This window comes from Streptomyces sp. UG1, from assembly GCF_049974585.1.
In the GTDB taxonomy this organism is placed as follows: Bacteria; Actinomycetota; Actinomycetes; order Streptomycetales; family Streptomycetaceae; genus Streptomyces.
In genome coordinates, this window is record NZ_JBNGGG010000028.1 from 113123 (window position 1) to 157489 (window position 44367).

A 44367-nucleotide genomic window follows, 5' to 3' on the forward strand; every position below is an offset into this window, starting at 1 on the left:
GGCGTACTCCCACGGCGTGTACTTCTCCATGAGCCCCAGGGTCAGGGACAGGTGCTCCGCCGGGTCCTTCACGCCGTCGAAGACGTCGAGCGGGCCGCCGGGTATGCCCTCCCAGAACAGGATGTCGGCGCGCCCGGAGGTGGTCAGGCACGGCATGACGAACAGCTCGCCGACGCCGGGGACCAGGTTGCAGCGGACGGCCTCGGTGTCCGGGTGCTCCGGACGCGGGCCCAGGCCGTGGACGTACGACACGGCCAGCGCGCGCTGCGGCTCGCTGTACGGGGAGCGCTCCGGGTCCCGGCCGAACATCTGGACCAGCTCGCCCTTGCCCGCCGACACCAGCACCAGGTCGTACGTACGGGAGAAGTAGTCGAGGTCGCCGACCGCCGCGCCGTGGATGACGAGCTGTCCGCCGCGCTGGGCGAACGTCTCCATCCAGCCGGCCATCTTCACCCGCTGGTCCACGGACTGCGCGAACCCGTCGAGGTGGCCCAGCCAGTCGATCGCGCGCGCCGCGGGGCCCTCGCCCCAGGAGCCGGGGGCCGCCACCGAGACACCGAGCCCCTCGATCTTCGGGGCCTGGGACTCCCAGAAGTCGAGCTGGAGATCGCGCTCGTGCTGCAAGGCGGTGTGGAACATGCACTGCGTGGACATGACCCGGCCGGTGCGGATCTCGTCCGCCGTCCGGTTGGACATCAGGGTGACCTCGTACCCGTTCGACTGGAGTCCGAGGGCGAGCTGGAGTCCGGACTGGCCGGCTCCGACAACGAGTATCTTCCGCATGCGGGTGAGGGCTCCTAACAGGGGTTCACTACCGGGATTTACTCGGGAGTTTCGTCCAGCGCGTGGCCCACGAGGGACAGAAGGGTCTCGATCACCGAGATCCGGCGCCGCGCATCCATGATCATTACAGGTATGTGCGGGGGGATCGTCAACGCCTCTCGCACGTCCTCCGCCTCGAACAGCTCGCTGCCGTCGAAGTGGTTGACCGCGACGACGTACGGCAGCCCGGAGCTCTCGAAGTAGTCCAGCACCGGGAAGCAGTCCTTCAGCCGCCGGGTGTCGGCCAGCACGACGGCGCCGATCGCGCCCCGCACGATGTCGTCCCACATGAACCAGAACCGCTGCTGGCCCGGTGTGCCGAACAGATAGAGCACCAGGTCGTCGTCGAGCGTGATGCGGCCGAAGTCCATGGCCACGGTGGTGCTCAGCTTGCCGGGCGTCGAGGTGAGGTCGTCGGTGTCCTCGCTCGCCTCGGTCATCAGCGCCTCGGTCTGCAGGGGCGTGATCTCCGAGACGGCGGTGACCAGCGTGGTCTTGCCGACGCCGAAGCCGCCCGCCACCACTATCTTCGTGGCGATGGGGGCGCGGGTGCGGTCCGTCTGCCAGGACTCCGGATGCTCATCAGTGGCTTCACCGATGTTCTCAAAGACGACGGAGTCCACTGAGCACCCTTTCGAGCAGAGCGCGGTCCGGACGGCCGGTGCCGTGACCGGTGCCGGTGCCGTACACACGGATCTTTCCCTGGTCCGCGAGGTCGCTGAGCAACACGCGGACCACGCCGAGCGGCATGCGCAGCAGCGCGGCGATCTCGGCCACCGTGCGCATCCGGCGGCACAGTTCGACGATGGCCCGCATCTCCGGCATCACCCGGGTGGTGAGCGAACCATTCGTCAGTTCCTTGCGCTCCTCGGGGGCCTGAAGCGCGGCGGTGCTCGCGACGAGCGTCTCGACGAGGAGGACGTGGCCGAAGCGGGTACGGCCGCCGGTGAGCGAGTAGGGGCGTACCCGGGCGGGCTTGCGGTCGCCGCCGCGGACGGGGAGCTGGGGTTTGTTCCGCGGTTGGTTCTTCGGTTTCTTCGGGGCGTTGCTCATCGGGTGCTCCCTGCCGACGCGTCCTCGAGGGATTTCCGTAGCTCGCTGCGGAGTTCGGGGGTGAGGACGTGGCCGGCGCGGCCGACGAAGAGCGCCATGTGGTACGCCACGACGCTCATGTCGCAGTCCGCGGAGCCGTGCACGCCGAGCAGCGAGCCGTCGCTGATGGACATCACGAACAGGCTGCCCTCGTCCATCGCGACCATCGTGTGCTTCACGCCGCCGAACTGCATCAGCTTGGCGGCGCCGACGGTGAGGCTGCCGATGCCGGAGACGATGGTGGCGAGGTCGGCGGAGGAGCCGCGGGGGCCGGTGGGCCGGTCGTTCCTCGCCTCCCGGGCCTCCTCGTTGCGGGCCTGGTCCGAGGAGAGCAGGAGCAGGCCGTCGGAGGAGACGACTGCTACCGACTGGATGCCCGGCACCTCCTCGACCAGATTCGTCAGCAACCAGTGCAGGTTGCGGGCCTCACTGCTCAGTCCGAAGGTACTGGGCGCGGTCAACTGCTTGCCTCCTCGACTGTGCCCCCCGTGGCTGCTTCGGATTCCGTGCTGGGTGTCTTGTTCTGGCCGGTCTGTTCGGCGATCTCTGCCTCTACGTCGCGGTAGCCGGCCTGGGCGCCCTGGCGGAAGCCGCCGAGTCTCCTGCGGAGGGCTTCGGCGTCGATGCCGGTGGTCCGCCGGTGCGGGGCGGTCGTGGGTGCGGTGATCTTCGGGGTGCGCTTGGGGAGGCCCTTGTCCGTGAGCTGGTCCTCGTCCGGGGTGCGGGTGTGTTCCGCCTCGGCTTCGCCTTCGGCGGGATTGTTCCCACCCGCACCACCCGTGCGGCTTTCGTCGTCGGGTGCGGGTGGCCCCTGTGGGGCGTCCCCGCCGTCGGCGGCCGCGGGTTCACCGACCGACTGCGCCGCAGCTGCGACCACCGGCTCCGCCGGGTTCTCCACCGCCGGCTGCGCTGGCTGCCCCAGGGCTTCCATCGTCGACCGCCCCGGGGCCTCCGCAGTCGGCTGCGCCAGGGCTTCCGCCATCGCCCGCCCCGAGGGCTCAGCAGCCGGCTGCCCCGGGGACCCCACCACCGACTCCCCCGAGGCCTCCGCCATCGGCTGCCCCGGGGCCTCCGCCGTCGGCTGCGTCGGCAGCAGGAGTTCCATGGTCGTCTCGGCAGGGTGCTCGCGCTCCTGCTCCGCCTCGGCCCTGGTCCCGTGTACTGCCTCCTCCTGCACGGCCTTCTCCGCCAGCTCCACCAACGGGTCGGCGTTCTTCGCGCGGCCGCGCAGGACGTTGGAGTTGGCCTCCGCGTCGGCGCCGGGGAGGGAGAAGGTGGGGGCGGGGGCCACTGCGGTGGGGGTCGGTGTCAGCAAGCCCTTGGGCAGGACCGCGACCGCCGCGACGCCGCCCTGCTTCTGCTCGCGGAGCTGGACGCGGATGCCGTGGCGATGGGCGAGGCGGGCGACGACGTAGAGGCCGAGGCCCAGGCCGTCCGCGTCCTGATGGTCGTAGGACGCCTCGGGGTCGAAGTCGGCGAGGCGGGAGTTGAGGCGGGTCAGGCGATCGCCGGTCATTCCGATGCCCTCGTCCTGGACCGAGAGCATGACCTCGCCGTTCTCCAGCAGCCAGCCGGAGATCTCGACGGGCAGGTCGGGCGGGGAGAACGACGTCGCGTTCTCCATCAGCTCGGCGAGGAGGTGGGAGAGGTCGTCGGCGGCGAAGCCCGCCACGTGTGCGTGCGGCGGGAGGGCCGCGATGCGTACGCGCTCGTAGCGTTCGATCTCGCTGACCGCCGCCCGTACGACATCCACGAGCGGGACCGGTCCCGCGTGCTGCTGGACATGCTCGGTGCCGGCCAGCACGAGGAGGTTCTCGCTGTGGCGACGCATGACCGTGGCGAAGTGGTCGAGCTTGAAGAGGGTCGCGAGGCGCTCGGGGTCCTGTTCGCGCTCCTCCAGCGCCTCGATGACCCCGAGTTGCCGTTCGACCAGGCCCAGGGTGCGCAGGGCGAGGTTGACGAAGGTGCTGCCGATGCTGTCGCGCAGCCGCTCCAACTGGGCGACGGACTCGGCGAGTTCGGCGCGCAGCCGCTCGCGGGCGTCGGCCATCTTCTGCCGCTGCCCGACCAGGTGCTTGCGGTCGGACTCCAGGGTGGTGATGCGCTCGTGGAGGGCGACGGCGTGGGCGTGCAGGGCGTTGACGGAGTCGACGACCTGGGCGAACTCGTCCTTGCGGCCGGTGAACTTGACCGGCGCTTCGGCCGCCGGGTCCTCGGCCCCGGCGAGGCGGGCGGAGCCGAGGCGGAGGACCGCGAGGGGGCGGGTGAGGCTGCGGGCCATGCCGGTGGCGACGCCGACGGCGAGCAGCATCAGGGCGCCGAGGATGGCGATGCGGATCTCCAGCGCGGTGACGTCGTCGTCGCGGAGCCGTTCCAGGGCCTTGGTGCGGCGGTCGTAGAGCGCGGACTCGGCGCCGCGCATCGAATCGACGCGGGCGGACAGGGCGGCCTCGGCCCGCTCGGTGTTCGTGGCCAGGTCGCGGTCGGAGAGCGTGGCCCGGTCGGTGAGGGACTCCAGGTACCGCTCGGCGGTGTCGACCTCGGGGCCGGTGACCGTGGAGTCGTACGACGTGCGCGCGGACGTGGGCGCGGTGTCGCGGAAGTCGGCGAGGGCGGCGTCGGATCGCACCCGGGCCTGCTGGGCGGCGGCGCTGAGCGCGGCGCGCTGCTTGGCGTCGGCGTCGGTGGAGGTCTGCTGGGTGGACGTGATGCCGGTGATCGGGTCGGTGACGGTCTCGGTGGTCGTCGGCACGCTGAGCGCGGCGAGCAGCAGCCCACGGGCGGCGGCGGCCTGCTGGACGGCGGAGTCCAGCTCGGCCAGCGCGTGGGCGCCGGCGCCCGCGCGAGGCGGCATCCGCTCGGCCAGGCGCTCGGCGAGCCGGTGCAGTTCGGTGATGGCGGCGGAGTAGGCGTCGTGCGACTGCAGCGCCGTGCTCTTGCCGGTGAGCGCGGACCTGCGCAGGGCGGCGATGCCGTCGAGGTCGTCGCGCAGCGAGGCGGGGGCGTCGGTGTCGGCGCGCAGTTCTTCGATCTGCCGGTCGACGCGGGTGCTGCGCTGCTCGCTGGGTGCCTTGGACTTGGGGCGGCCGGCGGCGACGTAGGAGGTGACCTCGTCGCGCTCGTCGGCCAGGGAGTGGGCGAGGGTGAGCGCGTTCTCGGTCTGCTCGGCGAGGGTCACCAGTTGCTGCGCGTCGTGCAGTTGCCCGGAGGCGGCGACGACCGAGGGGACGCCGGCGCCCGCGATGGCGGCGGCGACCACGGCCACGGCCACGATCAGCCGGTTCCGTACGTGGGTCGGGCGTCCCTTGCCCGCGGGTGTGATGTCGGGAGTGGTGCCGGGAGTGGGCTGGGTGCCCCCTGCGGAGGCCGTCTGCTTGCCTGAGCGACGTGGCCGCATCTTCTGCACCGGTGCTCGCATTCCTGACTCGTGATACCCATGGTCCGGATGACGCCCCGTCAACTTTCGTCGACGATACGCACACCGGTCCCCGACCCTCCCAGTGCCGGTGGGCAACGGCCGCGCATCACCCGACCCGCCACCCGAAGGAGTGAACCTCGGAGGAGAGTTGGCGGGCAAGTTCCTCTGGCGCCTGCACCTGCCCTGCGCGGTGGGCGGGTTGGACGTCTGCGGCAGGCGATGGCAGTATTCGCCGCCACGCCCGTCCGGAGCCTGCCATTCCACCCCAAATCAGGCGCCTGACCTGCACGGTCGTATCGATGGGGCGACCGATGCGACCCGTTCGCGAACTGTGTGAAGGGCTCGTGCAGACTGGCCGGATGCGAACAGAGCTTGTTTCGGAGCCCGGGGACCCGGCCCGTCCCAACGAGGACTTCGCCGGTGTCGGCCTGCCCGCCTCGGGACAGGGCGGCGCGCTGGTGGTCCTGGACGGGGTGACCCCACCGAGGGGCGAGACGGGCTGTCTGCATTCCGTCCCCTGGTTCACCGCGCGACTGGGCGGAGCCCTGACCGAACTGACCGTTTCACTCCCCGATGTTCCCCTCTCCGAAGCCCTGGCCCGCGCCATCACGCGTACCGCTGACGCACACCGGGAAACCTGTGACCTTTCTCACCCGCGCACCCCACAGGCAACGGTGGTCCTGGCGCGCTGGTCGGCGCGGTCGGTGGAGTACCTGGTCCTCTCGGACTCGGCCCTGCTCACGGAGTCCCCGAACGGCACCGTCACGCCCTGCCTGGACGACCGCCTGTCCCGTCTCCCCCGCGCCCGGCTGGCCACGGACGCCCTGATCGACGCCCATGTCCGCAACAAGGAGGGCGGCTTCTTCACGGCGGCCGCGGATCCGTCGGTGGCGGCGCGGGCGGTGACGGGGGTGCTGCCGCGCGCCGGGGTGCGGGCGCTGGCCGCCCTGACGGACGGGGCGACCCGGTGGGTGGAGAAGTTCCGGGAGGGCGACTGGGGCGACTGCCTCACCTTCGTACGCAAGGAGGGGGCGCGGGCGCTGGTGGACCGGGTGCGGGAGCTGGAGCTGGCCGACGCGCAGGAGCGGACGTATCTGCGGCGCAGCAAGACGCACGACGACGCGACGGTCGTGTACGTGGAGCTGTGAGCCGCGGGTGTCGCGCCGGGGGGAGCGGCTACTTCTCCATCTCCCGGTTGAGCTGGTTCAGCAGCCGGGCCAGCTCCGCGACCTCGCGCCGGTCCCAGTTGGACATCTGCTCGACGTACCGGGCCCGCCGGGCCTCCCGCACCTTGGCGACCCGCCGGCGCCCCTCCTGGGTGAGGTGGACCAGCCAGGCCCGGCCGTCGGCGGGATCCGGCTCGCGGGCGACCAGGCCGAGGTCCTCCAGGGCGCGCAGTTGGCGGGACATGGTGGCCTTGCCGACGCCGATGTAGGCGGCGAGCTCGGTGGCCCGCAGGCGCCCGGCGTCGTCCAGACGGACCAGCAGGCCGTACGCGGCGGACTCCAGGTCGGGATGGACCTCGCGGGCCATCTCGCCCTGCTTGGCCCGGGCGCGGCGCAACAGCACGGTCAACTCGCGTTCCAGATCCAGGAACTCGGGCCGGCCCGGACCACCACCGGACGCCCCGGACTCGACCCGCCGTCCGTCGCCGTTTCCGTCTTCGTGCACGTCAGCCCTGCCTCGATTTCCCGGTCCGTGAAAGTATCCGCCGACCCCCGTCATTGCCGCAGCTCCGCCAGTATTTCGCAGGCGTAGACCAACGGCAGCCCCCGGACCCCCTGCCACCTGCCCTTCCGCCTGCCTGGCTTCTCCATCAGACCCGCACTTGGCATGCCCACGCCACAAGCACGGGCACCGGTCTCGTCACAGGACACGCACATCTCCCCACCGAGCGTCACCGAGCCTTCGGAGGCACGCTATGCCCGTGCACAGACCCGAACAGCTCCGCCCCTGCCGCCGACTTCTGCTCACCGCCCTCCCCCTCCTCGCCGTCCTGATACTCGCCACCCAACCCTCCCCCGCGGCCGCCGACGACACCCCGCCGCGCGGCTCGGCCTACATGGGCATCGGCGTCATGGCCCACGACGGCGAGGACGGCGTCCCCGTCTCCGGCCTGGCAACTCAGACGGAAGGCGTCGACGTCTCCAGCCATCAGGGCAACGTCGCCTGGTCGACCCTGTGGGACAGCGGGGTGAAGTGGGCCTACGTCAAGGCCACCGAGGGGACGTACTACACCAACCCGTCCTTCACCCAGCAGTACAACGGCTCCTACGACGTCGGCATGATCCGCGGCGCGTACCACTTCGCGACCCCGGACACCACCGATGGAGCAACCCAGGCGGACTATTTCGTCGACCACGGCGGCGGCTGGTCCGGCGACGGCAAGACGCTGCCCGGCGCCCTCGACATCGAGTGGAACCCGTACGGGAACGCCTGCTACGGCAAGACGCCGAGCGCGATGGTCACCTGGATCCGCGACTTCGTGAACCGGTACAAGGCCCGCACCGGCCGTGACCCGGTCATCTACACGGCCACGAACTGGTGGAAGCAGTGCACCGGCAACCACAGCGGCTTCGCCACCAGCAACCCGCTGTGGGTCGCCAGGTACGCGGCCCAGGTGGGGGAACTGCCGGCCGGCTGGAGCTACTACACGATGTGGCAGTACACGTCCTCCGGCCCGACCGTCGGCGACCACAACAAGTTCAACGGCACCCTCGACAGGGTCGTGGCGCTCGCCAACGGCTAGTGCGGCGAAGGCCCGGGCCTCCCTCACGGGACCCGGGCCTTGCCTGTCCGGCCGCGTCCGTCACGCCGCGACCGGAACCTCGGGCACCGCGCCGTCGGTGGCCGGCGACAGTGCCAGTTCCAGGACCTGGCGGACGTCGGTCACGGCGTGGACGTCGAGCTTGTCCAGCACCTCGGCCGGGACGTCGTCCAGGTCGGGCTCGTTGCGCTTGGGGATGACCACGGTGGTCACCCCGGCGCGGTGCGCGGCGAGCAGCTTCTGCTTCACGCCGCCGATCGGGAGGACCCGGCCGGTCAGTGACACCTCGCCGGTCATCGCCACGTCCGTGCGGACGAGCCGCCCGCTCAGCAGCGACGCCAGCGCCGTCGTCATCGTGACGCCGGCGCTCGGGCCGTCCTTCGGCACCGCGCCCGCCGGGAAGTGGATGTGCACGCCCCGGTCCTTCAGGTCGGCCACGGGCAGTTCGAGTTCGGCGCCGTGGCTGCGCAGGAAGGACAGGGCGATCTGCGCGCTCTCCTTCATCACGTCACCCAGCTGGCCGGTCAGCGTCAGTCCCGCCGCGCCGGTCTCCGGGTCGGCCAGCGACGCCTCCACGAACAGCACGTCTCCGCCCGCTCCCGTGACCGCGAGGCCGGTCGCCACACCGGGCACGGCCGTACGGCGCTCCGCCGGGTCCTGGGCCGACTCGGGCACGTGGTGCGGCCGGCCGATCAGGCCGCGCAGATCGCCCTCGCCGATCGTGAACGGCAGCTCCCGGTCGCCCAGTTCGTGCTGGGCCGCCACCTTGCGCAGCAGCCGCGCGATGGACCGCTCGAGGTTGCGCACGCCCGCCTCGCGCGTGTACTCGCCGGCGAGCCTGCGCAGGGCGCCGTCGTCGATGGCGACCTCGTCCGTCTTCAGTCCCGCCCGCTCCAGTTGACGCGGCAGCAGGTGGTCACGGGCGATGACGATCTTCTCGTCCTCGGTGTAGCCGTCGAGCCGGACCAGCTCCATCCGGTCGAGCAGGGCCTCGGGGATCGCCTCCAGGACGTTGGCCGTGGCCAGGAAGACCACGTCCGACAGGTCCAGTTCCACCTCCAGGTAGTGGTCCCGGAAGGTGTGGTTCTGGGCCGGGTCGAGCACCTCGAGCAGGGCCGCCGCCGGGTCGCCCCGGAAGTCGGACCCCACCTTGTCGATCTCGTCCAGCAGGACGACCGGGTTCATCGAACCGGCCTCCTTGATGGCGCGGACGATCCGCCCGGGCAGCGCGCCGACGTACGTACGCCGGTGACCGCGGATCTCGGCCTCGTCGCGGACGCCGCCGAGGGCGACCCGGACGAACTTCCGCCCCATGGCGTGCGCCACGGACTCGCCGAGCGAGGTCTTGCCGACACCGGGCGGGCCGACGAGCGCCAGCACTGCGCCACCGCGCCGCCCGCCGACGACACCGAGGCCCCGGTCCGTACGGCGCTTGCGCACCGCCAGGTACTCGGTGATCCGCTCCTTCACGTCCTCGAGCCCGGAGTGCTCGGCGTCCAGCACGCCCTTGGCGCCCTGGATGTCGTAGGCGTCCTGGGTCCGCTCGTTCCACGGCAGTTCGAGCACGGTGTCCAGCCACGTGCGGATCCACGATCCCTCGGGCGACTGGTCGCTGGACCGCTCCAGCTTGTCGACCTCCTTGAGCGCGGCCTCGCGGACCTTCTCGGGCAGGTCGGCGGCCTCGACCCGGGCGCGGTAGTCGTCGGACTCCTCGCCGTCCCGCTCGCCGTTCAGCTCGCGCAGCTCCTTGCGTACGGCTTCGAGCTGACGGCGCAGCAGGAACTCGCGCTGCTGCTTGTCGACGCCTTCCTGGACGTCCTTGGCGATGGTCTCGGCGACGTCCTGCTCGGCGAGGTGGTCACGCAGCTGCTGGGTGGCGAGCTTCAGCCGGGCCACCGGGTCGGCGGTCTCCAGCAGCTCGACCTTCTGCTCGGTGGTCAGGAACGGCGAGTACCCGGAGTTGTCGGCGAGCTGGGACACCTCGTCGATGGCCTGCACCCGGTCGACGACCTGCCAGGCGCCGCGCTTGCGCAGCCAGGCCGTGGCGAGGGCCTTGTACTCCTTCACCAGCTCGCCCACCTGTCCGGGCAGCGGCTCGGGCACGCTCTCGTCGATCCGGGTCCCCTCGACCCACAGCGCGGCACCCGGCCCGGTCGTCCCGGCGCCGATCCGCACCCGGCCGCGACCGCGGATCAGGGCGCCCGGGTCGCCGTCGGCCAGCCGGCCGACCTGCTCGACGGTGCCGAGCACACCGGTGCTCGCGTATGTCCCGTCGATGCGTGGCACCAGCAGCACCCTGGGCTTTCCCGGTGTGGCCCGGGCGGCGGCCTGGGCGGCCTCCACCGCGGCGCGTACATCGGCGTCGTTCAAGTCCAGCGGGACCACCATCCCGGGCAGCACGACCTCGTCGTCGAGCGGCAGCACGGGCAGGGTGAGCGATGCGGACGTCGAAGCCATGATCTCCCCTTAGGCAGTCAAGTTGAGTTATGCCGACTCAATGCCTGGGAGGGCCCCGATGTTCCCCGCCGCCCGTTCGCTGTGAGCGATCAGCTCCTCGACAGCCGGTGACCTCGGCTTTTGTGCCATCGCCGGACCACCGGCCACAGACCCACCCCGGTGATCAGGGCGAACAGATGCCCCCAGTTGGTCAGCGGGTCCGTGAGGTTCAGCAGGTCCTGGACCAGCATCCCCCCGAACAGCGCCAGCGCCGGCCACCGCAGCCACGGCCGCAGCAGCCCGGCCAGCGCGCCGATGCTCGCCGCGACGCCGAAGCTGACGCCGTAGTCGAGGCGGTGCAGCGAACTGCCGGGGAGGTGGCCGGCCAGCACCGCGAGCCCCACCGGAACCTGGGTCGCGAGGGTGGCCAGGACATGCCCGGCCAGGAAGACGACGGCCGTGCGCGCACCGCCGACGCGCCGCTCCAGCGCGGTGAGCACGAGCAGGAAGCCGAGCGTGTACGGCGCCGTGATCCCGCCCGCCGTCCACAGCGCACTGGCGATCAGCACCAGCACCGGCGTGCGCACGAGGTGGGCCACATCGGTACTGGAGCCCTGGTGCAGGGCGTGCACGAGGGCCGGGTCGGCGTACGCGGCGAACAGCGTGGTGGCGGCCAGTACGGCGCCGAAGGCGAAGGTGAACGGGGTGCCGGTGGGGGTGGGAAGCAGGCGCCAGGGACGCAGGGGCCGCACCCGCGACGCGGCGCCCTCGCCCTCGGCGACGACGGCGGCCGGCACGGACACCTCGCCCCCGGCGACGACGGCGGCCGGCGTCGCACCGGCGGCATCCGGCAGCGGCCCGCGCTGGCGCGGCACCCCGTCCAGCAGCCCGGCCACCTCAGGCAGCCCCGCGTCATCGGAAGGAGCGGCCGCCCCCGCGGACGCCGGCCCGGTCGCACCCGCCTTCACGGTCCGTTCCAAGGTGAGGCGCTCCTTCCGTTCACCCCCACCCTCGGACCACCGCCCACCCGTGTCTGTGATCAGCACCACACCGCAGCCGATTCTCAGCAACCTCTCAAGAACCACTCGCGTCTTACGAAGTTCGCCCTCGTCAACCTGGAGCACTCCGGGCAATTCCCCCGGCCGGGCCAACCGGAGCTGCGAGGATGGTCCGATGCCCACTTCGTACGACATCCCCGAAGTCCTGGACCGTCGCGAGGGCCCGCACGGCGAGATCGTGCTGCGGCGCCACGGTGAGCTGCTCCAGATCATCGCGAACGGCTGCTTCCTGATGGACACCTCCGACGGGCGCTCGGAACGGCTGCTGGTCGACGCCGCGCTCGGCGCGCTGGACGGGCGAGCGGCGCCCCGGCTGCTGATCGGCGGGCTGGGCGTGGGGTTCTCGCTCGCACACGCCGCCGGCGGTCCACGCCCGGGACGGATCACCGTGGTCGAGCGCGAGAGCGCGATTATCGACTGGCATCTCGACGGCCCCTTGGCTGAGTTCTCCGCCCGCGCCCTCGCCGACCCGCGCACCGAGATTCTGCAAACGGATCTCGTGGCGTACGTACATGAGACTTCCGCCACGTATGACGCCCTGTGTCTCGACATCGACAACGGCCCTGGATGGACCGTCACCGAAGGCAACGACAGCCTGTACTCACCGGGCGGACTGGCAGCGTGCGCACGGGTGTTGAGGCCCGGCGGGGTACTGGCGGTATGGTCGGCCCAGCCCTCTCCGGAATTCGAAGAAACCTTGTGTAATGCCGGATTCCAGCAGGTGCGTACCGAAGAGATCCCCGTTGCCCGGGGCGTTCCGGACGTCGTCCACCTCGCCGTCCGACCTGGATAGCCCTGGCGCGGTGACTCCCCGTACTCTGCTTGCCTGACGCGGATCATTCAAGCGTCAATCGCAAGCATGCGCAGGCATACCCAGTCAGAGGAATCACCCCACGGATTCCGGAAAGCAACTTTGGGGCGGGCGATGGAGCAGACACACACCTCCCACAACGGCACGGCGGCGACCCCGGGCGCACAGCGCCGGGTCCTGGTGGTCGAGGACGATCCGACCATCGTGGACGCCATCGCGGCCCGCCTGCGCGCCGAGGGATTCCTCGTGCAGACGGCGGGCGACGGTCCGGCGGCCGTCGACACGGCCGAGGCCTGGCAGCCCGACCTGCTGATCCTCGACATCATGCTGCCGGGCTTCGACGGCCTGGAAGTGTGCCGTCGGGTGCAGGCGCAGCGGCCGGTGCCGGTGATGATGCTGACCGCGCGCGACGACGAGACCGACATGCTGGTCGGGCTCGGGGTCGGCGCCGACGACTACATGACCAAGCCGTTCTCGATGCGGGAGCTGGCGGCACGCGTGCATGTGCTGCTGCGCCGCGTCGAGCGCGCCGCGCTGGCCGCCACGACCCCGCGCTCGGGCATCCTGCGCCTCGGCGAGCTGGAGATCGACCACGCGCAGCGCCGGGTGCGGGTGCGCAGTGAGGACGTCCACCTCACGCCGACCGAGTTCGACCTCCTGGTGTGCCTGGCGAACACCCCGCGCGCGGTCCTCTCCCGCGAGCAGCTCCTCGCCGAGGTGTGGGACTGGGCGGATGCCTCCGGCACCCGGACCGTGGACAGCCACATCAAGGCGCTGCGCCGGAAGATCGGCGCCGAGCGGATCCGTACCGTGCACGGCGTGGGCTACGCCCTGGAGACACCGACGCCATGAGCGACGGGCCGGCCCCGCGGGGCGGCCCCGGGGAGCCCTGGGGCGGTGTTAGTCCGTTCTCGATCAAGACCAAGCTGGGCGCGCTGGTCGTCATCGCGGTGCTGATCACCACCGGCCTGTCGATGATCGCGGTGCGCACCCAGACGGAGCTGCGCTTCATCACGGTCTTCTCGATGATCGCCACACTGCTCATCACGCAGTTCGTGGCGCACTCGCTCACCGCGCCGCTGGACGAGATGAACGCGGTGGCCCGGTCCATCTCGCAGGGCGACTACACGCGCCGGGTGCGCGAGAACCGCCGCGACGAGCTGGGCGACCTGGCCGAGACGATCAATCTGATGGCCGACGAGCTGGAGGCCCAGGACCAGCAGCGCAAGGAGCTTGTGGCAAATGTCTCCCACGAGCTGCGCACCCCGATCGCGGGCCTGCGGGCCGTCCTGGAGAACGTCGTCGACGGCATCGCCGAGGCCGACCCCGAGACGATGCGCACGGCCCTGAAGCAGACCGAGCGCCTGGGCCGGCTCGTGGAGACGCTCCTCGACCTGTCCCGGCTGGACAACGGCGTCGTACCGCTGCGCATGCGGCGCTTCGAGGTCTGGCCGTATCTGTCCGGCGTGCTGAAGGAGGCCAACATGGTCGCCGGGGCGCGCGCGGGCATGGCGTCGGGATCCGGCAGCCACACCCGCACCGACGTCCATCTGCACCTCGACGTCTCCCCGCCGGAGCTGACCGCGCACGCCGACCCCGAGCGCATCCACCAGGTCGTCGCCAACCTCATCGACAACGCGATCAAGCACAGCCCCCCGCACGGCCGCGTGACGGTCAAGGCGCGGCGCGGGCCCTACCCCCAGTCGCTGGAGCTGGAGGTCCTGGACGAGGGCCCGGGCATCCCGAAGTCGGAGTGGCACAAGGTCTTCGAACGCTTCAACCGGGGCGCGGTCCGCCGCCCGCACGGGCCGGGCAGCGACGGCGGTACGGGGCTGGGGCTGGCCATCGCGCGCTGGGCCGTGGATCTGCACGGCGGTCGGATCGGGGTGGCCGAATCCGATCGGGGTTGCCGGATCCTTGTCACCCTCCCAGGGCAGCCTTCCGTTCAAAGTTGACGTAAAGTTCGAAGCGGAGCCACAAGATCCACGTCGGTCCCGGCTGACGGACACGTGTGATCAGGTCCAGACCTGCGCGTTTGGCGCGCCCGGTCGGGCTCCCCCCTTCCCATCTGAAGCGGAACCTCGCTTGTTTCCCGCCATTTCCAGGCACGAAACACGCTTTCTGATGTGACTTACACGACGATGACCTTGCTCGGACTGACCTTCCCGGCCATGGAGGCGTAGCCTTTATTCCCGCTGTCCATCACCTTGTGAAGCGGAAGAGGGCGGTTGCCGCCGTGTCGCCACAGTCCCCCAGTAACGCATCGAGCATCTCGACCGACGCCGACCAAGCGGGCAAGAACCCCGCTGCCGCGTTCGGTCCGAACGAGTGGCTCGTCGACGAGATCTATCAGCAGTACCTCCAGGACCCGAATTCGGTAGACCGCGCCTGGTGGGACTTCTTCGCCGACTACAAGCCGGGAGCGGCCGCCGCCTCGGCTCCGGCGGGCACTGCGGCCGCGGGGGCCGCAGAGACCACGACGGCCCCCAAGCCCGCAGCGGCCCCGGCTCCGGCCGCCCCGGCCGCCCCGTCGGCCCCGGCACCGGCCCCCGCGGCCCCGAAGCCGGCTGCCGCCGCGCCCGCCGCCCCGGCGAAGCCCGCCGCCGCCGCGAAGCCCGCCCAGCCGAAGAAGGCCGAGCCCGCCGCCGCGGCGGACGGCCCCGAGCTGGTGACGCTGCGCGGCCCGGCCGCCGCGGTCGCGAAGAACATGAACGCCTCGCTGGAGCTGCCCACGGCCACGTCCGTGCGCGCGGTCCCGGTGAAGCTGCTGTTCGACAACCGCATCGTCATCAACAACCACCTCAAGCGCGCCCGGGGCGGGAAGATCTCCTTCACGCACCTGATCGGCTACGCGATGGTGCAGGCCATCAAGGCCATGCCGTCCATGAACTACTCGTTCGGCGAGAAGGACGGCAAGCCGACGCTGATCAAGCCGGCGCACGTCAACCTCGGCCTGGCCATCGACCTGGTCAAGCCCAACGGCGACCGCCAGCTCGTCGTGGCCGCCATCAAGAAGGCCGAGACGCTGAACTTCTTCGAGTTCTGGCAGGCCTACGAGGACATCGTCCGCCGCGCCCGCGACGGCAAGCTGACGATGGACGACTTCACCGGCGTCACCGTCTCCCTGACCAACCCCGGCGGCCTCGGCACCGTCCACTCGGTCCCGCGCCTGATGCCCGGCCAGTCGGTCATCATGGGCGTCGGCTCCATGGACTACCCCGCGGAGTTCCAGGGCACCAGCCAGGACACGCTCAACAAGCTCGGCATCTCCAAGGTCATGACGCTCACGTCGACCTACGACCACCGGGTGATCCAGGGCGCCGCCTCCGGCGAGTTCCTGCGTCAGGTCGCGAACCTCCTCCTCGGTGAGAGCGACTTCTACGACGAGATCTTCAAGGCGCTGCGCATCCCCTACGAGCCGGTCCGCTGGCTCAAGGACATCGACGCCAGCCACGACGACGACGTCACCAAGGCCGCCCGTGTCTTCGAGCTGATCCACTCCTACCGGGTCCGCGGCCACGTCATGGCCGACACCGACCCACTGGAGTACCGCCAGCGCAAGCACCCCGACCTGGACATCACCGAGCACGGCCTCACCCTGTGGGACCTGGAGCGCGAGTTCGCCGTCGGCGGCTTCAACGGCAAGTCCCTGATGAAGCTGCGCGACATCCTCGGCGTCCTGCGCGACTCGTACTGCCGCACCACCGGCATCGAGTTCATGCACATCCAGGACCCGAAGCAGCGCAAGTGGATCCAGGACCGCGTGGAGCGCGGCCACACCAAGCCCGAGCGCGAGGAGCAGCTGCGCATCCTGCGCCGGCTGAACGCGGCGGAGGCCTTCGAGACCTTCCTGCAGACCAAGTACGTCGGCCAGAAGCGCTTCTCCCTGGAGGGCGGCGAGTCCGTCATCCCGCTGCTCGACGCGGTGCTGGACTCGGCCGCCGAGTCCCGCCTGGACGAGGTCGTCATCGGCATGGCCCACCGCGGCCGCCTGAACGTGCTCGCCAACATCGTCGGCAAGTCGTACGCCCAGATCTTCCGCGAGTTCGAGGGCAACCTCGACCCGAAGTCGATGCACGGCTCCGGCGACGTGAAGTACCACCTGGGCGCCGAGGGCACCTTCACCGGCCTGGACGGCGAGCAGATCAAGGTCTCCCTGGTCGCGAACCCCTCCCACCTGGAGGCGGTGGACCCGGTCCTGGAGGGCGTCTCGCGCGCCAAGCAGGACGTCATCGGCAAGGGCGGCACCGACTTCACGGTCCTGCCCGTGGCGATCCACGGCGACGCGGCCTTCGCGGGCCAGGGCGTGGTGGCCGAGACCCTGAACATGTCGCAGCTGCGCGGCTACCGCACCGGCGGCACGGTCCACGTCGTCATCAACAACCAGGTCGGCTTCACCGCGGCCCCCGAGTCCTCGCGTTCCTCCATGTACGCGACGGACGTGGCCCGGATGATCGAGGCCCCGATCTTCCACGTGAACGGCGACGACCCGGAGGCCTGCGTGCGCGTGGCGCGGCTCGCCTTCGAGTTCCGCCAGGCGTTCAACAAGGACGTGGTGATCGACCTCATCTGCTACCGCCGTCGCGGTCACAACGAAACCGACAACCCGGCCTTCACGCAGCCGCTGATGTACGACCTGATCGACAAGAAGCGCTCGGTGCGCAAGCTCTACACCGAGTCGCTGATCGGCCGGGGCGACATCACCCTGGACGAGGCCGAGCAGGCGCTCCAGGACTTCCAGGGCCAGTTGGAGAAGGTCTTCACGGAGGTCCGCGAGGCCACCTCGCAGCCCGCCATCGCGGAGCCCTCGGAGCCGCAGGCCGAGTTCCCGGTCGCCGTCAGCACGGCGATCACCACGGAGATCGTCAAGCGGATCGCCGAGTCCCAGGTCAACATCCCCGACCACATCACCGTCCACCCGCGTCTGCTGCCGCAGCTCCAGCGCCGGGCGTCGATGGTCGAGGACGGCACCATCGACTGGGGCATGGGCGAGACCATCGCGGTCGGCTCGCTGCTCCTGGAGGGCGTCCCGGTCCGTCTCGCGGGCCAGGACTCGCAGCGCGGCACCTTCGGCCAGCGCCACGCGGTCATCATCGACAACAGGACGGGCGAGGAGTACACGCCGCTGCAGTACCTCTCCGAGGACCAGTCGCGGCTGAACGTCTACAACTCCCTGCTGTCCGAATACGCGGCCATGGGCTTCGAGTACGGCTACTCGCTGGCCCGCCCGGACGCGCTCGTGATGTGGGAGGCCCAGTTCGGCGACTTCGTCAACGGCGCCCAGACGGTCGTGGACGAGTTCATCTCCTCGGCCGAGCAGAAGTGGGCCCAGACCTCCGGTGTGGTCCTGCTCCTCCCGCACGGCTACGAGGGCCAGGGCCCGGACCACTCCTCGGCCCGCCCGGAGCGGTTCCTGCAGCTCTGCGCGCAGAACAACATGACGGTCGCCACGCCGACGTCGCCGTCGAACTACTTCCACCTCCTGCGGTGGCAGGTGCACAACCCGCACCACAAGCCGCTGGTCGTCTTCACGCCGAAGTCGATGCTGCGTCTGAAGGCCGCGGCCTCGAAGGCGGAGGAGTTCACGACGGGCCAGTTCCAGCCGGTCATCGGCGACCCGTCGGTCGACCCGGCCGCGGTCAAGAAGGTCGTCTTCTGCGCCGGCAAGGTCTACTACGACCTGGACGCCGAGCGGAAGAAGCGCGGCATCACGGACACGGCGATCATCCGCATCGAGCGCCTGTACCCGCTGCCGGGTGCCGAGCTCCAGGCGGAGATCAAGAAGTACCCGAACGCCGAGAAGTACCTGTGGGCCCAGGAGGAGCCGGCGAACCAGGGTGCCTGGCCGTTCATCGCGCTCAACCTGATCGACCACCTGGACCTCGCGGTCGGCGCCGACGTCCCGCACGACGAGCGCCTGCGCCGCATCTCGCGCCCGCACTCCTCGTCCCCGGCCGTCGGTTCCGCCAAGCGGCACCAGGCCGAGCAGGAGCAGCTTGTGCGTGAGGTGTTCGAGGCCTGAGCCTTTGAGCCCGGTGGAGGCCCGGCTCCGAGTCGCAACGACTCGGGGCCGGGCCTTCCGGCATCTGCTCTCAACTCGCCAGCCACATCAGTAAATTGAGAGAGAACACGCAAGACCTATTTACGGGGGGCGCGAATGGCCGAGCTGCTGCGGATCGCCATGGGCGACGAGGACGGCGAGGGACAGCTCGTCGTCGAGGTCGAGGACGACGAGCCCGGCATGGTCCGCGCCTCCCGCGTCGGCGACCGTATGCGCGAGGCGTCCGTCTCCCTGGAAGAGGCCCTGGCCCCCATCCGACGCGCCGCCGAGACGACCCTGCGCACCTTCCAGGCGGCCCAGCCGACCACGGTGGAGCTGGAGTTCGGCGTGAAGCTCAACGCCAGCGCGGGCGCGGTGCTGACGAAGGCCGGGGTCGAGGGCCATATCGTCGTCAAGCTCGGCTGGGAGAAGAAGGACACCGGGGCGTGAGCTTCACGCGGTGAGGGACATATCCTCACTGCATGTACTTCACCGACCGAGGCATCGAAGAACTGGAGAAGCGGCGCGGCGAGGAGGAGATCACCTTCGAGTGGCTGGCCGAGCAGCTGCGCACCTTCGTCGACCTGAACCCGGACTTCGAGGTGCCGGTGGAGCGGCTGGCGACGTGGCTGGCACGGCTGGACGACGAGGACGACGACGTATAGCCGTCCGGCAGGAGACCGGACGGTCCTCCCGCGCCTGGCGAGCGTCCCGGGGCGCCCTGCTATGGGGCGCCCTTCGCGTTGTACGGCCGTCTTCTGGTATGGCGGTCTGCGCCTCCGTCAGTCCAGCGGCCGCACCGCGCTGTGAGCCGCCAGCCCCAGCGCTCCGTGGGCCAGCAGCACCACGCCCGCGACGATCCAGCCGCCGCTGTGGCGCCGCAGCCCCCAGGCCGTGAGGGGGAGACCGGCCACGATCTGGGCCAGGGCGAGGGCGCGGGCCCCGGCGCCGCCGGTCCGGGGCAGCAGGGCGCCGAGGCGGCCGCCCTCGACGGCGTCCAGTTCCGCGCGGAAGGCGTCGCGCCAGCCCGACCACTCGACGAGGCGGATGTGCGGCTGGTCGCGGGCGGCGTCCTGGAGGCGGTCGGCGCTCTCGCCGGGCACGAGGCCGTCGGGCAGGGACACGCCCGCGCGCGTGAGGACGGCGATCAGGCCACGCATGCGTGCCCGGGCGTCGGCCACGGGGTCGGGGCGGGTCAGCTCGTCGAGCGACTGCATGTCCAGGACCGGGTCGAGGCCGAGGCGGGCGGCGAAGGTGCGCATGGCCTCGTCCTCGCCGACCGGGGTGCCGTTGCCGAGCCAGACGTAGCCGACGGGGCGGCGGAAGCCGGCGGCGAGGGTGTATCCGGCGCGGTCGGCGTCCCACCACAGGGCGAGGACGGGCCAGGGCGCGCCGACGGCGAGGGCGGTGGCCCAGCCGGTGAGGACGCGGTCGACGGGTTCGTCGCCGGCCAGCCAGGGCCTGCCCTCGGGGACGAGCACGCTCCACCGGCCGCCGGCCGACGCGAGCAGCATGTCCTCGCGCAGCAGTTTGGCGGCGGGGGCGACGGCCTCGGGCTCGGCGCGGCAGAGCAGCAGGGCGCCCGGGGCGGGGCGGGCCTGGCGAGCGGTCCCGGGCTGCTGCGTCGACATGACAACACGCTAGGCCGTTTTGTCCACCTCAGGTGATTTGTGATCACCAGAACGAGTGCCTTGACTTTCACCGTCCGCGATATATCGTGTTTATTGTAAGACGCGATATGGCGTGTCGTGTTCAGATCCGGCCCGTGCGGCCGTGTCCGGTCGCCCAGGAGGTCCGCACCATGTCCGAGTGGTCCGTCACAGAGCCCGGGAAGCTCACCTTCGAGCAGCCGGTGGGCGAGCTCCATGTGCGCATCGTCAATGGAACTGTGAACGTCGTGGGGACCGACGAAGGTTCCGCCCGCCTGGAGGTCTCCGAGCTCCAGGGCCCGCCCCTCGTGGTGACCCAGCAGGACGACACCCTGACGGTGGCGTACGAGGACCTGCCGTGGAAGGGCTTCCTCAAGTGGCTCGACCGCAAGGGCTGGCGTCGCACCGCGGTGGTCTCCCTGGCGGTGCCGGCCGACACGCGCGTGGAGGTGGGCGTGGTGGGCGCCGGGGCGGTGGTCTCCGGGATCCACGGCACCTCGGTCGTCAAGGGCGTCACCGGCGACACGACACTGGTCGGCCTGTCCGGCCCGGTCCGCGCCGACACCGTCTCCGGGAACCTGGAGGCCCAGGCCGTCACCGGCGACCTGCGCTTCAACTCCGTCTCCGGCGACCTCACGGTCGTCGAGGGCTCCGGCTCCTCCGTGAAGGCCGAGTCCGTCAGCGGATCCATGATCGTCGACCTCGACCCGGACGGCCCGACCGACGTCCGGCTGACCAGCGTCTCCGGCGAGATCGCCATCCGTCTGCCGGCCCCGGCGGACGCGGACGTGGAGGCCAACACCGCGAGCGGCACGATCTCCAACGCCTTCGAGGATCTGCGGGTGCACGGCCAGTGGGGCGCCCACAAGGTCACCGGCAAGCTGGGCGCCGGCACCGGCAAGCTCCGGGCGACGACGGTCTCCGGCTCGATCGCACTGCTGCGCCGCCCGCCCCGGGAGGACGAACCATGGGAGGCGGAGGCACGGGAGAAGCCGGGGCCCACCACGGCCACGGCGACCGACCCGATGGCCGACGCACGGCACGGCTCGGGGGACAATTCCGTCTCCGGCCAGGGCGATGACCCAACCGACGCCCCGGCCGACGGCACGACCGACAAGAAGGTGCTCTGACATGCCTCCCGTCTTCGCCCATGGCCGCCTGCGCCTCTATCTGCTGAAGCTGCTGGACGAGGCCCCGCGCCACGGCTACGAGGTGATCCGCCTCCTCGAGGAACGCTTCCAGGGGCTGTACGCACCGTCGGCCGGCACCGTCTACCCCCGGCTGGCCAAACTGGAGGCCGAGGGCCTGGTCACCCACACCACCGAGGGCGGCCGCAAGGTGTACGCCATCACGGACGCGGGACGCGCGGAACTGGCCGACCGCAGCGGCGAGTTGGCCGACCTGGAGCTGGAGATCCGGGAGTCGGTCGCCGAGCTGGCCGCCGAGATCCGGGCCGATGTGCGCGGTGCGGCGGGCGACCTGCGGCGCGAGATGCGAGCGGCGGCGTCCGAGGCCCGCAAGGGCACCGGCGCCAAGTCGGACGCCCTCTTCGGCGACTTCTCCGACTACACCGACAAGGAGGCGTGGCGCGCCGCCAAGGAGGAGATGCGCCGGGCCAAGCAGGAGTGGAAGGAGCAGGCCCGCCGCGCCAAGGACGAGAGCCGCCGCGCCCGAGAGGAGGCCCAGCGCGCCCGGCGCCAGGCCAAGGAGGCCCAGGACCGCGCCCGCACCCAGGCCCAGGAGGAGGTCCAGCGCATCGCCCGCCGGGTCCAGGAACACGTCCAGGACCACTTCGCACGCGGCGACTGGCCGACGGGTGTACGGGAGGGCCTGACGGAGCTGGCCAAGGAGTTCGGCGACTTCGGCAAGGACTACGGCAAGGAGTTCGGCCGGGACTTCGGCTTCGGCCGCCAGGACACCCCCAAGACACCGCAGCACCAGCCCGACTACCCCGACTACTCGGAGACCCCCGAGGACTTCCCCGCCGCCTACGAACCCTCCTGGGCCCATGAGCCCCCGGGTGACGACCCGGCCCGCGACCTGGACCGGCTGCTCGACCGCTTCCGCGACGACATCCGCGACGCGGCACGGGACCATGGCGTCAGCCCGGACCAACTCCGTGACGCCCGCCGCCACCTGTCCACGGCGGCAGCCCACATCGGAGCACTCCTGCGCACCCCGAAGCCCTGATGCCGCTCGCCCGGGCGGTACGACCACCCCTCCACCGCACCGCCCGGGACCCTCCTCAGCCGGCCTTGGCCTCTCCCCCGCCGTAGAGCACCCGCGTCACGGACTCATGGGTCACCCCGTGATCGGCGAGCACCTCGGCCGCCACTCCGGGACGGCTGGTCAGGGCCAGCAGAATGTGCTCGTCACCGATGGACCGGTCCCGACGGTCGACGGCGACCCGCAGCGCCCGCACCAGCACGTCCTTGGCGTCCCGGCTGAACGAACGATGCCCGGACCACCACCTCTTGTCCTTCCGGTCCCCGGCCATCGCCCCGACGCCGTGCACCTGCTCGACCCGGGCGACGATCTCCGCGACATCGATCCCCAATCCGGCCAGCGCATCGGACTCGGCCTGCGACAACCCGGCCCGCCGCCGGGCCTCACCAAGGGCCCGCCGTACGGACTCCACCCACTCCCCGCCTCCGAGCGAGGCGAGCGCGAACGAGGCCCGGCTTCCCTCCCCGTCGAGCAGCGCGAGCAGCATGTGCTCGACCTCGACGGTCTGCGCCCCACCCCGCTCGGCATGCTCCACCGCACCCGTGACCACGGCCCGGGCTTCCTTCGTGAACCGCTCGAACATCAACGCCTCCCGTACTTCTTGTGCACGGCCTGCCTGCTGACACCGAGTTCCGCGGCGATCTCCTGCCAGGACCACCCCTGATTGCGCGCGCTGCGCACCTGCACGGCCTCCAACTGCTCCAGCAGCCGGCGCAGTGCCGCGACGGCCCGCAGCCCGATCCGGGGATCGCGATCGCCCGCCCGCTCGGCGAGATCTGTAGCCTCGGTCATGATGTCAACCTAGATTGACACCCCGCCTCACGTCAACCCAAATTGACAAACAGAACGGCGGGCCCGAGGCAGAGCCCCGAACCCGCCGCAGCAGGAACCGCCCGTCAGTTGGTGAGCACAACCTTCCCGAACAGCTCACCCGACGCCATCCGCTCGAACCCCTCCCGGGCCCGATCCATGGGAAGCACCTCATCGATCACCGGCCGCACACCACTGGCGGCACAAAAAGCGAGCAGGTCCTCCAGCTCGTCCTTGGTCCCCATGGTCGACCCGACGACCTTCAACTCCAGGAAGAAGATCCTCGTCAGCTCGGCGTGCGAGGGCCGATCCCCACTGGTGGCGCCGGAGATGACCAACGTGCCCCCCGGCTTGAGCGACTTGACGGAATGCGACCAGGTGGCCGCCCCCACCGTCTCGATCACGGCATCGACCCGCTGCGGCAGCCGCGCCCCCGACTCGACGGCCTCCACGGCCCCCAACTCCACCGCCCGCTTGCGCTTGGCCTCATCCCGACTGGTGGCGAAGACCCTCAGCCCTGCCGCCTTCCCGAGCACGATGGCGGCGGTGGCCACCCCGCCCCCGGCCCCCTGCACCAGCACGGAGTCACCGGGCCGCACCCCAGCGTTGGTGAACAGCATCCGATAGGCGGTCAGCCAAGCCGTCGGCAGACAGGCGGCCTCGGCGAAGGACAACTCCTTGGGCTTGGGCAGAACATTCCAGGTCGGCACGGCGACCTGCTCCGCGAACGTGCCCTGATACCGCTCGGTGAGAATGGACCGGGGTTCCCCTGGCCCCACCCCGTGCCCGCTCTGCCCGATCACGGAATGCAGTACGACCTCGTTGCCGTCCTCGTCGACACCGGCGGCGTCACAGCCGAGGATCATCGGCAGCCTGTCCTCCGCGAGGCCCACACCCCGCAGCGACCACAGGTCGTGATGGTTGAGGGAGGCGGCCTTCACACGGACGGCACTCCAGCCGGGACGGACCTCGGGGGCCGGCCGCTCGCCCAACTCCAATCCGGAGAGCGGCTGGTCGCGGTCGATTCGGGCGGCGTAGACAGCGAACATGACCTTGACGATAGGCGCCGCCCTCAGCCGACGGAACCACGACGCCCTGTGAGACACGCCCTCTTGCCAAGCCCCGGCCCACCCGAACGGCCGCACTCCGGGCAAGGAAAATGGCCCCGCCCCCAACCGGGGCGAGGCCACTCACGCCACGTCAGCGGCGGGCAACCCCCTCCGCCCGAGCCGCAGCGGCAACCGCGGCCGTGACCGCCGGCGCCACCCGCTCGTCGAACGGCGACGGAATCACGTAGTCCGCGGCCAGGTCGTCACCCACGACCCCCGCCAGCGCCTCAGCCGCCGCGATCTTCATCCCCTCGGTGATCCGAGAGGCCCGCACCTGCAGCGCCCCGGCGAAGATCCCCGGAAACGCCAGCACGTTGTTGATCTGGTTCGGGAAGTCCGACCGCCCGGTGGCCACCACCGCCGCGTACTTGTGCGCGACCTCCGGGTGCACCTCCGGGTTCGGGTTGGCCATGGCGAACACGAACGCCCCGTCGGCCATCGAGGCGACGGCCTCCTCCGGCACCGTCCCACCGGAAACCCCGATGAACACGTCCGCCCCGGCCAGCGCCGACTCCAGCGACCCGCTGAGCCCCGCCTTGTTCGTGAAGGAGGCCAGCTCCCGCTTCACCGCCGTCAGATCGTCCCGGTCCGCCGACACGACACCCTTGCGGTCGGCCACCGCGACGTCCCCGATCCCGGCCTCGACCAGCATCTTCGCGATGGCGACACCGGCCGCGCCCGCCCCCGAGATCACGGCCCGCAGATCCCCGAGCCCCTTCCCGGTGAGCCGCGCGGCGTTCCGCAGCGCCGCCAGCGTCACGACCGCCGTACCGTGCTGGTCGTCATGGAAGACCGGAATGTCCAGCCGCTCCTGCAGCTTCCGCTCGATCTCGAAGCACCGCGGAGCCGAGATGTCCTCCAGATTCACACCACCGAAGGACGGCGCGAGCCGCACCACGGTCTCGACGATCTCGTCGACACCGGTGCAGTCGAGAGCGATCGGCACCGCGTCGACGCCGCCGAACTGCTTGAACAGGATCGCCTTCCCCTCCATCACCGGAAGGGAGGCCTCGGGCCCGATGTCCCCGAGCCCCAGCACGGCCGTGCCGTCGGTCACGACGGCGACGACGGACGACTTCCACGTGTAGTCGTGCACCAGCTCCGGCTGGTCGGCGATCGCGCTGCACACCTTCGCGACGCCGGGCGTGTACGCCAGGGACAGGTCGTCCTTGTCGCGGACCGGCACGGTGGCCTGCACGGCCATCTTGCCGCCACGGTGCAGCGCGAACGCAGGATCGAAGGAATCGAGGGGCTCGGCCCCGCCGTCCTGATCGGTATTGCTGCCGCTGCGAGGATTGACGATCTCCGCTGCCACTTTGTCTGACCCCTTAAGTGTTCATGGTTTGAGGGTGGGACCACTCCTGGTGAGAAGTGGGCGGGACCGCGTATGCCCTGCTCGTGGATACACACGACGCGCGACGTACGCAGTACACGGAGTACGACGTACCGGGCATACACGACGGGCGCGCCGCACACGCGCCCTGAGCCCCGGATGAGGGGTGTAAAGAACCTTCTTACCGGACGGACCGCGCCGCCGACGAGTCCAATACGTGCAAGATCACACGACGGCAAGGGAAACACCCACACCGAGGGACACGAATCGGACACAACCGTCGGCGGTAAACCCCGCGCTCGACCGCTCCGCATCCCGGGATGTACCGAAGATCTTTCGGTCGGAAGGACAGATTCCCGCAGAAGATGCGGCCAGGATGGACCGACCTGCGACAGTTCGGGGGTAACCCGTTATCCGATTTTGACATGCCGGGCGCCCTGAATGGTTCAGTCCGAATGGCAAGATGCCGTAATCACACGAGGTCGCGGCACTCGAAGGCGTGTGCTCTCGTCGACCTAGGAAACCAAGGCCCCTGCCGAACCCGTCGACAGGCGCCAGCCCCATCGGCAACTCCACCCATCCGCCGGAGGAACCCACCATGACCGCAAGCTCCACCCGTCGCACCACCGCAGCACGCTCCCGGTTCGCAGCGGTCGGCTCGATCGCGGTCGCAGGCGTCCTGATTCTCACCGGCTGCGGTGACCAGACTGACGACAGCGGCAATGAGGGCGCCAAGGAGACGGGGAAGTCCAGCACGGCCCCCCTGTTCGACAAGCTGCCCAAGAAGATCCAGGACGCCGGCGTCATCAAGGCCGGCACGAACGCCGAGTACGCTCCGATGGAGTTCCAGGAGGGCGGCAAGATCGTCGGCGTCGACCCCGACATCGCCGCCGCGCTGGGCGAGAAGCTGGGCGTGGAGTTCCAGTTCACCTCCGGCTCCTTCGACGGCCTGATCACTGCGCTGAACTCCGGCCGCTACGACCTGGCCATGTCCTCCATCACGGACAACAAGCAGCGCCAGGAGGGCCTGGACGACAAGGGCAAGAAGCTCGGTCCGGGCGTCGACTTCGTCGACTACTTCGTCGCCGGCACCGCCGTGTACGTCCAGAAGGGCAACCCGAAGAAGATCAACTCGATCGAGGACCTCTGCGGCCAGACGGCGGCCGTGCAGCGCGGCACGACGTACGAGAAGGCACTGCAGGACCAGTCCAAGGCCTGCACGGACGATGGCAAGAAGAAGATCGAGATTGAGCCGTTCGAGAACGACACCGAGGCCCAGACCCGCGTGAAGGCGGGCGGCGCGGTCGCCGGCGTCAACGACTACCCGGTGGCCGTCGACCTGTCCCGCAAGGCCGACGGCGGCAACGCCTTCGAGGTCGTCGGCGAGCAGGTCGACGCAGGTCCGTTCGGCATAGCGGTGAACAAGGACAACAAGGAGCTCACCGCGGCCCTCGAAGCGGCCGTCAACGCGATCATCGAGGACGGCACGTACAAGAAGATCCTCGAGAAGTGGGGCGCCGAGTCCGGCGCGATCGACAAGGCCGCGATCAACGGCGGCAAGTGACCGTCCCGAGCAACACTGAAGGGCAGTCACTGTGACTGACAAGTTCGACAAGGTGCCGGACGACGCCAATCCGTCGGCCGGCACCGTCTCCCAGACGAGCGGTGACATCCCGCCCGAGGCGATCAAGGCCATTCCGGTACGGCACTACGGCCGCTGGATCAGCGCCGTCGTGGTGCTGGCCCTGCTGGCCCTGCTGATCAACGCGTTCGCCACCGCCAAGAAGATCCAGTGGAACGCCGTCGGCGAGTATGTTTTCGACTCCACGGTCCTGGCGGGCGCCGGCCGCACCCTGCTGATCAGCGTCCTCGCAATGATCATGGGCGTGGTCCTGGGCGTCCTCCTGGCCGTGATGCGGATGTCCAAGAACCCGGTGACCAGCTCGGTCGCCTGGCTCTACATCTGGATCTTCCGCGGCACCCCGGTTTACGTCCAGCTACTGATCTGGTTCAACCTGGCGCTGGTCTTCGAGACCCTGAACCTCGGTCCGATCTACAAGGACGAGATGGTGCAGGTCATGACCCCGTTCATGGCGGCCCTGCTGGGTCTGGGCCTGAACGAGGCGGCGTACATGGCCGAGATCTGCCGTGCCGGTCTGATGGCCGTCGACGAGGGCCAGACCGAGGCCGCGCACGCCCTCGGCATGAGCCACGGCAAGACGCTGCGCCGCATCGTCATCCCGCAGGCGATGCGGGTGATCGTGCCGCCGACCGGCAACGAGTTCATCAACATGCTCAAGACCTCGTCGCTGGTCTACGTCGTGACGTACAACGAACTGCTGCGGGCCACCTCGACGATCGGATCCACGTCGTACGCCGTGATGGAGATGCTGTTCGTGGCCTCCATCTGGTACCTGGTCATGACCAGCGTGTTCAGCGTGTTCCAGTACTACCTGGAGCGCCGCTACGCCCGCGGCTCGACCCGCAGTCTGCCTCCCACGCCATGGCAGAAGGTCAAGGCCAATCTGATGTCGTTCAGCCGCGAAAGGGGTGCGACGGCATGACCGCCATGGTGAAGGCCGAGGGCGTCCACAAATCCTTCGGCGCCGTTCAGGTCCTCAAGGGCATCGACCTGGAGGTGCAGACCGGCGAGGTGTTCTGCCTCATCGGTCCGTCCGGGTCCGGCAAGTCGACGTTCCTCAGGTGCATCAACCACCTGGAGAAGATCAACGCCGGCCGGCTGTACGTCGACGGTGAGCTGGTCGGCTACCGCCAGAAGGGCGACAAGCTGTACGAGCTCAAGGACAGCGAGGTCGCGCAGCAGCGCCGGGACATCGGCATGGTGTTCCAGCGGTTCAACCTGTTCCCGCACATGACGGCGCTGGAGAACGTCATGGAGGCGCCGGTCCAGGTCAAGGGCACGAACAAGGCCCAGGCCAAGGAGCGCGCGAGGGAGCTCCTGGACCGTGTCGGCCTCGCCGACAAGGCCGGGAACTACCCCTCCCAGCTCTCCGGCGGGCAGCAGCAGCGCGTGGCCATCGCACGGGCGCTGGCGATGGACCCGAAGCTGATGCTCTTCGACGAGCCGACCTCCGCCCTCGACCCGGAGTTGGTCGGTGACGTCCTCGACGTCATGCGCGACCTCGCCGAGTCCGGCATGACGATGGTCGTCGTCACCCACGAGATGGGCTTCGCCCGCGAGGTCGGCGACAGCCTGGTCTTCATGGACGGCGGCGTGGTCATCGAGTCGGGCGACCCGCGCGAGGTCCTGACCAACCCGCAGCACGAGCGGACGCAGGCGTTCCTGTCGAAGGTGCTCTGACAGAATGCAGATGAAGGGGCGGCACGGGAGTCCGTACCGCCCCTTCTTTCTGCCGTCGACGCCGTCAACGGCGCAGTGCTTCGACGGGTGGGATCCGGGATGCTCGCCAGGCCGGGTACAGGCCCGCGAGCAGACCGGCGGCCAGGCCGAGTGCCGGGGCCAGCGCGAGAGTGGCGGGATCGACGACGGGCGTCCACTGCCGCGCCGCTGCTACCGAGACCACGACCACGGTGCCGATCGAAGTGCCCACCAGGCCCCCGACGAGGCCGAGTGCCGTTGACTCGGCCAGGAACTGGAGGGTGATGTGCACTCCGCGCGCCCCCAGTGCACGGCGCAGTCCGATCTCCCCGGTGCGTTCCATCACGGCGACGAGGGTGGTGTTGGCGATACCGGCCGCTCCGACGATGAGACACACCCCGGCCAGCAGGAGGAACAGCTGGCTCAGGTCGTCACCGACCGTGCCGCGCAGCGACCGCGGGTCCGGAGGCGGTGTGACCTTGAAGTACTCGGGGCGTTCCGGCCGCAGGGCGACGGCTGCCTCCTGGGCGATCTGACCGGCGGCACCGAGTCGCGTGGTGATGAGCATCCGCGCCCCCTCGTCGTCCAGTGTTCCCCAGGTCCGTTCGGCGACGGAGCGCGGCACCGTGATGGACAGCAGCAGCTCGGGTTTCCGCTCGACGTCCTTGAGAATGCCGATCACGGTGAACGAGGTCCCGCCGATGAACACGGCAGGGTGAGTGCGCAGCGTGGTGATGCCGAGGCGCCTCGCGGTCGCCTCGCCGATCACGGCGACGGCCTGCTGCTGCCTGTCGTGAAAGCTGTCGAATGCCCGCCCCTGGACGAAACGGGCATCCGTTGCCGACCAGATCCCAGGAGAGGCCGCGATCACCTGGGTGCGGGCGTCGATGCTGTTGGCCGTGCCCACCGGGGCGGCTCGCACCGCCTCGTCGGGGCCGAGCCGGACGGTCCAGTACACACCTGCGGCGTTCACGCCGTTAAGCCGTGTGATCCGCGCGTCGGCGTCCTTTGGGAAGGCGGTCTCGGGAGCGGCGGCGTTTCGGGGAGCGACGTCGGTGACAACGACCTCGGTCGCGGTGAGCAGGTTGAACCGCGCGTCGATCTGAGACGCGGCCGTGCCGGTGAGCCCGAGGACCGCGATGAGCGCTCCGACGCCGAGAACGGTACCGAGCGCGGTGAGGGCGGACCGGGCCGGTCGCTGGAGTATGCCGGCCACGGCTTCAGAGAACAGGTCGCGAACCGCCAGGCGGGATCGTCCTGGAGTGGGGCGGCTGCGCTTCGTCACCTGGCCCCCCGGTGGCGCGTGGGGTCCGACAGGACGCCGTCGCGGATGGTGATGGTGCGGTGCCCGTGCTCGGCGACCTGGCCATCGTGGGTGATCACCACGATGGTCATGCCGTCGCGGTGCAGCGTGTCCAGCAGCTCGAGCAGTGACTCGGCGGTGGCGGAGTCGAGATTGCCGGTCGGTTCATCACAGAGCAGCAGTGAGGGCTCGGCCACCAAGGCGCGTGCGACCGCGACTCGTTGGCGTTCGCCGCCCGACATCTGGGTCGGCGGGGCTGCCGCCCGGTGTGAGATACCGACGCGTTCGAGCACTGCCGCGGCACGCATGCGCCGCTGCCGACGGGGGACGGACTGGTAGAGCATGGCTAGCTCGACGTTCTCCTGAGCGCTGCGGTGGGGAAGGAGATGGAAGGCTTGGAAGACGAACCCGATGTGCTCGCCGCGAAGTGCGGCCAGGCGAGAGGCGCTCATGGCTTGCGTGTCGATGCCGTTCAGCAGATAGCGGCCCCGGGTGGGCGTGTCCAGCAGTCCCGCGATGTTCAGCAGGGTGGACTTGCCCGACCCCGACGGCCCCATGACGGTAATGAACTCCCCGCTGCCGATGCGCAGATCGCAGGGGCGCAGGGCGTGGACGGCCGGAGGCCCGGGGTACGTCAGCTCGACGGCCCGGAACTCGATGACCGGCGGGCCCCCGGGAGACCTGGTCACTGTCCCCCCACAGTTGCTCTCGGCTGCACGCCTACGACCACCTGGGCACCGGCCGCAAGCCGTTCGCCCTTCTGCGGAGTCACCTGAACGAAGCCGTCGCCGGACACGCCGATCGTGACAGGAATCCGCCGCTCGGTGCGCCCCTTGCGCTCGGTGACACTGGTCAAGCCGTCGGCGCCAGTGGAGAGAGCGGACGAGGGGACAGCGAGGACCTTTCCCTTCGAGGAGGCTGCCACGACGGTCAACTGCACGTTTTCGCCGTTCAGTTCCGTCGGCAGCGGCCTCGACGGTGTGACCTTGACCGTGTACTTCTCCGTCCCCGACTCCTGGCTGCCGTCCTTTGCGGGGCTGCTGTCCTTGCTCACGGAGGTGACCTTTCCGGTGAACTGGCGCCCCGTCATCTCCGAGTAGATGCGTACTTCCTGGCCAGGACGAATCATTCCCTTCTCCTGCGGAGTCACGGATCCCTCGACGGTCAGCGCGCCGGCCGACAGGGACAGCAGACTCGTTCCGGCCTCGTCGCCGACCTTCGTGCGCACTTCGTCGACGTAGGCGGGGAAGGACCGGACGAAGACCACCTCCGAAAGCGGGAGCGTGGGGACGAGAGGCGGTGGTTCGTTCTCTTTCCGCACCGGCGAGGAAGCTGTTTCGATCGGCTGGGATTCGCCGGTCCCGGGCGCAGCCGCCTCAATGGTCGGCGCTTCGTATCCGATGGAGCGGTAGAAGGAGACCACGGCACTTTGAGTTCCGGGACCGAAAACCCCTGGAGGGTCGTTCCCGCTGGGGTGGCCCACTTCACGCAACGCCGTCTGCAACTGGGCCACGTCGTCCCCGCGCCTTCCCGGAGCGAGGTCGCGGTAGGCGGGAACAGCGCCCTTGAGAACGAACAGGGGACGTCCGGACACCTCCAGAAGCACCTGCCCAGCGGTGATCTTCTGACCCGGGGCCGCATTGACCTTGGTCATCACTGATCGGCCGACGTCCTTGTCCGCTTGCGGACCGGCGGAAATGTCGGCGTGCTGGGATGCGGTGACCTGACCTCGGGTGATCAGGGACTGGGAGATCACCCGATGCTCCACAGACGCAGTGAGTATGTCCGGCGCGGGCGGTGCCGTGTCCGCGGCGACCTGCGCTGGGGACTTGACGACAAGCGCGGCCCCGGCTCCGGCCCCGGTGCACACGAGACATGCGAGGACGAGGAGGCCGAGGCCCCGTCGACGCTGAGCGAGACCACGAGACGCTCCGGAATCCGCCGGCGGTACAGCTCTCTCGACTGCCACCGCACGACGCCGCCCCATCAGGACCTCGCCACGACGTCGGCCGCCTTCTTCATGGCTTCGTCCAGGGACTTTCGTTCCCGGTTCAGTTGCTCGGCCTGGGACTCGATCTTCTCCTGCTGGATGGTGACCTCGGCATCGAACCAGACCTTGGCGACGTTGCCCTTGTCTCGACACGAGATGTCAGCGGTCGCCGTCCTAATTTCGAGCGGAGTGACGTCCCGGGAGCCGAACCGGGGGTCATCGCTCGCGTCCAGCGGCCGCTCGTAGTCGAACCCGCTCTTCTTCATGCAGGCGGACCACGTCTTGAACGCTTCGATGACCTCGGGACTTTGCTGGGACTCCGCGAAGGACTCGTTGCTGATCGTCTGGGCGACCGTGGTGTTGACGGAACCGGCCGAGATCTTCCGGTCAGCCTCGCCCATGCAGCCTCCCTCGGGGACGGGTTTGCCTCCCACCTCCTTGGCTCCGCCCTCAAGAGCCTGCGCCTGAAGTCCGGTGCCCGACGTGCCGTCTACTGCGCCGGCTTGGACAGCCTGGTCGTACTCTTCCTGCTCCGCAGCGGCCGGCTTGTAGCCCCGTTCCTCGGCGAGCGCCATGTCGTGGATTCCGTAGCGCCAGTCCACCAGCGTCTTGGGACCCAGCCGTGGCAGGTCCGGAGCGGGCTGCCATGAGAAGCCGAATCTCTTCATGCAGTCGCCGGCCAGTGTCTTCCGGGCCTGCGAGATCTGCTTTCTCTCGGTGTCCGAGGGCAGATACCCCTCGATGGGAAGGACCCATGTGGCGGGATCAGCCGCGTCGAACGGAACGGACGCGCTCGGCGTGGCGATCGATGGCTCCGTCGCCGTTTTGTCGGCCGAACAGCCGGCGGTCGATATCACCGCTGTCGCAACCACGAGTGATGCAGGGCCGATTCGCTTGATTCTATTCAGCATTCCATGTTCCTGCTGTCAGCAAAGTGGGCGACTGCTGCTGCTCCGCGCGGAACGGCAGCAGTCGCAAGGGCAGCTCAGAGCGTCTGCCAGGCGAACGAGGCGTTTTCGTTCTTCGTGACCGAGAGGTTGTTCTGCGAGCGGGGGCTGGTCCAGTCAGCAGAACCCTTGTAACCACTGTTGTAGTACGTCACGGCGAAGTAGGTCGTGTGCTTGTTCTTCACCGAGGCGGCGTTGTTCTTGATGCCCTGACCATTGCCGTTGCCGCCGTGGCAGAATTTCAGCGGCTGGGTGCCGCCCTGTGGGGCGCCCCCGATGCGCTCATCGGCGAAGTTCCAGACGCTGTAACCGACGTTGCGATAGGCGCCGCCGTAGTTCGAGTTGTAGTAAATGGCGTACTTGAAAAGCGATGCCGACTGGGATTTGTCACAGGCCTCGGGGCTCATCTGATTCTCGAACCCCGTGTTGCCCGAGTCGGCATGGGCAGGGGTGGCCATGCCGAGCCCCAGCGCCACGACTGCTGCCGCTATGGCAGGAATCTTGCTTCTCACCTGTTTTCCCTTCGAAAGACGCGAGTGCGTACGGATGCTGCGGACCGGATGCTCAGGACTGCTGTCGGGCCAACTGCTCAGCGGCCTGGCGACGCTTCCGCTGGAACGGGTCGACGGCGGCCCCGGCTCCCTCACCGGGAGTCGCCACCCATCGGCGGATCTTGTTCGCGACGCGGACCAGCCGCTCGTCACCGGGTGGGACGTCGATGTAGAACAGCGCTTCATCCGGCTTCTTGTCGTCTCCGCCCCATCTCACGACGCCTTCGCAGTCAGCGAGAATGTCCCGGACGATCACCAGCTGGTTCGGGAAGAACCCGCCGTGCTGGCCGGAGGGGTAGAAACCGGGCCGGATCTGAACCGCAGTACCCGAGGCGAGGTTCGACTCCGCGAGACCCTTGCGTACCTTGCTCGGACTCCGCCAGCTCTCCACGTCACCACGGCGGAGTTGGTCGACCTCGTAGTGAAAACGCTGGACCACGTGAACGAGGACGGTTTCCACGTCGCCCATGCGAATCTGAACGCCGTCGAGAGGCGTGCCGAGGACAGGGCGGGTCCAGACCTCTCCCCCGTCGTCGGCGGAGTTCTCCATCTCCCAACCGTTCAGGGACGGTCTACCGGTCGTTACCGGGGCCGAATCCGAGTCGTCGGAGGGGGTCGCATGAGCTGGGGAAGCCGACAGGGGGGTTCCGACGAGCGATGCCAGGGCGGTACCGCCGACCACGGCAGTGGTGCGTGCGAGCAGAACACGGCGCGATATCTCAGCACTCATGTGCGTGACTCCAGGTTGGCTACAGGGCCGAAGAGACGGCCTGGAAGAGGACGTACGGGACGAGGACGAGCGACATGGTCGTCAGCCACGGGGCCAGAGGGCGGTCCCGGTGCAACGGCACGAGGACGTCGGCCACGATCACCAGCAGCAGGACGAGCATCCCGACCACGGTGACGGTCAGCGTGGCCACGCCGACCCGGTCACAATCGGCTCCGCACACTTCGATGATCGTGCTGGACCGGCCGACCACGGATTCGTGGCCGAACCAAGAGCGTTGCGTGAGCCACCACAGGCTGTGCAGGGGCACCATGGCTGGGATCCCGATGAGGAGGTTGACCAGCACCGGCGGCCATGCGGGCTGCGGGCGCTTCATCAAGCGTGCTCGCGCATCGGCGCGTAATACTTCTCGAACACCCGGTACAGGCCCATGCGCTTCTTCCCCTCCGACACGGCGTCCTCCGTGGTGCCCTGATAGCGGATCAGGACTTTTTCGATGTCCGCTTCGGACGAGTCGATGCTGGGACCGTCCACGCCGATGAGGGAGGCGTGGTACATGTGCACGAACGGCACGGTGGCAGCGGTGAACGAGCTGTTCGTCCGCAGCTTCTGCCAGACCGAGAACAGGTCGGCATCGTCGTTGGCGTCACGCCGGGATGTGGCGGGCAGCAGTCCGCGGTCGACCGCCAGATTCCGTGCGTTGATCGCTGTGGTGCCGAAGATTTGCGCCAGGCCCGTTGAGGAGTCACGCTTCGACTGACCCAACAGATCGATAAGGAACTCCAGGTCGGCCGGCAGTGTCCCGCTGTGGTACATGTACACCGTGGCGTCGGAGATCCGGTCGTCGATGCTGGGGACCTTGCTGATGTTGTAGTGGCGCATCTCCCAGAGCACTGGGAGCTGGATCAGCGCCTTGCGCATCTTGTACCGGCGAGCTAGGTCGGTGAACACGTTGTCCCAGCTCAGGACGAAGTCGATGGCTTCGGTCGTGGTGTACTTGGTGTACCAGTTCGACTCGGGCACACCGACCGCGTCCGAAGACATGTACGCCCGGATGTCGTTGCGCAGGCCCTCCCAGAAGGTGTTGTTGAACTCGACATCGAGCCCTGAGCCAGTGGAGGGTGACGGGGTGAAGGAGTTCTGGCCGGTGTCCCGCCCGGAGGCAATGTTGACGTCGATCTCGATCCTGCCGTCGCCGGAGCCGACCCATTTGGTGACGATCTGGTCGTAGGCCCAGTTGTTCGGCATGGAGTAGCCGAAGTTGCCGGAGAAGGCATAGGACATGTCGGAAACGAAGCTCGCGTCGGCCAACTTGCGTTCGGATACTCGGGAGCACACGTTCCTCGGCCCGTAGATACCGACCTTATAGTTGCCGCCCGTGGACTCGATGCCGTCGTTGATGCCCTGGAAATGCGGGATGATGTGGGTCGTGACCTCGTCGTCGACAGCGTCGTAGTCGACGGCGAAGTAGATGCGGGTACCGGGTTTGAAACCGTGCCGTTCCGCATGCATGACGGCGTTGACGGCGTCGGCGGTTCCCTGTTCGGGACCGAACGAGTCCTTGCCCCGCCCGTAGGTCTGGTAGATCGGGAAGCAGCGGAGTCCGCTGTCGGCGATCGTCTTCAGCTCGCCGGGCTGGATCTCCTTTTCCTTCGTGTCGCCGCTCGGCGTCGGGTCGGGGTTGTACAGGTAGCGGCCCACGTATTTGATGCCCTCCGCCTTCAGGGCCGCCGCCCGCGCCGGAGTGATCTTGGTGACGCAGTCGCATGCCTCGCCCTTGCGGGACTGGTCGCCGTGCGAGACAAGCAGCGATGCCCACGTGGAGAAGTCCCCGAGGCCGGTGACGGGGAGCTTCACGAACGCCTGAAACTTGCGGACCTCGTCGGACAGCCCCGCGGTGAAGGTCCTGTCGAAGGAGACGCCATACCAGTTGTTGAAGATCATGGCGGCGGAGAACAGCTGGACCCAGGTTCCGTTGGAACCGACGGACAGCGTCTGGTTCTTCAGGCCGGCCTGGGTACCGGGGCCGAAGTTGCCGTTGGCGGTGCCGTCGGCCATGCCAATCTCGTACTGGACGGCGTAGATCATGGCCTTGGCGACGTCACGGGAGTGGTGGCCGTCGCACGGGACGATGAAAAAGTCTTGACGGTTGACGTACCGCCCGTTGAGCACTGCTGGATGGACCGGATGGTATCGGAGCCGTTGTTGACTGTGATGTAGGCGTCCATGTTCAGCAGGCCCTTGAAGACCTTCGGCGTGAGGTCACTGCCTGGATAGGTCCTGTCGACGCCCATGTTCGCCTTGAGCTGGGCGATCGAGGAGTCAACGCGGTCGCTGTATTTGCCGTCGATGCCTCCGCCGTCATAACCCTTGCAGTACAGGGCCGACTGGATGATGCGTATGAAATCCGCGGACGGCGCGGTGGACGCGTTGATTTTGGGGTGCTTCGACTGCAGCGTGGACAGTGTCGTGGGGCCGAAGCTGTTCGACAGGGAGCTGATCCCGAGTTCCCACTGCAGGGCTCGGGTGAGGGCATACATGACCGGCCAGCCGGTTCTGCCGTTCTCCTTGACCGTCATGCCGATACGACTGCCGTACACCTTGTTGACGAACTTCTGCGCCTGCAGAACCATCTCGTCGGCCATTGTGGGGGCTTCTCCTTGAGTGCTCGCGAACCGAAAGCGTCAGGACGCCAGGTGGCACAGCGCCTCGGTACGCGAGGCACGCCTGGGGCCAGGGGCGAACAGGACGGCGGAGCGAAGCACGCAGGCAAGTCGCGGCCTGTACGAGCAGCCGGCATCCCGGCATGACGAAATCCCTCCCCCGTAGCGACGGTTACCCCCCGGTCGCTGACTGAAGTGCGCCCTATGGCGGAGTGGTCAAGACCCGCCGGACACGCCCGCCAACGTAGCCACAGGTCAGTGGCGACTCAAGCGACTACTACGGCCCCTGCCGTGGTTGGCGCGAAATACTCACCTGCCTGACGGCGCGCCGAAGTGCGCAGATCCCGTGCACAGTACGCGAGTTACCTGAGCGTTCTGCGTGAAGCTGAGGGGCTGTGGAGGAGCATGCACCGACCACGGATGGCTGGAAAACGCCCCTCGAGTCGTGAGAGGCTGCCAACCATGTCGGTGATCATGGAGTTCCGCCACCCCAGCGGTCACGCTTTTCCATTGGGGCGGAGGCCTCATGCGTGCGATGGCTTACGTGAGCTCCCCTGGGGGAGGTCTTGATCAATCGGAATGTCGAGCACGGGCAAGTCGACGACACTCCGTCTCTTGCGCTTACCGAGGGCACAGGACGGTGGACCTCGATACCGACGCCCGGGCCAATGGGGCACACTGCTGAACGGTTCCACCGACTGGACATGGCGTGAGCACGTAATCGCGCGGCCTTCTGTTTCCTTCGGCGGTGTCCCGCGTCGGCTGCTGCCAGATAACCTGAAGGCCGGGGTCGACAAGCCCGACCTCCGCGCCCCAATAGCCAACAAGGCTTGCGCCAAACTCGCGACAATCCGGCCCTCGTAGGAACCCCAAGCTGATCCTCTTCGACGAGCCGACCTCGGCTCTCGACCCGGAGCTGGTCGGTGACGTCCTCGACGTCATGCGCGACCTCGCCGAGTCCGGCATGACGATGGTCGTCGTCACCCACGAGATGGGCTTCGCCCGCGAGGTCGGCGACAGCCTGGTCTTCATGGACGGCGGCGTGGTCATCGAGTCGGGCGACCCGCGCGAGGTCCTGACCAACCCGCAGCACGAGCGGACGCAGGCGTTCCTGTCCAAGGTGCTCTGACGGTACGACGGCGAAGGGGCGGTACGAGGATCCTCGTAAAGCCCCTTTCCCGTAGGCGCCCTACGGCAGCGGCTCCGTGTCGCCGTACCGTCTGCGTACCCCGTACGGCCCCCGTCGAGCCGTTACTTCACCGCGAACACCAGCGCGTCCGACGGCGAGCACCACACCGGGCGGGCCTCGCCGAAGCCCTTCTCGCGCAGTACGCTCGCGTGCCACTGGGCGGACGGCATGTCGCCGTCGGCGTGCTCGCCGTAGATCTCGAAGCGGCCGGCCGTCGGCCCGGCCAGCACCGGGTCCTTGGCGGCGAGCTGCCACCACTCGGACCAGTCGAGGGCGCCGCCCGCCTTGGCCTGATCCATGCGGGCGTGGCGCTGGGCGCGCTCGGCGGCGTTGATCCGGGGCGTGGACTCGTCGATCATGTGGTCCGCGTTGAGGAAGACACCACCGTCGCGGACCAGCTCCGCGACCTGACCGTAGAGGGCCGCGAGGGGTTGTGAACAGGTGGCGATCGACGGCACTTGAGCGTGTTCTGGCACTCATGAGTGAGTCCCCGGGCAGTGGCAGGCACACGTTCCTGGACGGGAACTGGAGTTCTTGCATCGAATGCGTGACCTTCGCCAGTGTTGGTCGTTGGGCGTGGTGACGGTTATCTGCGGCACCGGGGTGGGGGCGAAAGAGGTGGGCGGACTGCGTGAGATGGTGGCGCCGTTCGTCGTGCCCAGCCCCTCGGGGGTTGCGATCCGTACCCGCCTCAAGAGCCTGACCGCCGGGGACGAGAAGGTGCTGAGCTTGGTCGGCGACCTGCTCGGTTCGCTCGCCTCCCGTGATCTGAAGGCGCGGTGTTCGGCAGGGCTGGAGCACGACCGTGAACGGTGGGCGCAGCGCAAGCGTGCCCTGACCGAAGAGTCTTCCTCCCGCTGGGCAGGCAGCATCACGAAAGCCACCCACGACCAGTGGGCACTCGCCCGGCGTGGCCAGCTCGCGCATATCCAGAGCCTTCAAGCCGGGATCGAGACGATCGAGTACCGGCTGTCCGTGCCTGTGGGTGAGAAAGGCACTAAGCAGGCGCCGGGCGGCTACCGCAGCGAGCGGGAGTGGCATGCGAAGAGGCGCCGCCTGTGTGTGCTCGAAGACCGGCTTCAGGCGGTGCGGGCGGACCGGGAGGCCGGCGTCGTGCGCGTGGTGCGCGGCGGGAAACGGCTGCTGAACACCCGCCACCACCTTGAGGAAGCACAGCTCACCGAGGAGCAGTGGCGCGCCCAGTGGCAGGCCGGGCGCCGGTTCCTCGCCGCGGACGGTGAGTCCGGTAAGAGATTCGGCAACGAGACCATCCGCGTCACGCCCGGCGGCGAGGTCTCGGTCAGACTCCCGGCGCCGTTGGCGCACCTGGCGAACGCGCCGCACGGCCGGTATGTCCTCACCGGCCGCGTGTCGTTCGCGCACCGGGGTGAGCAGTGGGCCGACCGCGTGGCGGCCAACCGGGCCGTGGCCTACCGCATCCACGAAGACACCGTCCGGGGGCGCTGGTATCTGACCGCGTCATGGACGATCCCCACGGTCCAGACGGTGCCGTTGGATGCTGCCCGCGCCGGTGGCCTGATCGGGGTGGACACCAACGCCGACCACCTGGCTGCCTGGCGCCTCGACGCACACGGTAACCCGTGCGGCGAACCCCGCAGGTTCTTCTTCGAGCTCGACGGCCCCGCCCCCCACCGAGATGCCCAGGTGCGACACGCCTTGATCCGCCTGCTGCACTGGGCCGCCCGGCACGGACTGCACATCGCGATCGAAGACCTCGACTTCGCCACGGAGAAGACCCGCGAGAAGCACGGCAGACGAAAGCGGTTCCGCAAGCTCATCAGCGCAATGCCCGTCTCCAAGCTGCGGGCGCGGCTGCTCAGCATGGCTGCTGAGCTGGGGATCACCATCGTCGCGGTCGATCCCGCCTACACCTCCAAATGGGGCGCGCAGCACTGGCAGAAGCCCCTCACCAGCACCAAGCGGGCCACCACGCGGCACGACGCCGCGAGCGTAGCTATCGGAAGGCGCGCCCTCGGGCACCGTATCCGGCGACGGACGGCACCGCCCCACACCCACCAGAGCGATAGGTGTGGGCATCGGACCGCCCAGGCCCGACACGGCGCCCGAGGGCGTGAGGAACGCCGCCCCCGCATCCCCGGACCACGGACACGATCCGATGGCGCTGGGTGTGGAGTGAAAGCGGCCGACCAGTGTGCCCAACACCGTTCGGGGCACGCGGCTGAGTATGGGTTCTGGCAACAGGACTCACTCCCACTCAGTCTTTAGGAACGGTTCACGGTGCAGCCAGTGCAGGGCGGTGGCGGTCAGGACGGCGTCGTAGGAGTCGTACGGCAGCTTCGCCGGCCAGTCGGGGTCCTTGAGGTCTCCCGTGACCAAGGTGACCCGCGCGTCGTCCGCGAAGGAGCCCTCGGCGATGGCGAGGAGCGCCGGGCCGTGATGCTTCCCGTGCCGCAGGCGAGGTCGAGGACGCGCGGGGTGGGGCCGACGAGGGCCTCGACCATGTCGAGCATGATCCGGAAGCGCTCCTCGCGGTCGGGCATGTACCACTCCTGCTGCCGGTCCCAGCTCTTCTGCCAGGCGGCCCAGTCGGCACTGGTCGTGGTGGTGGATGCGTCCGTCATCGAGCCCTCCATTGCGCACGTCACGTAATACCCTGGAAGCACGATCAGCTCTTACTCGACCGCATCACGACGATAGAACGCCTCCGTAAGGACTACAAGTGGAACTGGCCTATTACTCGGACTATGCCGTACGACTCGTCAACAGCGAGGACCCGGCCCGGGGCAAGGACTCGCTGACCTCGGTCGAGGCCGTTCGTGACCTGTTCGGCGTCAGCCAGGAGGCGGCCCGCCGCGCCACCGACGCCGACGTCACCCGCTTCCGCTCGGTCCGTGCGCGACTGAGGGCGGTCTTCGAGGCGGCGGACCAGGGCGACGAGACGCTGGCGGTGAACCTCCTGAACTCGCTGCTCCTGGAGTTCCCGGTGAGCCCGCAGATCTCCGGCCACGACTTCCGGGACGAGGACGGCCGCCCCCTGTGGCACCTGCACCTGGCGGACCACCCGTCGAACGCGACCGCGGGCTACGCCGCCATCGCCGCGATGGGCCTGGCGTTCCACCTCACCGAGTACGGCGTGGACCGCCTGGGCCTGTGCGAGGCGGCCCCGTGCCGCAACGCCTACCTGGACACCTCCACCAACCGCTCCCGGCGCTACTGCTCGGACCGCTGTGCGACCCGCGCGAACGTGGCCGCCTACCGGGCCCGCAAGCGCCTGGAGGCCGACCGGTCGGCCGGCACGATCCGCAGGGCCGACAGCGCCCAGCGCGCCAGCGCGAACGGTGAGCGCTGATCCGGCTTGCGCGGCCGGTAGCGCAGCCGGACCTTGCCCAGGATCAGCTCATCCGGCACCACCCCGTAATCGGTGCTGTCGCCACCGGCGTAGGCGTTGTCCCCGAGCACCCACCACCCGCCCTCACGCCGCTCGGCCGCGCGCTTGACGACCAGCAGGTCCTGCTGGAACGGATGCCGCAGCACGACCACGTCCCCGGGCCGGATCCGGCCCCGGTGCCACACCACGAGCAGATCGCCGTGATACAGCGTGGGCACCATCGACGGGCCGGTCACCTCGGCCCACCCGAAGGGCCGGTCCGTCCGCCCGCGCTCGGTCTCCTGCGACAACTCCGGCATCCCCGGCACCTCCCCGGTAGGGTCCTCCACCAGTCTCAGTCTCACCCCGGACTTTTGTCCTAAGCCCATGGGGGCACTCGCGAAAACCCGTCTTGCAGGGAGTAATGTCCCACCTGAGAAGACGATCACGAGGAAGGAATGCTCCATGCTTTCCCGCCTGTTTGCCCCCAAGGTCAAGGTCAGCGCACACTGCGACCTGCCCTGCGGTGTGTACGACCCGGCCCAGGCCCGCATCGAGGCGGAGTCGGTGAAGGCCATCCAGGAAAAGATGGCCGCCAACGACGACCCGCACTTCCAGGCGCGTGCCACCGTCATCAAGGAACAGCGTGCCGAGCTCGCGAAGCACCACGTCTCGGTGCTCTGGAGCGACTACTTCAAGCCCCCGCACTTCGAGAAGTACCCGGAACTGCACCAGCTCGTCAACGACGCCCTGAAGGCCCTCTCGGCCGCCAAGGGCTCCACCGACCCGGCGACCGGCCAGAAGGCCCTCGACTACATCGCCCAGATCGACAAGATCTTCTGGGAGACGAAGAAGGCTTGATCTTGGATCATGCCGTTTGACCTGCGATTTCCTTGGTCGCTTGGTCTTCCGGTCCGCACCCGGTCCGCAGGCCGCCGAGCACGGCGTCCATGACGGTCCGGGTGCGGTCTTCTTCGCCCGGCCACAGGTGGGCGTAGATCCGCAGTGTGATGACCGCGGAGGCGTAGAAGTGGCGCAGGTCGTGGGTCACCATGTGCGGCAGCTCGACGGGCTTGCGGCCCTCGCGCTCGGCCGCCTCCATCGTGAACAGCCACTCCTTGGAGGGGCGTGTCCGGAGGTGCGTGAGGAGGGTGTCCGTGACGACCTCGCCGACGGGGACCGTGCCCGCGCCACCAACGGTGGGCATCGGGCCGAACTGCGAGCCACCACAAGGGCGTTCAATCGCGCCCACCGCTCGGCGATCCGGGCGGACCGGCCATCGCCCTGATCTTCGCCGCGCTCCACCTGGCGCGCGCCGCCGCCAAGTGGCATGAGCAGCGCGGTCACGAGCAGTAGGTGGCAGCAGCCGAAGAAGCCTTCCGCCAGCTGCAGACCGGTTACCAGCAGGCCGCCCGGCCAGTCTTGGCGGATCTCGCCCGTCGCGCACCGCGCGCCACAACAGCCAACCGCTTCGAGCAGGACCTACGCGCAGTCCTCCCCGACCACGCCGACCGCGTCCTCTCCGATCCCGCATGGCCAGCCCTGACCACGACCGTCGCCCACGCCGAGACCGTCGGCCACACCCCCCGGCGCCTCCTGTCCGAGGTCGGCACCCGACAGGAACTCGACAGTGCCGAGCATCCCGCCGAAGTCCTCAACTGGCGCATCACCGCTCAACCGAACAGGCGCGCACAGGCAGCACGCAGGCAAAGCACCATCAGCGGCACGGCGTCCACATCCGCCGCTCCACGTCCTCCGGCCACACCAGCGAACATGACGCCCGAAGAACGTGGTCGGCACCGCTGAACCCGGTCGGATGCCCTCGCCATACGGCGCGGCGGGGGCATCGACTGTTCTGCCACGGCTTCGCGTCAGGCTGCTTCGGTTCCGCTCGGAGCAGCGGGTGCACCAGGCCGCACGGCGAGCAGCCACTCGGCCCACACTCGGGCTTCGGCCACGTGTTCAGCCTGCAGCCCGGCACGGGGATAAGGCTGAACCAGCAGGCTCGCCGCGCCACGGGCGGTGCGCTCCGCGGCCCAGGAGTGGTCGAGGTCAGTGAAATCGTCCACCACAGCAGGCGTAGAGCTATGCCGCTCTTGTACGACCACGAGGCCACGGCACGCATGCTGCAGGCCCGCACCGGCAGCTCCCTGGTCGGGGTCGAGGACGTGGACGTCGTACGGCAGATCACCGCAGCCTTCAGTGCGGCCGACGAACGCCTCGGCGGCGGCCATGGCCTGACAACCTTACGGCAAGCGGCCTTCGGTGCCGTCGCCGAACTCGCATACCTCGCTGGGTGGAAGCGCCACGACCTCGGCCAAGAAGGCGCCGCCCAGCGCTACTACCAAGTCGGCTACCAACTCGCCTGCGAAGCCGACCCGCGCGGTCACGCCGCCTGGATGATGCGCGCCCTCGCCCACCAAGCCCTCAGCCTCAAGCAACCCCACCACTGCGTCGACCTCGCCGAAGGAGCCCTCACCCGCGCCCTGCTCGCCGCCGAAGACGCCCTGCTGCGCGACGACGGCCCCCAGCCCAGCTACTCCCGCGTCAGCGGCCCGGCAGCCGGCACCGTCGCCAGCCACACCGCCCGTACCCTGACCGACCTCGCCGACCACGTCGGTACCGAGCGGCAACACCGTGATGCCTTGGTGCGCTGGGACCCTAAGACGTCGTCTCATTTGGATCATTGAGTAGTCTGCACCATGTGGTGATAGTCGAGCGCATGGTGCCGGACGAG

Annotated in this window: 37 protein-coding genes and 7 pseudogenes (1 of these 44 running past the window's edge); 19 read left to right on the forward strand and 25 right to left on the reverse strand. The window is 69.1% G+C overall.

Annotation, left to right across the window (positions count from 1 at the left end; translation table 11 throughout):
* The 5 genes in view from ACP4J3_RS29310 to ACP4J3_RS29330 are tightly spaced (at most 38 nt apart) and all read right to left on the reverse strand, a layout consistent with a single transcriptional unit that may run on beyond the window.
* Positions 1-783, reverse strand: the 5' portion of a protein-coding gene (locus tag ACP4J3_RS29310; RefSeq protein WP_426539062.1) for a styrene monooxygenase/indole monooxygenase family protein. 471 nt of this gene lie to the left of the window's left edge; 783 of the gene's 1254 nt are visible here — the first part of the coding sequence; its start codon is at positions 781-783; its stop codon lies off the left edge, out of view.
* Positions 784-821: 38 nt separating this feature from the next.
* A complete protein-coding gene (locus ACP4J3_RS29315) occupies positions 822-1445 on the reverse strand; it encodes a GTP-binding protein (protein WP_426539063.1) in 624 nt (207 codons plus the stop codon).
* On the reverse strand, positions 1426-1875 hold the full coding sequence (locus ACP4J3_RS29320; RefSeq protein WP_426539064.1) for a DUF742 domain-containing protein: 450 nt from the start codon (positions 1873-1875) through the stop codon (positions 1426-1428). Before ACP4J3_RS29320 ends, ACP4J3_RS29315 begins: the two co-directional genes overlap by 20 nt.
* Positions 1872-2375, reverse strand: coding sequence for a roadblock/LC7 domain-containing protein (locus ACP4J3_RS29325; RefSeq protein ID WP_426539065.1), 504 nt, complete (start codon positions 2373-2375; stop codon positions 1872-1874). The genes ACP4J3_RS29320 and ACP4J3_RS29325 overlap by 4 nt, the downstream gene beginning before the upstream one ends.
* Positions 2372-5332: a nitrate- and nitrite sensing domain-containing protein gene (locus tag ACP4J3_RS29330; protein ID WP_426539066.1), complete on the reverse strand. Its 2961-nt coding sequence runs from the start codon at positions 5330-5332 to the stop codon at positions 2372-2374. Before ACP4J3_RS29330 ends, ACP4J3_RS29325 begins: the two co-directional genes overlap by 4 nt.
* Before the next feature lie 359 nt (positions 5333-5691).
* On the opposite strand from ACP4J3_RS29330, the gene ACP4J3_RS29335 reads away from it, so the two are divergent.
* On the forward strand, positions 5692-6480 hold the full coding sequence (locus tag ACP4J3_RS29335) for a hypothetical protein (RefSeq protein ID WP_426539067.1): 789 nt from the start codon (positions 5692-5694) through the stop codon (positions 6478-6480).
* A gap of 28 nt (positions 6481-6508) precedes the next feature.
* Here the strand turns inward: ACP4J3_RS29335 and ACP4J3_RS29340 are convergent, their stop codons facing one another.
* Positions 6509-7003: a MarR family winged helix-turn-helix transcriptional regulator gene (locus tag ACP4J3_RS29340; RefSeq protein ID WP_426539068.1), complete on the reverse strand. Its 495-nt coding sequence runs from the start codon at positions 7001-7003 to the stop codon at positions 6509-6511.
* Between the two features lie 250 nt (positions 7004-7253).
* On the opposite strand from ACP4J3_RS29340, the gene ACP4J3_RS29345 reads away from it, so the two are divergent.
* Positions 7254-8081: a lysozyme gene (locus ACP4J3_RS29345; protein ID WP_426539069.1), complete on the forward strand. Its 828-nt coding sequence runs from the start codon at positions 7254-7256 to the stop codon at positions 8079-8081.
* Between the two features lie 60 nt (positions 8082-8141).
* On the opposite strand, the gene lon is transcribed toward ACP4J3_RS29345, so the two are convergent.
* Together lon and ACP4J3_RS29355 are read right to left on the reverse strand one after the other, a co-directional pair.
* Complete coding sequence (lon, locus tag ACP4J3_RS29350; protein ID WP_426539070.1) at positions 8142-10556, reverse strand: endopeptidase La; 2415 nt, start codon at positions 10554-10556, stop codon at positions 8142-8144.
* Between the two features lie 89 nt (positions 10557-10645).
* Complete coding sequence (locus tag ACP4J3_RS29355; RefSeq protein ID WP_426539071.1) at positions 10646-11515, reverse strand: rhomboid-like protein; 870 nt, start codon at positions 11513-11515, stop codon at positions 10646-10648.
* A gap of 193 nt (positions 11516-11708) precedes the next feature.
* On the opposite strand from ACP4J3_RS29355, the gene ACP4J3_RS29360 reads away from it, so the two are divergent.
* The 6 genes from ACP4J3_RS29360 (at position 11709) to ACP4J3_RS29385 (ending at position 19109) form a co-directional block, all read left to right on the forward strand.
* Entirely contained in the window at positions 11709-12386 is a 678-nt protein-coding gene (locus ACP4J3_RS29360; protein WP_426539072.1) for a spermidine synthase, read from the forward strand.
* Between the two features lie 132 nt (positions 12387-12518).
* On the forward strand, positions 12519-13256 hold the full coding sequence (locus ACP4J3_RS29365; protein ID WP_030956984.1) for a response regulator transcription factor: 738 nt from the start codon (positions 12519-12521) through the stop codon (positions 13254-13256).
* On the forward strand, positions 13253-14359 hold the full coding sequence (locus tag ACP4J3_RS29370; RefSeq protein WP_426539073.1) for a sensor histidine kinase: 1107 nt from the start codon (positions 13253-13255) through the stop codon (positions 14357-14359). The genes ACP4J3_RS29365 and ACP4J3_RS29370 overlap by 4 nt, the downstream gene beginning before the upstream one ends.
* Before the next feature lie 281 nt (positions 14360-14640).
* Entirely contained in the window at positions 14641-18426 is a 3786-nt protein-coding gene (locus ACP4J3_RS29375) for a multifunctional oxoglutarate decarboxylase/oxoglutarate dehydrogenase thiamine pyrophosphate-binding subunit/dihydrolipoyllysine-residue succinyltransferase subunit (protein WP_426539074.1), read from the forward strand.
* 135 nt (positions 18427-18561) lie between these two features.
* Positions 18562-18894: a CU044_2847 family protein gene (locus ACP4J3_RS29380; protein WP_426539075.1), complete on the forward strand. Its 333-nt coding sequence runs from the start codon at positions 18562-18564 to the stop codon at positions 18892-18894.
* 32 nt (positions 18895-18926) lie between these two features.
* Entirely contained in the window at positions 18927-19109 is a 183-nt protein-coding gene (locus ACP4J3_RS29385; protein ID WP_003997970.1) for a DUF6104 family protein, read from the forward strand.
* Positions 19110-19226: 117 nt separating this feature from the next.
* Here ACP4J3_RS29385 and ACP4J3_RS29390 read toward each other — a convergent pair whose 3' ends face one another.
* Positions 19227-20075 (reverse strand): hypothetical protein, encoded by an 849-nt coding sequence (locus ACP4J3_RS29390; RefSeq protein ID WP_426539076.1) that lies wholly within the window; start codon positions 20073-20075, stop codon positions 19227-19229.
* Between the two features lie 170 nt (positions 20076-20245).
* On the opposite strand from ACP4J3_RS29390, the gene ACP4J3_RS29395 reads away from it, so the two are divergent.
* On the forward strand, positions 20246-21223 hold the full coding sequence (locus ACP4J3_RS29395) for a DUF4097 family beta strand repeat-containing protein (protein WP_426539077.1): 978 nt from the start codon (positions 20246-20248) through the stop codon (positions 21221-21223).
* 1 nt (position 21224) lies between these two features.
* The gene (locus ACP4J3_RS29400; protein WP_426539078.1) at positions 21225-22283 is read left to right on the forward strand and encodes a helix-turn-helix transcriptional regulator; all 1059 of its coding nucleotides are present in this window, start codon (positions 21225-21227) and stop codon (positions 22281-22283) included.
* Positions 22284-22338: 55 nt separating this feature from the next.
* Here the strand turns inward: ACP4J3_RS29400 and ACP4J3_RS29405 are convergent, their stop codons facing one another.
* The 4 genes from ACP4J3_RS29405 to ACP4J3_RS29420 all read right to left on the reverse strand — a co-directional run bounded on the left by ACP4J3_RS29405 (position 22339) and on the right by ACP4J3_RS29420 (position 25553).
* A complete protein-coding gene (locus ACP4J3_RS29405) occupies positions 22339-22902 on the reverse strand; it encodes a Clp protease N-terminal domain-containing protein (protein ID WP_426539079.1) in 564 nt (187 codons plus the stop codon).
* Positions 22902-23111, reverse strand: a complete 210-nt coding sequence (locus ACP4J3_RS29410) for a helix-turn-helix domain-containing protein (RefSeq protein WP_030952466.1) — start codon at positions 23109-23111, stop codon at positions 22902-22904. The genes ACP4J3_RS29405 and ACP4J3_RS29410 overlap by 1 nt, the downstream gene beginning before the upstream one ends.
* Positions 23112-23215: 104 nt before the next feature.
* Positions 23216-24178 carry a zinc-binding dehydrogenase gene (locus ACP4J3_RS29415; RefSeq protein ID WP_426539080.1) on the reverse strand — a complete coding sequence of 321 codons (963 nt, stop codon included), beginning with the start codon at positions 24176-24178 and terminating at the stop codon, positions 23216-23218.
* A 151-nt stretch (positions 24179-24329) separates the two neighbouring features.
* Entirely contained in the window at positions 24330-25553 is a 1224-nt protein-coding gene (locus ACP4J3_RS29420) for an NAD(P)-dependent malic enzyme (RefSeq protein WP_426539081.1), read from the reverse strand.
* A gap of 616 nt (positions 25554-26169) precedes the next feature.
* Here ACP4J3_RS29420 and ACP4J3_RS29425 point away from each other — a divergent pair.
* From ACP4J3_RS29425 to ACP4J3_RS29435, 3 genes are read left to right on the forward strand one after another with little or no spacing between them, the layout of a single operon-like run.
* Complete coding sequence (locus ACP4J3_RS29425) at positions 26170-27135, forward strand: ABC transporter substrate-binding protein (RefSeq protein ID WP_426539082.1); 966 nt, start codon at positions 26170-26172, stop codon at positions 27133-27135.
* 31 nt (positions 27136-27166) lie between these two features.
* Positions 27167-28135, forward strand: coding sequence for an amino acid ABC transporter permease (locus ACP4J3_RS29430; protein ID WP_426539083.1), 969 nt, complete (start codon positions 27167-27169; stop codon positions 28133-28135).
* Positions 28132-28893, forward strand: a complete 762-nt coding sequence (locus tag ACP4J3_RS29435; protein ID WP_426539084.1) for an amino acid ABC transporter ATP-binding protein — start codon at positions 28132-28134, stop codon at positions 28891-28893. Before ACP4J3_RS29430 ends, ACP4J3_RS29435 begins: the two co-directional genes overlap by 4 nt.
* Before the next feature lie 64 nt (positions 28894-28957).
* On the opposite strand, the gene ACP4J3_RS29440 is transcribed toward ACP4J3_RS29435, so the two are convergent.
* The 8 genes and pseudogenes from ACP4J3_RS29440 to ACP4J3_RS29475 form a co-directional block, all read right to left on the reverse strand.
* On the reverse strand, positions 28958-30196 hold the full coding sequence (locus tag ACP4J3_RS29440) for an ABC transporter permease (RefSeq protein ID WP_426539085.1): 1239 nt from the start codon (positions 30194-30196) through the stop codon (positions 28958-28960).
* Positions 30193-30903: an ABC transporter ATP-binding protein gene (locus ACP4J3_RS29445; RefSeq protein WP_426539086.1), complete on the reverse strand. Its 711-nt coding sequence runs from the start codon at positions 30901-30903 to the stop codon at positions 30193-30195. Before ACP4J3_RS29445 ends, ACP4J3_RS29440 begins: the two co-directional genes overlap by 4 nt.
* The gene (locus ACP4J3_RS29450) at positions 30900-31970 is read right to left on the reverse strand and encodes an HlyD family efflux transporter periplasmic adaptor subunit (protein ID WP_426539087.1); all 1071 of its coding nucleotides are present in this window, start codon (positions 31968-31970) and stop codon (positions 30900-30902) included. Before ACP4J3_RS29450 ends, ACP4J3_RS29445 begins: the two co-directional genes overlap by 4 nt.
* A 230-nt stretch (positions 31971-32200) precedes the next feature.
* A complete protein-coding gene (locus tag ACP4J3_RS29455; protein WP_426539088.1) occupies positions 32201-33115 on the reverse strand; it encodes a hypothetical protein in 915 nt (304 codons plus the stop codon).
* A gap of 74 nt (positions 33116-33189) precedes the next feature.
* The gene (locus ACP4J3_RS29460; RefSeq protein WP_426539089.1) at positions 33190-33663 is read right to left on the reverse strand and encodes a hypothetical protein; all 474 of its coding nucleotides are present in this window, start codon (positions 33661-33663) and stop codon (positions 33190-33192) included.
* 52 nt (positions 33664-33715) lie between these two features.
* Positions 33716-34432 (reverse strand): hypothetical protein, encoded by a 717-nt coding sequence (locus ACP4J3_RS29465; RefSeq protein ID WP_426539090.1) that lies wholly within the window; start codon positions 34430-34432, stop codon positions 33716-33718.
* Between the two features lie 19 nt (positions 34433-34451).
* The gene (locus tag ACP4J3_RS29470) at positions 34452-34805 is read right to left on the reverse strand and encodes a hypothetical protein (RefSeq protein WP_426539091.1); all 354 of its coding nucleotides are present in this window, start codon (positions 34803-34805) and stop codon (positions 34452-34454) included.
* A pseudogene (locus ACP4J3_RS29475) lies at positions 34805-37074 on the reverse strand (glycoside hydrolase domain-containing protein). Before ACP4J3_RS29475 ends, ACP4J3_RS29470 begins: the two are co-directional and overlap by 1 nt.
* 883 nt (positions 37075-37957) lie before the next feature.
* On the opposite strand from ACP4J3_RS29475, the pseudogene ACP4J3_RS29480 reads away from it, so the two are divergent.
* Positions 37958-38221 (forward strand): annotated as a pseudogene (locus ACP4J3_RS29480) (ectoine/hydroxyectoine ABC transporter ATP-binding protein EhuA); the annotation flags it as partial.
* A gap of 122 nt (positions 38222-38343) precedes the next feature.
* Here the strand turns inward: ACP4J3_RS29480 and ACP4J3_RS29485 are convergent.
* A pseudogene (locus tag ACP4J3_RS29485) lies at positions 38344-38718 on the reverse strand (SAM-dependent methyltransferase); the annotation flags it as partial.
* 181 nt (positions 38719-38899) lie between these two features.
* On the opposite strand from ACP4J3_RS29485, the gene ACP4J3_RS29490 reads away from it, so the two are divergent.
* The gene (locus ACP4J3_RS29490) at positions 38900-40528 is read left to right on the forward strand and encodes an IS200/IS605 family accessory protein TnpB-related protein (RefSeq protein ID WP_426539097.1); all 1629 of its coding nucleotides are present in this window, start codon (positions 38900-38902) and stop codon (positions 40526-40528) included.
* Positions 40529-40531: 3 nt separating this feature from the next.
* On the opposite strand, the pseudogene ACP4J3_RS29495 reads toward ACP4J3_RS29490, so the two are convergent.
* Positions 40532-40884 (reverse strand): annotated as a pseudogene (locus tag ACP4J3_RS29495) (class I SAM-dependent methyltransferase); the annotation flags it as partial.
* A gap of 98 nt (positions 40885-40982) precedes the next feature.
* Here ACP4J3_RS29495 and ACP4J3_RS29500 point away from each other — a divergent pair.
* Entirely contained in the window at positions 40983-41612 is a 630-nt protein-coding gene (locus ACP4J3_RS29500; RefSeq protein WP_426539092.1) for a CGNR zinc finger domain-containing protein, read from the forward strand.
* Here the strand turns inward: ACP4J3_RS29500 and sodX are convergent.
* The gene (gene sodX, locus ACP4J3_RS29505) at positions 41516-41950 is read right to left on the reverse strand and encodes a nickel-type superoxide dismutase maturation protease (RefSeq protein ID WP_426539098.1); all 435 of its coding nucleotides are present in this window, start codon (positions 41948-41950) and stop codon (positions 41516-41518) included. The genes ACP4J3_RS29500 and sodX overlap by 97 nt on opposite strands.
* A gap of 145 nt (positions 41951-42095) precedes the next feature.
* Between sodX and sodN the strand changes: the two genes are divergently transcribed.
* Positions 42096-42491 (forward strand): superoxide dismutase, Ni, encoded by a 396-nt coding sequence (sodN, locus tag ACP4J3_RS29510; RefSeq protein WP_426539093.1) that lies wholly within the window; start codon positions 42096-42098, stop codon positions 42489-42491.
* A 7-nt stretch (positions 42492-42498) separates the two neighbouring features.
* Here sodN and ACP4J3_RS29515 read toward each other — a convergent pair.
* A pseudogene (locus tag ACP4J3_RS29515) lies at positions 42499-42849 on the reverse strand (tyrosine-type recombinase/integrase); the annotation flags it as partial.
* On the opposite strand from ACP4J3_RS29515, the pseudogene ACP4J3_RS29520 reads away from it, so the two are divergent.
* Both ACP4J3_RS29520 and ACP4J3_RS29525 read left to right on the forward strand, forming a co-directional pair.
* Positions 42814-43436: pseudogene (locus ACP4J3_RS29520) on the forward strand (relaxase/mobilization nuclease domain-containing protein); the annotation flags it as partial. The pseudogenes ACP4J3_RS29515 and ACP4J3_RS29520 sit on opposite strands and share 36 nt — an antisense overlap.
* A 246-nt stretch (positions 43437-43682) precedes the next feature.
* A pseudogene (locus ACP4J3_RS29525) lies at positions 43683-44296 on the forward strand (tetratricopeptide repeat protein); the annotation flags it as partial.
* Positions 44297-44367: the final 71 nt, after the last annotated feature.

Bases quoted from the DNA above. Each gene is read 5' to 3' on its own strand.
- ACP4J3_RS29320 (WP_426539064.1), bottom strand. From the start codon at position 1,875: ATGAGCAACGCCCCGAAGAAACCGAAGAACCAACCGCGGAACAAACCC.
- ACP4J3_RS29330 (WP_426539066.1), bottom strand. From the start codon at position 5,332: ATGCGAGCACCGGTGCAGAAGATGCGGCCACGTCGCTCAGGCAAGCAG.
- ACP4J3_RS29335 (WP_426539067.1), top strand. From the start codon at position 5,692: ATGCGAACAGAGCTTGTTTCGGAGCCCGGGGACCCGGCCCGTCCCAAC.
- ACP4J3_RS29345 (WP_426539069.1), top strand. From the start codon at position 7,254: ATGCCCGTGCACAGACCCGAACAGCTCCGCCCCTGCCGCCGACTTCTG.
- lon (WP_426539070.1), bottom strand. From the start codon at position 10,556: ATGGCTTCGACGTCCGCATCGCTCACCCTGCCCGTGCTGCCGCTCGAC.
- ACP4J3_RS29360 (WP_426539072.1), top strand. From the start codon at position 11,709: ATGCCCACTTCGTACGACATCCCCGAAGTCCTGGACCGTCGCGAGGGC.
- ACP4J3_RS29365 (WP_030956984.1), top strand. From the start codon at position 12,519: ATGGAGCAGACACACACCTCCCACAACGGCACGGCGGCGACCCCGGGC.
- ACP4J3_RS29370 (WP_426539073.1), top strand. From the start codon at position 13,253: ATGAGCGACGGGCCGGCCCCGCGGGGCGGCCCCGGGGAGCCCTGGGGC.
- ACP4J3_RS29380 (WP_426539075.1), top strand. From the start codon at position 18,562: ATGGCCGAGCTGCTGCGGATCGCCATGGGCGACGAGGACGGCGAGGGA.
- ACP4J3_RS29385 (WP_003997970.1), top strand. From the start codon at position 18,927: ATGTACTTCACCGACCGAGGCATCGAAGAACTGGAGAAGCGGCGCGGC.
- ACP4J3_RS29390 (WP_426539076.1), bottom strand. From the start codon at position 20,075: ATGTCGACGCAGCAGCCCGGGACCGCTCGCCAGGCCCGCCCCGCCCCG.
- ACP4J3_RS29395 (WP_426539077.1), top strand. From the start codon at position 20,246: ATGTCCGAGTGGTCCGTCACAGAGCCCGGGAAGCTCACCTTCGAGCAG.
- ACP4J3_RS29400 (WP_426539078.1), top strand. From the start codon at position 21,225: ATGCCTCCCGTCTTCGCCCATGGCCGCCTGCGCCTCTATCTGCTGAAG.
- ACP4J3_RS29405 (WP_426539079.1), bottom strand. From the start codon at position 22,902: ATGTTCGAGCGGTTCACGAAGGAAGCCCGGGCCGTGGTCACGGGTGCG.
- ACP4J3_RS29410 (WP_030952466.1), bottom strand. From the start codon at position 23,111: ATGACCGAGGCTACAGATCTCGCCGAGCGGGCGGGCGATCGCGATCCC.
- ACP4J3_RS29415 (WP_426539080.1), bottom strand. From the start codon at position 24,178: ATGTTCGCTGTCTACGCCGCCCGAATCGACCGCGACCAGCCGCTCTCC.
- ACP4J3_RS29425 (WP_426539082.1), top strand. From the start codon at position 26,170: ATGACCGCAAGCTCCACCCGTCGCACCACCGCAGCACGCTCCCGGTTC.
- ACP4J3_RS29435 (WP_426539084.1), top strand. From the start codon at position 28,132: ATGACCGCCATGGTGAAGGCCGAGGGCGTCCACAAATCCTTCGGCGCC.
- ACP4J3_RS29455 (WP_426539088.1), bottom strand. From the start codon at position 33,115: ATGCTGAATAGAATCAAGCGAATCGGCCCTGCATCACTCGTGGTTGCG.
- ACP4J3_RS29465 (WP_426539090.1), bottom strand. From the start codon at position 34,432: ATGAGTGCTGAGATATCGCGCCGTGTTCTGCTCGCACGCACCACTGCC.
- ACP4J3_RS29470 (WP_426539091.1), bottom strand. From the start codon at position 34,805: ATGAAGCGCCCGCAGCCCGCATGGCCGCCGGTGCTGGTCAACCTCCTC.
- sodX (WP_426539098.1), bottom strand. From the start codon at position 41,950: ATGCCGGAGTTGTCGCAGGAGACCGAGCGCGGGCGGACGGACCGGCCC.
- sodN (WP_426539093.1), top strand. From the start codon at position 42,096: ATGCTTTCCCGCCTGTTTGCCCCCAAGGTCAAGGTCAGCGCACACTGC.